The 55,784-nt window shown below is 75.0% G+C and carries 53 protein-coding genes and 1 pseudogene (1 of these 54 running past the window's edge); 27 read left to right on the top strand and 27 right to left on the bottom strand.

Going from position 1 to position 55,784, the window contains the following annotated elements; all coding sequences use genetic code 11:
• The 4 genes from ACZ407_RS32320 to ACZ407_RS32305 form a co-directional block, all read left to right on the top strand.
• On the top strand, positions 1 to 64 hold the final stretch of the coding sequence (locus ACZ407_RS32320; protein WP_468134622.1) for a cytochrome P450. It extends 1,568 nt beyond the left edge of the window; 64 of the gene's 1,632 nt are visible here — the last part of the coding sequence; its start codon lies off the left edge, out of view; the stop codon is at positions 62 to 64.
• A gap of 21 nt (positions 65 to 85) precedes the next feature.
• The gene (gene lanKC / locus ACZ407_RS32315) at positions 86 to 2,698 is read left to right on the top strand and encodes a class III lanthionine synthetase LanKC (RefSeq protein WP_468134620.1); all 2,613 of its coding nucleotides are present in this window, start codon (positions 86 to 88) and stop codon (positions 2,696 to 2,698) included.
• A 273-nt stretch (positions 2,699 to 2,971) separates the two neighbouring features.
• Positions 2,972 to 4,744, top strand: a complete 1,773-nt coding sequence (locus ACZ407_RS32310; RefSeq protein ID WP_468134618.1) for an ABC transporter ATP-binding protein — start codon at positions 2,972 to 2,974, stop codon at positions 4,742 to 4,744.
• A 13-nt stretch (positions 4,745 to 4,757) separates the two neighbouring features.
• Entirely contained in the window at positions 4,758 to 5,870 is a 1,113-nt protein-coding gene (locus ACZ407_RS32305; protein ID WP_468134616.1) for a radical SAM protein, read from the top strand.
• Here the strand turns inward: ACZ407_RS32305 and ACZ407_RS32300 are convergent.
• Positions 5,805 to 6,440, bottom strand: coding sequence for a TetR/AcrR family transcriptional regulator (locus ACZ407_RS32300; RefSeq protein ID WP_468134614.1), 636 nt, complete (start codon positions 6,438 to 6,440; stop codon positions 5,805 to 5,807). The genes ACZ407_RS32305 and ACZ407_RS32300 overlap by 66 nt on opposite strands.
• A 127-nt stretch (positions 6,441 to 6,567) precedes the next feature.
• Here ACZ407_RS32300 and ACZ407_RS32295 point away from each other — a divergent pair, with 127 nt between their 5' ends.
• Positions 6,568 to 8,079: an APC family permease gene (locus ACZ407_RS32295; protein ID WP_468134613.1), complete on the top strand. Its 1,512-nt coding sequence runs from the start codon at positions 6,568 to 6,570 to the stop codon at positions 8,077 to 8,079.
• 138 nt (positions 8,080 to 8,217) lie between these two features.
• Here ACZ407_RS32295 and ACZ407_RS32290 read toward each other — a convergent pair whose 3' ends face one another.
• Both ACZ407_RS32290 and ACZ407_RS32285 read right to left on the bottom strand, forming a co-directional pair.
• Positions 8,218 to 9,162 carry a trypsin-like serine peptidase gene (locus tag ACZ407_RS32290; protein WP_468134611.1) on the bottom strand — a complete coding sequence of 315 codons (945 nt, stop codon included), beginning with the start codon at positions 9,160 to 9,162 and terminating at the stop codon, positions 8,218 to 8,220.
• 417 nt (positions 9,163 to 9,579) lie between these two features.
• Positions 9,580 to 10,950, bottom strand: a complete 1,371-nt coding sequence (locus ACZ407_RS32285; protein WP_468134609.1) for a radical SAM protein — start codon at positions 10,948 to 10,950, stop codon at positions 9,580 to 9,582.
• Positions 10,951 to 11,226: 276 nt separating this feature from the next.
• Here ACZ407_RS32285 and ACZ407_RS32280 point away from each other — a divergent pair, with 276 nt between their 5' ends.
• Together ACZ407_RS32280 and ACZ407_RS32275 are read left to right on the top strand one after the other, a co-directional pair.
• On the top strand, positions 11,227 to 11,691 hold the full coding sequence (locus tag ACZ407_RS32280) for a MarR family transcriptional regulator (RefSeq protein WP_468134607.1): 465 nt from the start codon (positions 11,227 to 11,229) through the stop codon (positions 11,689 to 11,691).
• Between the two features lie 97 nt (positions 11,692 to 11,788).
• Positions 11,789 to 13,642 (top strand): serine/threonine-protein kinase, encoded by a 1,854-nt coding sequence (locus ACZ407_RS32275; protein WP_468134605.1) that lies wholly within the window; start codon positions 11,789 to 11,791, stop codon positions 13,640 to 13,642.
• 107 nt (positions 13,643 to 13,749) lie between these two features.
• On the opposite strand, the gene ACZ407_RS32270 is transcribed toward ACZ407_RS32275, so the two are convergent.
• On the bottom strand, positions 13,750 to 14,217 hold the full coding sequence (locus ACZ407_RS32270) for a MarR family winged helix-turn-helix transcriptional regulator (protein WP_468134603.1): 468 nt from the start codon (positions 14,215 to 14,217) through the stop codon (positions 13,750 to 13,752).
• A 157-nt stretch (positions 14,218 to 14,374) separates the two neighbouring features.
• Here ACZ407_RS32270 and ACZ407_RS32265 point away from each other — a divergent pair, with 157 nt between their 5' ends.
• Positions 14,375 to 15,622, top strand: a complete 1,248-nt coding sequence (locus ACZ407_RS32265) for an MFS transporter (protein WP_468134601.1) — start codon at positions 14,375 to 14,377, stop codon at positions 15,620 to 15,622.
• Positions 15,623 to 15,656: 34 nt separating this feature from the next.
• On the opposite strand, the gene ACZ407_RS32260 is transcribed toward ACZ407_RS32265, so the two are convergent.
• The 3 genes from ACZ407_RS32260 to ACZ407_RS32250 all read right to left on the bottom strand — a co-directional run bounded on the left by ACZ407_RS32260 (position 15,657) and on the right by ACZ407_RS32250 (position 18,369).
• Positions 15,657 to 16,769 (bottom strand): DUF6183 family protein, encoded by a 1,113-nt coding sequence (locus ACZ407_RS32260; protein WP_468134599.1) that lies wholly within the window; start codon positions 16,767 to 16,769, stop codon positions 15,657 to 15,659.
• Positions 16,770 to 16,866: 97 nt separating this feature from the next.
• Positions 16,867 to 17,775, bottom strand: coding sequence for an aminoglycoside phosphotransferase family protein (locus tag ACZ407_RS32255; protein WP_468134597.1), 909 nt, complete (start codon positions 17,773 to 17,775; stop codon positions 16,867 to 16,869).
• Between the two features lie 63 nt (positions 17,776 to 17,838).
• Positions 17,839 to 18,369: a GNAT family N-acetyltransferase gene (locus tag ACZ407_RS32250; protein WP_468134595.1), complete on the bottom strand. Its 531-nt coding sequence runs from the start codon at positions 18,367 to 18,369 to the stop codon at positions 17,839 to 17,841.
• Between the two features lie 248 nt (positions 18,370 to 18,617).
• Between ACZ407_RS32250 and ACZ407_RS32245 the strand changes: the two genes are divergently transcribed.
• Positions 18,618 to 19,634, top strand: a complete 1,017-nt coding sequence (locus ACZ407_RS32245) for an AraC family transcriptional regulator (protein ID WP_468134593.1) — start codon at positions 18,618 to 18,620, stop codon at positions 19,632 to 19,634.
• Positions 19,635 to 19,691: 57 nt separating this feature from the next.
• A complete protein-coding gene (locus tag ACZ407_RS32240) occupies positions 19,692 to 20,543 on the top strand; it encodes a dioxygenase family protein (RefSeq protein WP_468134591.1) in 852 nt (283 codons plus the stop codon).
• Between the two features lie 58 nt (positions 20,544 to 20,601).
• Here the strand turns inward: ACZ407_RS32240 and ACZ407_RS32235 are convergent, their stop codons facing one another.
• The 3 genes from ACZ407_RS32235 to ACZ407_RS32225 form a co-directional block, all read right to left on the bottom strand.
• Positions 20,602 to 23,802 carry a M20/M25/M40 family metallo-hydrolase gene (locus ACZ407_RS32235; protein WP_468134589.1) on the bottom strand — a complete coding sequence of 1,067 codons (3,201 nt, stop codon included), beginning with the start codon at positions 23,800 to 23,802 and terminating at the stop codon, positions 20,602 to 20,604.
• Positions 23,803 to 24,100: 298 nt separating this feature from the next.
• Positions 24,101 to 25,507, bottom strand: coding sequence for a helix-turn-helix domain-containing protein (locus ACZ407_RS32230; protein WP_468134587.1), 1,407 nt, complete (start codon positions 25,505 to 25,507; stop codon positions 24,101 to 24,103).
• A 186-nt stretch (positions 25,508 to 25,693) separates the two neighbouring features.
• Positions 25,694 to 26,851: a helix-turn-helix transcriptional regulator gene (locus ACZ407_RS32225; protein ID WP_468134585.1), complete on the bottom strand. Its 1,158-nt coding sequence runs from the start codon at positions 26,849 to 26,851 to the stop codon at positions 25,694 to 25,696.
• Positions 26,852 to 27,189: 338 nt separating this feature from the next.
• Between ACZ407_RS32225 and ACZ407_RS32220 the strand changes: the two genes are divergently transcribed.
• Entirely contained in the window at positions 27,190 to 28,152 is a 963-nt protein-coding gene (locus ACZ407_RS32220; RefSeq protein ID WP_468134583.1) for a hypothetical protein, read from the top strand.
• A gap of 147 nt (positions 28,153 to 28,299) precedes the next feature.
• A complete protein-coding gene (locus ACZ407_RS32215) occupies positions 28,300 to 28,680 on the top strand; it encodes a peptidase inhibitor family I36 protein (RefSeq protein ID WP_468134582.1) in 381 nt (126 codons plus the stop codon).
• Positions 28,681 to 28,787: 107 nt separating this feature from the next.
• On the opposite strand, the gene ACZ407_RS32210 is transcribed toward ACZ407_RS32215, so the two are convergent.
• Positions 28,788 to 29,885 (bottom strand): sugar ABC transporter substrate-binding protein, encoded by a 1,098-nt coding sequence (locus tag ACZ407_RS32210; protein WP_468134580.1) that lies wholly within the window; start codon positions 29,883 to 29,885, stop codon positions 28,788 to 28,790.
• Positions 29,886 to 30,146: 261 nt separating this feature from the next.
• On the opposite strand from ACZ407_RS32210, the gene ACZ407_RS32205 reads away from it, so the two are divergent.
• A complete protein-coding gene (locus tag ACZ407_RS32205) occupies positions 30,147 to 30,707 on the top strand; it encodes a cysteine hydrolase family protein (RefSeq protein WP_468134578.1) in 561 nt (186 codons plus the stop codon).
• Between the two features lie 110 nt (positions 30,708 to 30,817).
• Here the strand turns inward: ACZ407_RS32205 and ACZ407_RS32200 are convergent, their stop codons facing one another.
• From ACZ407_RS32200 to ACZ407_RS32165, 8 genes are all read right to left on the bottom strand, one after another.
• Entirely contained in the window at positions 30,818 to 31,063 is a 246-nt protein-coding gene (locus ACZ407_RS32200) for a hypothetical protein (RefSeq protein ID WP_468134576.1), read from the bottom strand.
• A gap of 85 nt (positions 31,064 to 31,148) precedes the next feature.
• The gene (locus ACZ407_RS32195) at positions 31,149 to 32,783 is read right to left on the bottom strand and encodes an anti-sigma factor (RefSeq protein ID WP_468134574.1); all 1,635 of its coding nucleotides are present in this window, start codon (positions 32,781 to 32,783) and stop codon (positions 31,149 to 31,151) included.
• A 5-nt stretch (positions 32,784 to 32,788) separates the two neighbouring features.
• Entirely contained in the window at positions 32,789 to 33,379 is a 591-nt protein-coding gene (sigK, locus tag ACZ407_RS32190) for an ECF RNA polymerase sigma factor SigK (protein ID WP_468134572.1), read from the bottom strand.
• Between the two features lie 149 nt (positions 33,380 to 33,528).
• A complete protein-coding gene (locus ACZ407_RS32185) occupies positions 33,529 to 33,918 on the bottom strand; it encodes a hypothetical protein (RefSeq protein ID WP_468134570.1) in 390 nt (129 codons plus the stop codon).
• 126 nt (positions 33,919 to 34,044) lie between these two features.
• Entirely contained in the window at positions 34,045 to 35,379 is a 1,335-nt protein-coding gene (locus ACZ407_RS32180; RefSeq protein ID WP_468134568.1) for a geranylgeranyl reductase family protein, read from the bottom strand.
• Positions 35,380 to 35,386: 7 nt separating this feature from the next.
• A complete protein-coding gene (locus ACZ407_RS32175) occupies positions 35,387 to 35,611 on the bottom strand; it encodes a hypothetical protein (RefSeq protein ID WP_468134566.1) in 225 nt (74 codons plus the stop codon).
• A gap of 11 nt (positions 35,612 to 35,622) precedes the next feature.
• A complete protein-coding gene (locus ACZ407_RS32170) occupies positions 35,623 to 35,835 on the bottom strand; it encodes a DUF6458 family protein (protein WP_468134661.1) in 213 nt (70 codons plus the stop codon).
• A gap of 135 nt (positions 35,836 to 35,970) precedes the next feature.
• Positions 35,971 to 36,354 carry a helix-turn-helix transcriptional regulator gene (locus ACZ407_RS32165; protein WP_468134564.1) on the bottom strand — a complete coding sequence of 128 codons (384 nt, stop codon included), beginning with the start codon at positions 36,352 to 36,354 and terminating at the stop codon, positions 35,971 to 35,973.
• A 174-nt stretch (positions 36,355 to 36,528) separates the two neighbouring features.
• On the opposite strand from ACZ407_RS32165, the gene ACZ407_RS32160 reads away from it, so the two are divergent.
• From ACZ407_RS32160 to ACZ407_RS32150, 3 genes are all read left to right on the top strand, one after another.
• Complete coding sequence (locus ACZ407_RS32160; protein WP_468134562.1) at positions 36,529 to 37,473, top strand: SigB/SigF/SigG family RNA polymerase sigma factor; 945 nt, start codon at positions 36,529 to 36,531, stop codon at positions 37,471 to 37,473.
• A 55-nt stretch (positions 37,474 to 37,528) separates the two neighbouring features.
• A complete protein-coding gene (locus ACZ407_RS32155) occupies positions 37,529 to 38,371 on the top strand; it encodes a DUF1206 domain-containing protein (protein WP_468134560.1) in 843 nt (280 codons plus the stop codon).
• Positions 38,372 to 38,525: 154 nt separating this feature from the next.
• Complete coding sequence (locus ACZ407_RS32150; RefSeq protein WP_468134558.1) at positions 38,526 to 39,578, top strand: mechanosensitive ion channel family protein; 1,053 nt, start codon at positions 38,526 to 38,528, stop codon at positions 39,576 to 39,578.
• 132 nt (positions 39,579 to 39,710) lie between these two features.
• Here the strand turns inward: ACZ407_RS32150 and ACZ407_RS32145 are convergent, their stop codons facing one another.
• Entirely contained in the window at positions 39,711 to 40,877 is a 1,167-nt protein-coding gene (locus ACZ407_RS32145; protein WP_468134556.1) for a glutamate--cysteine ligase, read from the bottom strand.
• Between the two features lie 341 nt (positions 40,878 to 41,218).
• Between ACZ407_RS32145 and ACZ407_RS32140 the strand changes: the two genes are divergently transcribed.
• Entirely contained in the window at positions 41,219 to 41,500 is a 282-nt protein-coding gene (locus ACZ407_RS32140) for a WhiB family transcriptional regulator (RefSeq protein ID WP_468134554.1), read from the top strand.
• A gap of 84 nt (positions 41,501 to 41,584) precedes the next feature.
• Positions 41,585 to 41,977, top strand: coding sequence for a hypothetical protein (locus ACZ407_RS32135; RefSeq protein ID WP_468134552.1), 393 nt, complete (start codon positions 41,585 to 41,587; stop codon positions 41,975 to 41,977).
• Between the two features lie 116 nt (positions 41,978 to 42,093).
• Here ACZ407_RS32135 and ACZ407_RS32130 read toward each other — a convergent pair whose 3' ends face one another.
• Positions 42,094 to 42,657, bottom strand: coding sequence for a hypothetical protein (locus ACZ407_RS32130; protein ID WP_468134550.1), 564 nt, complete (start codon positions 42,655 to 42,657; stop codon positions 42,094 to 42,096).
• A 140-nt stretch (positions 42,658 to 42,797) separates the two neighbouring features.
• The gene (locus tag ACZ407_RS32125) at positions 42,798 to 43,745 is read right to left on the bottom strand and encodes a helix-turn-helix transcriptional regulator (protein ID WP_468134548.1); all 948 of its coding nucleotides are present in this window, start codon (positions 43,743 to 43,745) and stop codon (positions 42,798 to 42,800) included.
• Between the two features lie 198 nt (positions 43,746 to 43,943).
• Between ACZ407_RS32125 and ACZ407_RS32120 the strand changes: the two genes are divergently transcribed.
• The 3 genes from ACZ407_RS32120 (at position 43,944) to ACZ407_RS32110 (ending at position 46,180) form a co-directional block, all read left to right on the top strand.
• Positions 43,944 to 44,813, top strand: coding sequence for an oxygenase MpaB family protein (locus ACZ407_RS32120; RefSeq protein WP_468134546.1), 870 nt, complete (start codon positions 43,944 to 43,946; stop codon positions 44,811 to 44,813).
• A 114-nt stretch (positions 44,814 to 44,927) separates the two neighbouring features.
• Complete coding sequence (locus ACZ407_RS32115; RefSeq protein WP_468134544.1) at positions 44,928 to 45,101, top strand: CsbD family protein; 174 nt, start codon at positions 44,928 to 44,930, stop codon at positions 45,099 to 45,101.
• 137 nt (positions 45,102 to 45,238) lie between these two features.
• Complete coding sequence (locus ACZ407_RS32110; protein WP_468134543.1) at positions 45,239 to 46,180, top strand: calcium-binding protein; 942 nt, start codon at positions 45,239 to 45,241, stop codon at positions 46,178 to 46,180.
• A 234-nt stretch (positions 46,181 to 46,414) separates the two neighbouring features.
• Here ACZ407_RS32110 and ACZ407_RS32105 read toward each other — a convergent pair whose 3' ends face one another.
• The 3 genes from ACZ407_RS32105 to ACZ407_RS32095 form a co-directional block, all read right to left on the bottom strand.
• Entirely contained in the window at positions 46,415 to 47,431 is a 1,017-nt protein-coding gene (locus ACZ407_RS32105; protein WP_468134541.1) for a quinone oxidoreductase family protein, read from the bottom strand.
• Positions 47,432 to 47,492: 61 nt separating this feature from the next.
• Positions 47,493 to 48,452 (bottom strand): hypothetical protein, encoded by a 960-nt coding sequence (locus tag ACZ407_RS32100; RefSeq protein WP_468134539.1) that lies wholly within the window; start codon positions 48,450 to 48,452, stop codon positions 47,493 to 47,495.
• Complete coding sequence (locus ACZ407_RS32095) at positions 48,449 to 49,747, bottom strand: FAD-dependent monooxygenase (RefSeq protein WP_468134537.1); 1,299 nt, start codon at positions 49,745 to 49,747, stop codon at positions 48,449 to 48,451. The genes ACZ407_RS32100 and ACZ407_RS32095 overlap by 4 nt, the downstream gene beginning before the upstream one ends.
• A 309-nt stretch (positions 49,748 to 50,056) precedes the next feature.
• On the opposite strand from ACZ407_RS32095, the gene ACZ407_RS32090 reads away from it, so the two are divergent.
• Together ACZ407_RS32090 and ACZ407_RS32085 are read left to right on the top strand one after the other, a co-directional pair.
• Positions 50,057 to 50,641 carry a hypothetical protein gene (locus ACZ407_RS32090; RefSeq protein WP_468134535.1) on the top strand — a complete coding sequence of 195 codons (585 nt, stop codon included), beginning with the start codon at positions 50,057 to 50,059 and terminating at the stop codon, positions 50,639 to 50,641.
• 301 nt (positions 50,642 to 50,942) lie between these two features.
• The gene (locus tag ACZ407_RS32085; RefSeq protein ID WP_468134533.1) at positions 50,943 to 51,995 is read left to right on the top strand and encodes a glycoside hydrolase family 26 protein; all 1,053 of its coding nucleotides are present in this window, start codon (positions 50,943 to 50,945) and stop codon (positions 51,993 to 51,995) included.
• Between the two features lie 33 nt (positions 51,996 to 52,028).
• Here the strand turns inward: ACZ407_RS32085 and ACZ407_RS32080 are convergent, their stop codons facing one another.
• Together ACZ407_RS32080 and ACZ407_RS32075 are read right to left on the bottom strand one after the other, a co-directional pair.
• Entirely contained in the window at positions 52,029 to 52,415 is a 387-nt protein-coding gene (locus ACZ407_RS32080; RefSeq protein WP_468134531.1) for a hypothetical protein, read from the bottom strand.
• A gap of 80 nt (positions 52,416 to 52,495) precedes the next feature.
• The gene (locus ACZ407_RS32075; RefSeq protein ID WP_468134529.1) at positions 52,496 to 52,813 is read right to left on the bottom strand and encodes a hypothetical protein; all 318 of its coding nucleotides are present in this window, start codon (positions 52,811 to 52,813) and stop codon (positions 52,496 to 52,498) included.
• Positions 52,814 to 53,187: 374 nt separating this feature from the next.
• Here ACZ407_RS32075 and ACZ407_RS32070 point away from each other — a divergent pair, with 374 nt between their 5' ends.
• From ACZ407_RS32070 to ACZ407_RS32055, 4 genes and pseudogenes are all read left to right on the top strand, one after another.
• On the top strand, positions 53,188 to 54,396 hold the full coding sequence (locus ACZ407_RS32070) for an acyl-CoA dehydrogenase family protein (protein WP_468134527.1): 1,209 nt from the start codon (positions 53,188 to 53,190) through the stop codon (positions 54,394 to 54,396).
• 123 nt (positions 54,397 to 54,519) lie between these two features.
• The gene (locus ACZ407_RS32065) at positions 54,520 to 54,978 is read left to right on the top strand and encodes an RrF2 family transcriptional regulator (RefSeq protein ID WP_468134525.1); all 459 of its coding nucleotides are present in this window, start codon (positions 54,520 to 54,522) and stop codon (positions 54,976 to 54,978) included.
• A 157-nt stretch (positions 54,979 to 55,135) separates the two neighbouring features.
• Complete coding sequence (locus tag ACZ407_RS32060; RefSeq protein WP_468134523.1) at positions 55,136 to 55,237, top strand: putative leader peptide; 102 nt, start codon at positions 55,136 to 55,138, stop codon at positions 55,235 to 55,237.
• Between the two features lie 326 nt (positions 55,238 to 55,563).
• Positions 55,564 to 55,784: pseudogene (locus ACZ407_RS32055) on the top strand (sulfate ABC transporter substrate-binding protein); the annotation flags it as partial.

The following is a 55,784-nucleotide window of genomic DNA, read 5'->3' as shown; positions in this document are numbered from 1 at the left end:
CTACCGCCGCAGCCGCGTCCGGTACCTCCTCGACCTGCCGGTCGTCCTCGACCCGGCCCCGTAAGCAGCCCAGGAGCGCATTCCCATGGACGACGCCTTTCCGCGCCTGCTCGCCTTCTGCCAGGCCGACCGCGACTTCTTCGAACAGCCCGCACGCATCCGCGACCACGGCAGCCGCTTCGCCGCCGTGGACCGCGCCCTCCCGCCCGGCTGGGAGCGCGGGGAGCAGGACCTGTGGTCCGTCCTGCGCCCGCCGGGGGTCCGACTCCCCGACCAGGGCTGGAAGATCCACGTCTCCGCCGCCGACGACCGGGCCGAGGCGGTGGTCGACCGGGCCGTGGACCTCTGCCTCGACCGCGGCCTGCCCGTGAAGTTCCTGCGCAGCCGGGCGGCTTCGCGCCTGCTCGGCAGCAAGTACGCGGCCCGCGGCAGCAGCGGCAAGCTGGTCACCATCTACCCGCCCGACGACCGCCGCTTCGCCGAGGTGCTGCCCGAACTCGCCGCCGAACTCAGCGGATTCGGCGGGCCGTACATCCTGAGCGACCTGCGCTACGCCGAGGACGCGCCCGTGTACGTCCGCTACGGCGCGTTCCGCGCGATGACGTACACCGATGCGGCCGGGGAGACCGTGCACGCCATCCGCACCCCGGACGGCGAACTGGTCCCCGACGACCGCTCCCCGGTGTTCACCCTGCCCGCCTGGGTGCCCGTGCCGGAGGTGCTGGCGGACGCCCTGGCCCGCCGGGACACCGGGGGAGGGGAGGAGTTCCCTTACACCATCGAGCGGCCGCTGCACTTCTCCAACGGCGGCGGGGTGTACCTCGCCCGCGACAAGGACACGAACCGGTACGCGGTCCTGCTGGAGGCGCGCCCGCACGCCGGGCTGGACAGCGAGGGGGTGGACGCGGTGGCACGGCTGGCCCGCGAGCGGGAGATCCTCGGCCGGCTCGACGGACTGGACTGCGTACCCCGCCTGCTGGACTCCCTGACGGTGTGGGAGCACGAGTTCCTGGTCGAGGAGTACATCGAGGGCAAGACCCTGATGGAGGAGGTCTTCGCGCGCTACCCGCTGGCCGGCCCCGAGGCCGGGCCCGAAGACCTCGCCGGATACACGCACTGGGCCACCGAGGTGCTGGCCGAGGTGGACCACGCCCTGATGGCGGTGCACGCCAGGGGAGTCCGGTTCAACGACCTCCACCCCGGCAACGTCATCGTGCGCCCCGACGGCCGCATCGCGCTCATCGACTTCGAGATCGCCTCCGACCTGGACGAGACCCGGCCGCCGGGCCTGGCCGCACCCGGGTTCGCCGCCCCGGCCGCCCTGACCGGACGGGCTGCCGACCAGTACGTCCTCAACTGCCTGCGGCACTGGGTGTTCATGCCCATCAGCCCGCTCCCCGACCGCGACCCCGTCAAATGGGCCACCCTCACCGAAGCCGTCACCGCCCACTTCCCGGTGCCGCCGGCCTTCGGCCCGCGGCTGCTCCGCGAGCTCGCCAAGGGCAGGGCCTCCGCCGGGGCCGCGGAAGACCGCCCGGCCGCCCTGTTCCGGCCCGCCCACCACCCGGCGGGCGACGAGACCGGCAGCAGGGGGAACCTGCCGGACTGGCCCGCGATCCGCGACTCCCTCACGGCCGGGATCTACGCCTCGGCCACCCCCGAGCGCAGCGACCGGCTCTTCCCCGGCGACCCCCAGCAGTTCACCAGCGGCGGACACACCCTCGCGTACGGGGCCGCAGGCGTGCTCTGGGCCCTCCGGCAGGCCGGGGCCGACGTGCCCGACGGCTACACCGACTGGCTCGTGGCCGCGGCCCGCCGCGCCCCCGCCCCCCGCCCCGGACTCCTCGACGGACTCCACGGGACGGCCGCCGCCCTCGACGCCCTCGGCCGCCGCGAAGAGGCCCTGGAGTGCGTGGCACGGGCGCGCGCCCTCCACCCCGGACTCGCCGCACCCGGCATCCACGGCGGCCTGGCCGGGGCGGGGCTCTCCCTGCTGCACTTCGCCGCCGCGACCGGGGACGAGGGGCTGCGCACCGAGGCCCTCGACCTGGGCGGCCGCCTGGCCGCCCGGTTCGAAGAAGGCGGGCAGCCGCCCGAGCGGGTCGGCCTGCAGCACGGGGCGACCGGGGCGGCGCACTACTTCCTCGAACTCCACGAGCTCACCGGGGAGGAGCGCTGGGCCGGGCTCGCCGGCCGCGCCCTGCGCCACGAGGTGGACCGGGGCAGGCTGCTGCCCGACGGCACCTTCCAGCTCCTGGAGGACAACCGCTACCTCAGCTACCTGGGCAGCGGAAGCAGCGGGCTCGCCCTCGTCCTCGACCGCTACCTGGCCCTGCGCCCCGACCCGGGCCTGCGGTACGCCGTGGACGGCGCCCGGCGCGCCGGGCGGGCCGCGTTCATCCGGCACCCCGGCCTGCTGATGGGCCGCACCGGCATCATCGCCGCCCTGTGCCTGCTCGGCCGCCCCGAGGACGAGCCCGTCATCCGCGCCCACATCCGCAGGCTGGGCTGGCACGCCCTGGAGCACCGGGGGCACCTTGCCTTCCCCGGCAACCAACTGCTGCGGCTCTCCATGGACTTGGCGACCGGCTCGGCAGGAGTCCTGGCCGCCTTGGGCCTCGCGTTCGACCGGAACGCGTCGGTCATCCCACTCCTCGGCCTGCGGTCTCCCGCAGCCGGGGAACCGGAAGGGAGGTGAACAACCATGGCTGCATTCGTCCTTCAGCTCCAGGGGCTCAGCTCCGCGGAGACCCTGTCGGCACACCCGTGCTACAGCCACGTCACGTCGTACAACAACACGGCGTGTCAGGCCGTCTGATGACGCGTCGTCAGGCCTAGCGGTCCGTTCCGGTGCCGGGTTCACCCCGTTGCCCGGCACCGGAAACGGAGCCGCACCCGAGCCGGCGGCACCCCGCCGCCCGGCCCGCCCCCCGGAAGCCCGCCCCGGCCCGCCGCCCTTGCGAGGAACCCGTTGAACGCCCCGTACGACGCACCCGACGCCCCCGCCCCGGCCGGCGGACGGCCCGCCTGGCGCGTGCTCCTCGGCTACCTGCGCCCCCACCTGCACCGGCTGGTCCTCGGCGGCCTCCTGAGCCTGGCGACCAGCGCGGTCGGATTGACCCTGCCGCTCGCCGCCCGGCAGCTCGTCGGCCACCTCGGCACCCGGGCCCCGCTGGCCGGACCGCTCCTGCTGACCGCCGCCCTCGTCGTCACCGCCGCGGCCCTCGGCCCGCTCGGCGAGTACCTGCTGCGCCGCACCGGGGAGGCCGTCGTGCTCACGGTCCGCCGCCGCCTCATCGGCCACTTCCTGCGCCTGCGCGTGCCCTCGCTCGACCGGTCCGAACCCGGCGACCTGATCTCCCGGGTCACCGCCGACCCGACCGTGCTGCGCGAAGTGTCCACGGAGACCCTGGTCGGCGCCGTGACCGGAGGGCTGACCCTGCTCGCCACGGTCGCCCTCATGGCCCTCCTCGACCCCGTCCTGCTGGCCGTCACCCTCGCCCTCCTCGCGGCCGCCGCGCTCGTCGGCCGCCTCGTCGTCCCGCACATCCGGCACGCCAGCCGGGACGCCCAGGACGCCACCGGGCTCATCGGGGCCGCCCTCGAACGCGCCCTCGGCGCGCTGCGCACCGTCAAGGCCGCCGGCGCCGAGAACCGCGAGGAGGCCGCGGCCGCCGAAGCGGCGGAGCAGGCCCGGCGCGCCGGGGCCGCCGCCGCGAAATGGCTCACCATCGCCGGCCACTCCGTGGAATTCGTCCTCCAGACGGCCTTCTTCGCCGTACTGGCCGTCGGCGGCGCCCGGGTCGCCACCGGGGCCATCGACGTGGGCACCCTGATCGCCTTCCTGATGTACGTGTACTTCCTCGTGCCCCCGCTGCGGCAGGTCGTCGGCGCCGTCTCCCGCTACCAGGCCGGAGCGGCGGCCCTCGGCCGCATCGAAGAGGGCCTGGCCCTGCCCGCCGACCCGCCCGCCCCGGCCGCCGCCCTCCCGGGACCCGGCTCGGAACCAGCCCGCCTGGCCTTCGAGGACGTGCACTTCCGCTACGCCCCCCGGCTGCCCGAGGTGCACCACGGGGTCAGCTTCACCGTCCCCGCCCGCGGCATGACCGCCTTCGTCGGGCCCTCGGGGGCCGGCAAGACCACCCTCTTCTCCCTGATCGAACGCTTCTACGCGCCCACCGCCGGGCGCATCCTCCTCGACGGCCGCGACCTCGCCGGCTGGGACCTCGCACGCCTGCGCGCCGACCTCGGATACGTCGAGCAGGACGCGCCCGTGCTCTCCGGCTCGCTGCGCGAGAACCTCCTGCTCGGCGCCCCCGGCGCCACCGCGGAGGAACTCGACGCCGCCCTGCGCACCGCCCGCCTGGACGGCCTGGCCACCCGACTGCCCGAGGGCCTCGACAGCCTCGTCGGGCACCGCGGCACCCGCCTGTCCGGCGGCGAGCGCCAGCGCGTGGCCATCGCCCGGGCCCTGCTGCGCCGCCCCCGCCTGCTCCTGCTGGACGAGGCCACCTCCCAACTGGACGCCGTCAACGAGGCCGCGCTGCGCGACACCGTCACCGAGATCGCCCGTACCACCACCGTGCTCGTCGTGGCCCACCGCCTGTCCACGGTCACCGCCGCCGACCGGATCGTGGTGATGGACGCCGGGCGCGTCCGGGCCGTCGGCACCCACGCGGACCTCGTCGCCCGGGACGCGCTCTACGCGGAACTCGCCGCCACCCAGTTCCTCGCCACCGCCTGACAGGAGCCCCGCCATGGGCACGCCCGCCCCGATCCCCGACCGCCCGCTCGAAGTCATCTGGGACCTCACCTACGCCTGCCCGCTGCGCTGCACCCACTGCTACTCGGAGTCCGGCCGCCGTCCTGCCCGCCAGCTGGACCGCGCCGCGCTGCTGCGCGCCGCGGACCGGCTGGTGGCCATGGACCCGCTGGGCGTCTCGTTCGCGGGCGGGGAACCGCTGCTGGTTCCCGGGGTGTTCGAGGCCGCCCGCCGGATCGCCGGCGCCGGCATCAAGGTGGCCCTGTTCACCAGTGGCTGGACGGTGACGGCCCGTCACATCGACGCCATGGCCGACGCCTTCTTCCGGATCAGCGTCAGCATCGACGGGGCGAGCGCCGCCGTGCACGACCGGATCCGGCAGCGCCGCGGCTCGTTCGACCGGGCGGTCGAAGCGCTCCGGCTGCTCGACGAGGCGGTCCGGCTCCGCCGGGACGCCGGGCGCCCGGCCCCGGACATCGGGATCGACTGCGTCGTGGTCCGCAGCAACATCCACGAGGTCGAGGAGGTCTGCACGGCACTCGCCCCGCGCTTCCCCGCCCTCGGCTTCCTCTCCTTCGGAGCGGTCGTGCCCGAGGGGCTCGCCAGCCGCCCCGGCTTCGCCGAGCACGAGCTGCTCACCGACGAGCAGGCCGCCGGGCTGGGCAGCCGCGCCCGCCTCGACCGGCTGCGCAGCCTGGTCCCCCCGGGGGTGGAGGTGACCGCGACCGACAACCTCGCCCTCCAGATGCATCCCGAGCACATCCGCCGGGGCCGCTTCTTCCCCGCCCTCCAGATCGAACCGGACGGCGAGGTCCGCGCCATGCCCGCCTACGAGGGCACCGTCGGCAACCTCCTGACCGACCCCCCGGCCGAACTGTGGCAGCGGGCGGTCGCCCGGTGGCACGACCCCTTCGTGGTGCGGACCCTCGCACCGGTGCGCACGATGCGCGACTGGGCCGAGGCGACCCGCGCGATCGACCGCCGCTTCGGCTCGCCAGAGGTGCGGGCCCGCCTCGCCCGGCGCCCGGAGTTCGTACCGCTCTCAGTCCCCGGCGGCCGGCGGCAGGCCCGCGAGGATCAGCCGCAGGCCGAGGTCGAATCCCCGTGAGTCCAGGTCCGCCAGGGCCCCCGGCGCCGAGGCCGCCGCGTCGAGCGAGGCGGACAGGGCCGGGAACTCGGGCAGGTAGCCGGCCGGGGGGCGGGTGAACCCGGCGGTGAACGTCTCCAGGGCGGAGCCCAGCACCAGGTTGTCGATCGCGGCGGCCGCCTCGGCGGCCGCCGCCGGCGTGCAGCCCGCCCGTACCAGCGCCGCGAGCAGGGCGTCGTACCCGCGCAGCGCCTTCTGCGAGGAGACCCGGTGGCGGGCGACCAGCGGGATCATGTGCGGGTAGCGGAGGTAGACCCGGCGGTAGCCGCGGGCGTAGGCGGCGATCCCGTCGAAGCCGCCGCCCCCATCGGCCAGGGGAGACAGGTCGATCTCGTCGTTGATCAGGTCCGCGACCGCGTCGAGCAGGTCGTCCTTGGACGTGACGTGGTGGTAGAGCGAGGCCCCGCGCACCCCCAGCCGGTCGGCGATGGCGCGCATCTTGAGCGCCTCGAGCCCGTGCTCGTCCAGCAGCTCCAGAGCCGCGCGGGCGATGAGCGCACGGTTCAGCAGGGGCTGGCTCGGCCGTGCCATGGGCGGCTCCTTCTTCCCGGGTTCCCGCAGATTACCTGTCAGGAACGCTTCACAAGCTCTCGGGACTGCCGCTACATTCCAGCCACCCGCTTTACCTAACGCGGTTAGATTTCTGGATGGGGTGGTCATGAACGAGGCCATGAACGAGGCCGTGAACGAGGCCGTGAACGACGCCGACGCGTCCCGGCTGAAGGACCTCGGATACAGCCAGGAGCTGCGCCGCAGCCTCGGTGTCCTCGGGAACATCTCGATGGGCTTCGCAGTGGTGTCGCCCGTCGTCGCCCTCTACGCCGTCTCGATGGTGGGCACCACGGTCGCCGGACCCCTGTGGGTCTGGGCCCTGCCCCTGGTGCTCGCCGGACAGTGCCTGGTGGTCAACGTGTACGCGGAACTGGCCGCGCAGTGGCCGCTCGCCGGGGGCCCGTACCAGTGGGGCCGGCGGCTGCTCGGCCCGGCCTTCGGCTGGCTGGGCGGCTGGGTCTGGCAGTTCGCGGTGATGTTCGGCAACACGACGGTGGCCTACCTCGCCGCGCCCTGGGTGTACGCCCTCTTCGGCGCGGTCCCCACCCCCGGCGGGCTGGTCGCGGTGGCCGTCGGGATCCTGCTCGCGGGCATGCTCGTCAACGCCTACGGGATCACCATCCTGCGGCGCTTCGTCTCCCTGGGCATCGCCGCCGAGGCGGTCGCCTCGGTCCTGGTGGGGCTCGCCCTGCTGTTCTTCTTCCGCGAGCACGAGTTCGCACTCTTCACACGGACCCTGGGGGCGGAATCCCTGTCCGGCGGCTCGACCGCGCTGGGCTTCCTGGCCGCGGTCGCCGTCGCCGGCTGGGCCTTCATCGGCTTCGACGCGTGCGTGTCCACCGCCGAGGAGACCAAGGACGCGGGCCGGCAGGTGCCGCGCGCCATGTGGTGGGCGCTGCTCAGCGTGGGCGCCGTGGTGATCCTCAACGCCATGGCCGTGGCGCTCGCCCACCCGCATCCCGAGGAGGTGGTGGCCGGACGGGACCTCGACCCGGTGACCACCGCCGTGGTGACGGCGTTCGGGGGCTGGTCGGACAAGCCGTTCGTGCTCGTCGTCCTGGTCGGCTTCCTGGCCTGCGCGGTCGCCTCGCAGGGCGGCGCGGCCCGCGGCCTGTTCTCCCTGGCCCGCGACGGGGTGTTCCCCTTCTCCCGGCACGTGCGCCGGGTCAACCGGCGGCAGGCACCGCTCGGCGGCCTCGTCGCCTCGACGCTGATCAGCGGCAGCGCCCTGTGCCTGGGACTCGACGCGACCGCGATCGGCGCACTGATCTCCTTCGGGACGGCGGCCACGTACCTGCCGTTCTTCCTCGTGTCGCTGGCCGCACTGATCGCCCGGCTGCGCGGCACCTGGGTGCCCTCGGGACGCGCCCGGGCCGGGGCCGGGGGCACGGTCCTGAACACCCTCGCCGTGCTGTGGACGGCCTTCGAGGTGGTCAACGTGTGCTGGCCGCGTGCGGTCCTCGCACCGCCCGGGGCGCCGTGGTACCAGGTGTGGGCGGCCCTGCTCGGCACTGCCGCGGTGCTGGGGAGCGGAGTCCTGTACCTGCTCCTGAAGCGGCCTCAGGACCGGCTGCGCGAAGTCCCGTCCCCGGTGCCGGCCGCGGCCGACTCCGCCTGAGCACCGGGCCCGGGCCGCACGGGGACGGCAGAGCCCGCGCGGTCGGGGACCGCGCGGGCTCCGTGGCGGACGCGCAGGACATGCAGCACGCGCCGGGGCGCCCCGGTCCGGGATGGCCGGACCGGGGCGCCTTGGGGATCAGGTGACCTTGCCCTGGATGTTGTAGAGCTTGGCCACGTGCTCGTCGAAGTACGGGCTGAAGTTCCAGCCGGTGGACGGCTGGATCAGGCTGGTCACGCCGTTGACGTAACCGAGGCCGCTGCCGGTGTTGTAGCGGCGCAGCCAGGGGCCGCCGCTGGCGCCGCCGGTGAGGTTGCAGCGGATCTTGACCTGGGTCGAGCCGGCCGTGGCGCTGGTGCCGCCGTGGCAGAAGATCTGGACCTGGCCGTTGTTGCGCGCCACCGGGTAGCCGATGGCGTAGATGTTCTGCGTGCGGTCGTAGTTCACGCTGATGCCGTGGCCGCCGGTGACGTTGACCAGCTTCTTGCCGCTGCGCGGCCAGGTGGTCACCATCGCGACGTCACGCGTGAACTTGCTCTCGGCCGTCCACGCCTTGAAGGTGCGGAACTCCTTGGCGGCGAAGGTGCCGTACGGACGCGAACCGTTGTGGTAGCGCGGCACGTAGACCCAGTTCGTCATCCACTTGCCACCGCGTCCCCCGTGGACGCAGTGGCCGGCGGTGACGACGAGCTGCTTCGACGGGCTGTTCAGCGCACTGGCGGAACAGACGTAGTTGCGGCCGTCCTTGGGGTTCTTGAAGAACACCTTGCCGGTGGCCTTCGAGGTGGTGATGGCGGCGGAGGCCAGCCCCGCGCGGTCCGCCTGGGTGGGCAGGGCCGCCGGAGCGGACCAGGCCGGCCCGTTCACCGCGGGCTCGCGGAGGGCGGCGGCCGCCGAGCGCTGCGCGCCGGGCAGTTCGTCGAGCGAGATGGCCTTGCGCATCCGCTCGGGGGTCCAGTAGGCCTCCGCGGAGGCGCTGTTGTCGGCCACCTTGGCCGAGCTGGTCGCGGGAGTCGCCGCGGCCGGGTTCTGCGCAGGAGTCAGTGCCTCGGCCGTGCCCGCGCCCGTCAGGGCCAGGAGCATCGCCGACGCCGGTATGAAGATTTTTCCAAGCCTTCGCACGTGTGCATTCCCTTCTCGTAAGCGTCGCCAGGCGACGCCGAGTTCACGTCAACTGCCGTGAACTCGACTGACCTTACGAAAATCCGACGAGTCCGCAAAGTAGGGAGCCGGCCCCTCCGCCTGGGGAAAGTCCTCCCCAGTCGGAATGTGTCGTTCAGGCTTGCGGGCGCAAGAGGTGCGCTCCGGCGAGCCGGACCGCTTCGTACGTCGTGGGCCCCGGGTGGTCCACCACCGTGAAAGGGCGCCCGATCGCGCGTGCGAACGCAGGCACGCTGCGCGCCTCGACCTCGGCGGGACCGGTGGGGAATGTGGCGAACATCTCCGGCAGGAAGTCCGCGCGTTCGTCGCCGACGCGCCGCAAGCGCACCGCTACCGCGTCTAGCGGTTCCGGCCGGGCTCCTCCGCTCCCTCCAGTCCTTCCAGGCTGTCCATGAAGGAGCTCACCGAGAACACCGCGCGGCCGGGGCCGGCCGGGCCGTAGCCGGGCGGGGAGGTCAGACCGAACTCCTCCAGCGTGCCCCGGTACGCCTCCAGCAGGCGGATGTGGTACTCCAGCGGGGCGCCCAGCGGATTGGCCTTGCCCAGCGGGGTCGTCGGCTCCGGGCACCAGGTGGTGAAGCGCGGGACCACCCCGTGCGACATGAAGAACCGCAGCCCCTCGGTGGTCGACGCGATCGCCTCGTCCACCTTCGTGAAGCCGAACGGCTCGGCCATCTCGATGCCGGCCACGAAGTTCGGGATCACGTTGCGCGGCCCGAACACCTCGGCGGAGTCCAGGATCCGGCGGTGCCACTCGTCGCGGCCGACGTACCGCTCCTTCCCGGGGCAGTGCAGCTGGAACAGCCGGCGGTCCCACACCTCGAAGTTGGGGTGGTAGATCCGGACCCCGTGGTCGTGGAACCGCTGCACCGCGTCCCGCGGCAGCGCCTGCGCGACCACCTTGCCGATCCACCGGCCCGGGAACCGCTCCTCGATGGCCTTCGCGTACTGCCCGTAGAAGTCCGCCTCGTCACGGCCGCCGACCTGGGAGGTGATCGAGCCGCCCGTCAGGGTGTAGGCCCGGGAGATCCCGGAGGTGTCGTACCGGTCGATGATCTCCAGCGCCTCCAGTACCTCCTCCACCGGCTTGACCCCGGTGTACGGGCGGCCCGCCGCCTTGTGCTGGCGCCAGTTGTGGTTGATGTCGCAGAACTGGCACTCCTCCTTCGCGCCGAAGTACTGGCACACCCGGAAGACCGTCAGGTAGATGAGGTAGCCCCACTGGATGGTCGGCGCCACCTCCATCACCGACTTGCCGTTCGACAGCTTGTGACGGTAGTACTCCGGCATCGGCGGCAGGCCCACGTCCGCGATCCGCGCCCCGTCCAGGTACAGCCCGAGGGTGCCGTCCTCCCCGCCCCGCACCACGTAGGGGGAGTCCGGGTTGACCCGTACGGACACCACGGTCCGGCGCAGGTCGTACGGGCCGCCGGTGAGCACGATCTCCTCCGGCGGGCGGTTCAGCGCGGCGGCGCCCAGCTCGGGCAGCGTGCGGTGGTCGAACGAGAAGATGAAGTACGACTTCGGCTTGACGTCCCCGGAGCCCCCGTCGCCGCTGCCGCTGAGCGCGGACTCGTCGAAGGCCATGCCGCCGCGCAGCAGGTCCTCCTTGATCACGGCTTCCCGGGGCACCTGCGCGAAGCGCCCCATCAGGTTCTCGATCAGCGCGGTACGGCTCTGGCTCTCCACGGGCTGTTCTCCTCGGACCATGGGCACTTCCGTGCACTTCCACGGAAAAGGTATCCGCCGCCGGAACCGGGACGGACGCGGGGGTGGGCGGAACGATCTCCGGCCGTCGCGCCCGGGCCGGGCGCGACGGGCTCGAGGGCCGGCGCGCGGAGCACGTACGGGGGCCGGCGGGGGTGCCCGACCGGCTGCCGCCGGGGCGGCCTCGGCTTCCGCGACTCGCTTGACCTCACGTCTGGTTGAGCTCCTACGGTCGGTCCCGGAGCACCGAGACCCGCATCGCCGAAGGGACCGCCCGCCATGTCCTTCTCCTTCTCGCACAGTGACGCCGAGCTCGTCCGGCAGCCCATCGGCTACTGGAGCTGGGCCGCGTACAAGGCCACCGTCGAGCGCACGCGTGCCGCGCTCGCCGGGATCGGGATCACGCAGCCGCAGTGGTGGGTCCTCGCCCAGACCGCCGGCGCCGCCGCCCCCAGGTCGCGGACCGAAGTCGCCGAGACGCTCTGCGACTACCTCGACACCGGCCGGGTGGTCCTGGAGGAGGAGATCGACGCGACCGTGGCCCAGGGCCGGCTCACCCAGGACGAGGAGGGCCTGCTGCACGTCACCGCGGACGGCAGGGCCTGCCACGACAAGGCCGCCGCCCTCCAGCGCGAGCTGTGGGCGGCCCGGCACGAGGGCATCTCCGACGAGGAGTACCTGATCACCCTCAAGGTGCTCCAGCGCATCATCCACAACACGGGCGGGCGCGCCCGGCACCACTGAACGCCCATGCCCGCCCCCGTGCGGGCAGGCTGTCACCCGCAGCCCTTAAGGTGGCCGCCTGGGGCGGGACGGTCCTGCGGGACAGGGGGAGTTGGCGTTGGCGGATGCTCTGAGACCCGGCGATCCGACGGACATCGGGGGCTACCGGCTGCTTGCCCGGCTCGGCGAGGGCGGCATGGGGGAGGTCTTCCTCGCCCGGACCGCCTCCGGCCGCCCGCTCGCGCTGAAGACCGTCCACCGCGAGCTGAGCCGGGAACCCGGTTTCGCCGAGCGGTTCGCGCAGGAGATCCGCACCAGCGACCGGGTGCGCTCCCCGTGGACGGTCTCCGTGGTGGACTTCGCCCCGCCGTCCGCCACCCCGCAGTGGCTGGCCACCGAATACATCGCCGCGCCCTCGCTGGCCGACTGGGTGCACGGCCACGGGCCGCTGCCGGAACCGGCCCTGCGGTCGCTGGCCGGTGAGCTGGCGGCCGCGCTCGTCGCGGTCCGCGCGGTGGGGGTGGTGCACCGCGACATCAAGCCGGCCAACGTCCTGCTCGGCCCGGACCGGCCCTTCCTGATCGACTTCGGCATCGCCCGGGCCGTGCGCGAGCCGCGGCAGACCCGGACGGGCACCGTGATGGGCACCCCCGGATACCTCGCCCCCGAACAGGCCACGGGCACCGCGGCCGGGGCGCCCGCGGACGTGTTCTCCCTCGCCGCGGTCCTCGTGTACGCGGCGACCGGCCGCAGTCCCTTCCTCGCGCCGGGGGAGGAGCTCACCCTGCCCGCCCTGCTCTACCGCGTGGTGCACGACGAGCCCGTGCTGGACGGCGTACCGGCCTCCCTGCTCCCGCTGATCCGGGCCTGCACGGCCAAGGATCCGCAGGCGCGCCCGGCCGCGGAGGAACTCCCGGGCCTGCTCGGGGGTACGGGCGCCGGGAGCCGGGCCGAGTGGAGCGCGGTGCTTCCTGCCGGGTTGAAGGAGGAGACGGGCCGCCGGGCGGCGGAGCTCGGCGGCCTGCTCGCCGCCTCCCACCCGCCCGTGCCGGGCGGGCCGGCCGGCCCCATGCCGCCGTCCGCGGGCGGCGGGGGCGCTGTGCCTCCGCCGTCCCCGTCTGGGTCCCCGTCCGGCGGGCACTTCCCGCCAGGGGCCGGGGGAGAGTACGGCCCGGCCGCCCCGGCCGCGGCGACGGCCGGCGTGACCGCCGGGGCGGGCACCGGACCGGCCGCCGGACCGAGCGCCGGCGCTGGGAACGGACCGGCCACCGGACCGGCCGCCCCCGCCGCCCCGCACCTGCCCACCGCCCCCGGCACAGCTCCCCCCGGCCCGCCCGCGTACGGCACGGCTCCTGCCGGGGTGCCCGCCCCGCCGCAGGCCGGCCGGGTCCCGCGGCGGGCGGTGGCGGTCGGCGCTGCGGCCGCGGCCGCAGCGGCGGTGGCGGCCGTCGTCACCGTCCTCGCTTTGCTGCCCGACGGCGGACAGGGCGACCGCGAGGCGGCGAAGGGTGGCGGCAGCCGGGCCGGCGGCCCCGGGAAAACCGGCACCGCCCCCGCAGCCGACGGGCGCGCCCTCCCCGCGTCGTGGGCGGGTGCGTGGACCGGCACCGGTCCCGGGACACCCGACGCGGACGGGGTCACCCAGGCCAGGACCCGCACGTTCGCGGTCACCGTCACCCTGACCGCGGGGGCCGAGGGGGAGCTCGTCGGCCGTCAGGTCAGCCACCTCACGGAGGTCTCCACCGGTCGCGACCTGGGCTGTACGGAGGCCCTGGAGCTGCGCCAGTTCCGGTCCGGCCGGGCCGTCTTCAAGGCCGTCACCAGCCACCCGACCGACCGCGCGGAGACCTCCCTCGTCTGTCCCGGGGGCAATCTCTACGTGGTGACGAAGACCGGCCCCGACCGGCTGGCGCTGGAGATCGAGGGGGCCCAGTCCGTGGGCGCCCCCGACACCCTCGCCCGTCGCCGCTGACAGCCCGGGGGCACCGGTCCCGCACCCGCCGCCGCGTCCGCCAACGCGCCCGGCGCCGTCCTCGGCGCTCTGCGCGGGGGCGGCGGCCGCGGGCTGCGGCGCCGGGGTCAGGACCCGGTGCGGGCGGCGCCCGTGGACTCCAGCGCCGCCACGAGCGGAGCCAGCTCCGGAACGGCGGCAGCCTCGTCGAGGGCCTCGCGCAGGGACCTGTCGTGGGTGGGGCGGGCCTCGGCCAGCAGGGCCGCGCCGGCCTCGGTCACGTTGGTGTAGATGCCGCGGCGGTCGGTCGGGCACAGGTACCGGGAGAGCAGTTCCCGCTGTTCCAGGCGGGTGACCAGGCGGGTGGTCGCGCTCTGGCTGAGCACCACCGCGTCGGCGACCTGCTTCATCTGGAGGTGGCCGCCGGGGCCGTCGTGCTGGCGGTTGAGGACGTCGAGCAGGGAGAACTCGCGCACGCTCAGGCCGTGCCCGGCCTGGAGGGCCCGTTCGATGTGCGCCTCGATGCGCCCGTGCAGCGAGGACAGGGCGCACCAGCCCTGCGCCAGCCCGGTGAGGGCGGGATCCGTGGCGGTCATCGTCTGCTCTCCCTTCGCTCTTCGCTGCCACGCGCGCGCGGCTCGGAGCTCCAATATAGCGCGTTTGCAAGTAACCCGCGTGTGCAACTATTGTGGACGCCTGCTAACCGCTCATGCAATGAATCTGCTGCATCCGAACCTGGGAAGGCTGCGACCCATGCCTCTCGCGCTCCTGGCCCTGGCGATCGGTGCCTTCGGCATCGGCACCACCGAATTCGTGATCATGGGGTTGCTCCCCGAGGTCGCCGGAGACTTCGGCGTCTCCATCCCCACCGCCGGACTGCTCGTCACCGGCTACGCCCTCGGCGTGGTCGCCGGGGCCCCGCTCATGACCGCCCTCGGCACCAAGGTCCCCCGCAAGCGCATGCTCATGCTGCTGATGGGCCTCTTCATCGCCGGGAACCTGCTGTCCGCCCTCGCCCCGGCCTTCGGGATCATGCTCGCCGGCCGGGTGGTCGCCTCCCTCGCGCACGGCGCGTTCTTCGGCATCGGCGCGGTGGTCGCGGCCGAGCTGGTCGCCCCCGAGCGGCGGGCCGGGGCCATCGCCCTCATGTTCACCGGGCTGACCGTCGCCAACGTCCTCGGGGTCCCGCTCGGCACCTGGCTCGGCCAGGGCGCCGGCTGGCGGGCCACCTTCGCGGTCGTCGCCGGGCTCGGAGCCGTCGGCCTGCTCGGCATCGCCCGGCTGGTGCCCGAGCTGCCCCGTCCGGAGGGGGTCCGGCTCCGCGACGAGCTGGCCGCCTTCCGCAACGTCCAGGTGCTGCTGGCGATGGCCATGACCGTCCTCGGCTTCGGCGGGGTGTTCGCCGCCGTCACCTACATCGCCCCGATGCTCACCGAGGTCACCGGCTTCGCCGCCGGCTCCGTCACCTGGCTCCTGGTCCTCTTCGGCCTCGGCATGGTGGGCGGGAACCTCGTCGGCGGCCGGTACGCCGACCGGGCGCTCATGCCGATGCTGTACGCGGCCCTCGGCGCCCTGGCCCTCGTGCTGGGCCTGTTCACCATGACCGCCCACGACAAGACCGCCGCCGCGATCACCGTGTTCCTGGTCGGCGCCCTCGGCTTCGCGACCGTACCGCCGCTGCAGAAGCGGGTCCTCGACCAGGCCGCAGGCGCCCCCACGCTGGCCTCCGCCATGAACATCGGCGCCTTCAACCTGGGCAACGCCCTGGCCGCCTGGCTCGGCGGGACCGTCATCTCCGCCGGGTACGGCTACACCGCCCCGAACGGGGTCGGCGCGGCCCTGGCGGCGGGCGCCCTGGTCCTCGCCCTGCTCTCCGGCGCACTGGAGCGCCGCGGCTCCCGGCCCGGCCGCGTGATCGCACAGGGCGCACCCGCGGCGCCCCAGTCCCGGTCCGGCGCCCCGACCGACGCGTCGGTCGGATCGCCGGCCGGGCTCCGCTAGCGCTGTGAGCCGTTGCGGTCACAGCACCGGGCCGTCAGTCGGTGTCCGTCACGGCCAGTACGGCGATGCGGCGGCGGTCGGGGGAGAGGGCGGCGATCCCGTAGTCGAAGAGTTCGTTGTGGAACCAGCCCGAGTCGCACTCGAAGCGGAACCACGTGCTCGCCCCGGCCAGCCGCTCCACCTCGGCCGCGGCGGCCCCGTCCGGGGCCCCTGCGAGCCCGCCCAGCGAACGCCATGCGGCCCACCGGCCGTACGCCCCGTGCGCGCCCCCGCCCCACACCCCGCCCATCGAGGCGGTGGCGAAGAGGAGCCGCCAGACCTCGGCCCGGGACTGCGGCGCGACCGCGAAGCGGGCGGTGGGGCCGAGACCGGCCACGCAGTCCATCGGCAGGGCCGGCAGCAGGGCCGGTACCTCGGCGGGGTCGGCCGCCGCCTCCAGGTCGAAGACCCAGGCGTCGAAATGCCCGACGTCCCCGGCCGCGGCGGCGGATGCGATGCGCTCGTGGACGGCCACCCCCGTCACGTCGCGCACCGCCGCAGGCCCGGCCGTGCGGGGGACCGGCGGGTCCGTACGGCCCTCGGCGGACAGCCCCGACCAGCCGCCGCCCGTACCGCCGTTGACCGACCTGCGGGGAAAGGCGGCGCCGGTCTCGAAGGGCCGCAGGCCGGGCGGCAGCCACGCCAGGGCGTGCCAGTCGGGCCGCACCCGGGGCCGGGCGCCGAGCGGCTCCAGCGCGGCCATGTCGACTCCCCGCAGCACCAGTTCGTGGAACAGGCAGGCCCGCAGCTCGTCCAGCCGGTCCCGCTCCGCGCGGTCCCACAGGAGCCCTGCCAGATCAACGGGGTCCTGTGCCTCGGCGAGCAGCGAGGCCAGGAGGCGGGGTTCGGTGCCCCCGCGGCCGAACGGACCGTGCTCGTCGAGCAGTCGGAGCAGCTGCGCGACGTTCTCCCGGCCGGGCGTCAGGGCGAGCGTCCGCACCACGTGCGCGAGCCCGCGCCGACAGGTCTCCGCCTGCGCCGCCGCGGCATCGAGCGCGGCCGCCAGCCGGGCGCCGAGCTCCCCCACGTATGCGATGTCGCCCTGCCGCACCCGAAGTTCGGCCTGTTCCCTCGCGAGCTTCTCCAGCTCGTCCGCTTCGTCCGTCACGGTGGGTCACCCTACGGCCTCCGGTCCGGGGCCGATGCGGCAGCTGCTGCGGGACGCGGGTCCTGGCCGTGCTGCCGCTCCCGCGCCGACCCGCGGTTCAGCGTGCGGCGGCGTCGGTCAGCACCGCCCCGAGCCGGGCCCGGCACTCGGCGACGAAGGCCGGATAGGTGTGCCAGTAGTACGCGAGCCCGCTGACGGCCACGGCGATCGCCCAGGCCCTGGCCCGCTCCCAGGTCGCCTCGTCGAGGTCCAGCGCCTCCCGGTACGCCTGCCGGGCCGGGCCGGGCAGGTCCCAGACGGCGGCGTGCTCGGCGTCCGGGAAGCCGACCGACAGGCCCCCGAAGTCGATGACGGCCGCGAGCCTGCCCTCCCGGACCAGGAGGTTGGTGGGCTTCAGGTCCCCGTGCAGCCAGCCCTGCGGACCCGAGGGTGCGGGCAGCTCCAGCGCCCCGTGCCACAGCCGTTCCAGCGTGTCCACGTCGAGCTCCCCGCCCGCCAGCCGGCGGCAGTCCGCGAAGGCGGCGCCGACCCACTCCGCACACGGCCGGAGCAGGCCCCCGCGGTACCAGGCGAGCCCGCCGGAACGGGCGGCCCCCATCAGCCCGGCCCCGTGCAACTCCCGTACGAAAGCGGCGAGATCCGTCCCGAACGCGGGCCAGTCCTGCACGGTGTCCGGGCCGGCCACCGCGCCCTCGATCCAGCGGTAGACGGACCACGCGGCCGGGAACCCCGCGGTGGGCGCCCCCGTGTGCACGGGCTCCGGCACGGGCAACGGGAGGAGCGGCGCCAGCCGGGGCAGCCACTCCTGCTCCTTGCGCAGGGACCCCGCGTGCTCCGCGGTCCGGGGCAGGCGGACGAGGAGGTCGTCGCCCAGGCGGTACATGGTGTTGTCCGTGCCCGACCCGGCGGGCCGCAGCGGCAGCTGCGCCCACTCGGGACGCTGCGCCGCCAGCAGCGATCTGATCAGGGCCTCGTCGACGGGGATCTCGTGGGAGTGAAGCGTCACCCGCGCAGTCTCCCCGGCGCGGCGCGCGGGAGCCAGCGGATTTACGGGGGCCCCGCGGCGGGGTCAGCCGACCCGGCGCGCGAGCACCTGCCCCGGCCAGGACCCCGACAGGAAGCGCTCGGTGGGGGTGAACCCCTGCCGCCGGTAGTAGTCCACCAACTCGCCCCCGCCGCCCGCCCAGCAGTCCACCCGCAGCAGGTCCACGCCCGCCCGCCGGGTCACCTCGGCGGCATGCGCCAGCAGCGCGGCCCCGAGGCCCAGCCCGGCGTGCCGCCGGTCGGAGACCAGCAGCCGTACGTACCGCTCGGGTTCGGCAGCGGGCGGGATCGGCATCTGCGGGCTGGGTCCGCAGTCCAGCACCAGCGCCGCGGCGGGTACGCCGTCCAGCTCGGCGATGTAGGGCTCGTTCTCGGTGGTGTAGCGCGCGACGCGCGCCACCCCGTCGGGGGTCTGCGAGTACGGGACCGTCCCCCACTGCTCGGTGTTCCCGCGTGAGTTCATCCAGGCCACCGCGCCGTCGAGCAGGTCGAGGACCGCCGGGGCGTCGTCCGGGCCGCCGGGCCGGATCCGTATGCGAGATGCGTCGTGGTTCACGGACGCGATTCTAGGCGGCGCGGTCGGCCCCGCCGCAGGTCCGTCCGCCGTCCCGGGCGTGCACGGCGTGCCGTCCCCCTGCGTGCGCGCCGCCCCGCACGTCCGTCCCGCCGCACGTCCGTCCCACCGCCCCGATCCGGCCGGACGGGCGGTCACCGGCCGGATCCGCGGCAAGGCGCGCCTTCCGGCGGAGCCTGTGGGATCGTGACATCGCCGCCGAATGGTCTGGACCTGCTCTGGGGGAGTGCATGCGGAACACCACCGTCCCGCCGGGGACGCCCTGCGTCGCGCCGCACGCCGGAGAACCGCCCCTGCACCGGCTGGAGGTGTCCGGCCCGGAAGCCGCGCCGTTCGCCGCCGGGTCCTTCGACGCGATGGGCCCCCTGTCGCGCACGGACCGCCCGCACCGGCACACCTTCTACGAGATCGTCCACGTCACCGCCGGCACCGGCACCCACGTCGTGGACCTGGCCCGGTGGCCGGTGCGGCCGCCGCAGCTGGCCGTGATCCTGCCCGGGCAGGTGCACTGCTGGCAGGACCAGCGGGGTCTCGACGGCACCCTCGCCCTGTTCACCGAGGAGTTCCTGCTGGACCACCCGGGGGACCGCGAGCTCCTGCGGCGGATCGGCAGGACCTCCTGGTTCGGCCTCGGCGCCGAGGACCACGAGCGGACCGGCCGGCTGATGGCCGACCTCGCCGCGGAACACCGGCAGCGGGCACCGGGCCACGAGAGCGTCCTGCGCGCCTTGCTGCACGTCCTGGTCGTCCGCACGGCCCGGCTGCCCGCCCCGGCGGCCGGCAGCGGCACGGGGGGACCGGACGGCACGGACGCCATGGAAGCCATGGGCGGCATGGGCGGACCGGGCGGCGGCGCGGCCGGCACTCCCGCCCCGGCCGCCGGACGCCCGCCCGGGGTGGCGGAGGCCTTCGTCCGGCTGACCGCCCGGCGGGAGGCGGCCGGCTGGTCGGTGCGGGAGTGCGCCCAGCGGCTCGGGGTGACGCCGGGCCACCTCTCCCACGCCGTGCGCGCGGCCACCGGCCGCAGCCCCGGGCGCCTGCTGATCGAGGCCCGCGTGCACCGGGCGCAGCGCCTGCTCGCCCACACCGGACTGCCGGTGCGGCAGGTCGCCGCGCGGGTCGGTTTCGCCGACCCGGCCTACTTCTGCCGCTTCTTCCGGCGGGAGACCGGCAGCACCCCCGGCGAGTTCCGAAAGCACCACAGCAGCCGCCACCCGTCCATCGAAGCCCCTCGGCCGCGCGCCTAGGTTCGTTGCCGATCCGACGTCCCCCGAGGAGCCGTCGACGTCCCCCGAGGAGCAGTCATGGACAACGAACCCCGCCCCGAGCGCCCCGTACCGGGCCGCCCCGTCGCCCGCAAGACGGTGCTGCGCGCGGCGCTCGCCGCCACCGCGGCCGTGCCCGTCACCCTCATCGGCGGGCCGGCCCTGGCCCGCACCCTCACCTCCGAGGGCCGCGCCGTTCCCCTCACCCCGGCCTGCGACGACGGGGACCACCCGACCCCCGAGCAGACCGAGGGCCCCTACTTCAAGCCCAACTCCCCGCTGCGCAGCAGCCTGCTGGAGCCCGGCATGCCCGGCACCCGGCTCACCGTCACCGGGTACGTCTTCGGCCGCGCCTGTCTCCCCGTCGCCGGCGCGCTGATGGACTTCTGGCAGGCCGACGCCAACGGCGCGTACGACAACACCCGGTTCCGGCTGAGGGGCCATCAGTTCACCGACTCCCGGGGAGCCTTCACCCTGACCACGATCGTGCCCGGCCTCTACCCCGGCCGGACCCGGCACGTCCACGTGAAGGTGCAGGCCCCGGGCCGTCCGGTGCTCACCACGCAGCTGTACTTCCCGAACGAGCCGCGCAACAACACCGACACGATCTTCGACCCGCGGCTGCTGATGACGGTGCGCGACGGCGGCGGCGGACGCGAGGGGGCCTTCGACTTCGTCCTGGACCTCCCCCAGGACCCCGGGCCGGGCCCCTCGCCCACGAGCTCGCCGACCGGCACCCCGCCCTCCGGCACGACGTGGACGGTGGGCGCCTCGTACCGGGCCGGGGACCGCGTCACCCACGCCGGCCGCGGCTACACCTGCCTCCAGGCCCACACGGCCCAGCCCGGCTGGGAGCCGCCGAACGTCCCGGCCCTCTGGCGGGCCTCCTGACCTGCGTGGCCGTGCGGCCCCCGCCTCGCCGGGCGGGGGCCGCAGTGGTGCCGGTCCGTCAGATGCGCCCCCACAGGGCGGGCACGTTCGGCGGCTCCCAGCCCGGGTAGGCCGTGTGGGCCTGGATGCACCGGTAGCGGACGCCCTGGTAGGTCACCACGTCACCGACGGCGTACGTGGCGCCCAGCTGCCAGGTGGTCTCACCGCCGCCCCCGGACACGGTCAGGGTGTAGGTGGTGGTGTGGCTGACCTCGCCCGCACCGGTGAGGGTGAGGGTGTACGTGCCGGCCGCGGTGCCCGCGGCGACCTGCACGGTGGCGGTGGCGGACTGCCCCGAGGTGACCGAGGACGGGCTGATGGACACGGTCACCCCGGCCGGGGCGCCGGAGGCCGACAGCCGGACGGTCTGGGCGGTGCCGCTGGTCGTGGCCGTGGACACGGTGACCGTGGCGGAGGAGCCGGGCTCCACGGTGCCGGCCGCGGGGCTGGCGGCGAGGGAGAAGTCGTTCGCCGGCGCGGGCCCGTCGCCCACCGAGGTCTTCCAGATCGTGTACGCGATCCCGTCGGCGCTCCGGTTCAGGGCGGTGGCGTTGATGTTGGACGTGGTGTCGCAGGCCGAGTGGTAGCAGGAGTCGTAGGCCCGGCCCGCGGTGCCGCCCCACTTGGCCGCCTCGGCCGCGGACTTCACCGCCGAGGCTCCGGTGGCGTACCCCGAGGTGGGGATGCCGGCCTGCTGGAAGGAGTAGTCGTCCGAGCGGCCCTGCCCCTCGACGTTCTCCTGCGGGGCGAGACCCAGCGAGTCCCAGTACGCCTTCATCGGGGCGGCTGCCGCCGAGTTGAGGTTGTTGACGAAGTAGCCCGCGTTGGTCGAGGCGATCATGTCGAAGTTGTAGTACGCCTTGATCTTCGCCCGCTCGGTCCCGGACAGCGAACGGGTGTAGAACGCAGAGCCGTTCAGGCCCTGTTCCTCGTCGGTCCACCAGCCGAAGCGGACCCGGTCGTCCATGGCGGGGTTGGCCTGCGCCAGGGCGAGGGCCGCCTCCAGGAGCGCGGCGGACCCGGAGCCGTTGTCGTTGATGCCGGGGCCCGCGGACACCCCGTCCAGGTGGGCGCCGAACATGTAGACGCTGTCCGCGTTGCCCTTCGGCCACTCGGCGATCAGGTTGTTGCCCGCGCCGGCCGAGCAGCCGGAGCTGCACGTCTGCTCGGTGACGGTGTACCCGGCGGCCTGGAGCCTGCCCTTCACGTAGGCGAGGGAGGCCCGGTAACCGGCCCCGGTGGAGCGGCGGTTGCCGCCGTTCTGCTGGGCGATGGTGTTCAGCTGGGACAGGTGCGCCTGCACGTTGGCCACGTCGATGTCCGGTGGGGTGGACGGGTTGCCGGTGCCCCCGCCGACCCGCAGCGTGTACTGCGCGGTGTGGCTGTTGGCGCCCGCGGTCCCGGTGACGGTGAGCGGGTAGGTGCCCGTGGGCGTGCCGGCGGCGGTGGAGACCGTCATGGTGGAGCTGGCGCCGGAGGTCACCGTGGCCGGGCTGAAGGAGACGCTCACGCCCGCGGGTGCGCCGGACGCGGTCAGGGAGACCTGCTGGGCGCTGCCGCTGACGGTTGCGGTGTTGACGGTGGCGCTGACCGAGGCCCCGGCCTCCACGCTCCCCGTGGCGGGGCTGAGCGCGAGCGAGAAGTCGGTCTGCTGCCCGGTACAGGTGGGGTCGCCGCTCTGGGCGCCGATGCTGATCGCGTCCCAGGCGGCCTTGGTGGTGTTGAAGAGTCCGCAGCCCGGGTCCAGGTTCTTGGCCGCGGTGAGGGTGGCGGTGCGGTAGCGCTTGTACGTCATGCCGCTGACCTTGAGGAGCATGCCGCCGTAGAAGATCCTGCCGGCGTTCCGGATGCCCACGCCGGTGACGGTGGAGCCGTTGCAGGTGGAGCTGGACGGCTTGCCGCCGCCGGGGTTGGAGCCCTCGGCCAGGAGGTAGAACCAGTGGTTCAGCGGGCCCGCGGCCTTGTGCTCCTCGGTGTTGGGGATCGAGGAGGAGTAGCAGGCGGGATCGCCGAGCGCGCCGGGGTTGTACATGTTGCGGATCGGGCCGCGGCCCTGGAGGTTGATCATCTCCCCGACGGTGTAGTCGGGAACGTCGTACGGGGCGGGCTGGTTGCTGTACGCCTCGGTGAGGGCGCCCATGATGTCGCCGGTGGCCTCGCCCAGCCCGCTCTCGTGGTTGGCGCCGCCCGGGGTGTTGGAGTCGAGGCCGTGGCCGAACTCGTGGCCGATCACGTCCATGCCGGCGATCCACTCGTTGGCGCTGTTGTGGCCGATGGTGATGGTGGACCCGTCCCAGTAGGCGTTCAGCTCGTTCAGGCCCACGCGGACCGGCCAGCTCCCGCCGTTGCCGTTGTGCCCGTTGCGGCCCAGCCAGTTCTTGAGCATGTCCCATTCCTTCTGCGCCGCGAACATCGCGTCGACGCAGCCGGTCTCCTTGCTGGTGGGGTTGCCGTTGCCCCAGTCGTCGGTGGACTTGGTGAACACCCCGCCGTTGTAGTCCGAGCACTGCAGGCCGGGCCGGGTGGTGTCGCGCAGGACGTACGAGCTGCCCGAGCGGGAGGTGTCGATGGTGAGCGGGTCGGGGCCGTTCCACTTGCTGTGGCCGGTCCCGGCGCGCACCTCGTCGTACGTGTCCACGACCCGGCCGGTGCGGGCGTCGACGAAGACGTGCAGCCTGCTGGGCAGGCCGGCCCGGGTGCGCCCGGTCAGCACGGCCTCCCAGGCGAGGGCGGCGCGCTCGCTCTTCACGTGCACCACCAGGCGGGCGGGGGTCGCCTTCCCGACCTCGGCCAGCCGGGCCCGGGCGGTCCGCTCGGCCTGGGCGGCCGTGATCCGGGGCTCGGTGGCGAGCGAGATCCGCGCCCGGGTGGCCGACTGGACCGCGCGCACCTTGCCGGTGCCGTCGGCCAGGACCACCGCGTCCCCGCCGACCACGGGCAGCCCCTTGTAGGTGCGCTCGTAGGCGACGGAGTACAGGCCCTTGACCCAGGGGGTGACCCTGTGCCGGTCGTACTGCTCGTCCGGGCCCTTGGCGAGGGCGTCCAGGCCGCTGCGCACGGCCTGGTCGGCGGCCGCGACGGCCCGGGCGGCGGGGGTGGGCGCCGGCTTGCTCGCGGGGATCGGGGCGGCCTGGGCCGCCCCGGCGAGGGAGGCCGGCACCGCCACCCCGCCGAGGGTCACGGCCAGGGAGACCCCGGCCACCACCATCTTTCTCAGCATCGTGGCTCCTTGTGAGAGGTAGTGAAGCTCGCCCGGCAAGGCGGTCATGGGCATGACAGGCCAACCGTGGTGCGTACGGTGGGGCGGTGTCTCCGCGGTTCCGCTCGGGTGGCCCGCCGTGCCGCCGGGCTGGCGGAACCTTCACACCGGCACGCCTCCGGAGCAATGCATTCCGGGCGCTCGTCCCGGGCTGTCACAAACTGGCAAGCCGATCCGGCGCGGCGGAGCCCGGGCCCTGCCGAACCGGCCTGGTGCGGCGGAGCCCCGGCCCGCCGTGCGGCCTCCGCGCCGCCGCGGCTCAGCCCACGTCGGCTGCGCTCAACCGCTCCTGGTACGCCAGGACTTCGGGAACGCCGGACCAGTCGGTGAACAGCCGCGTGTGCAGCCCCCGCAGCTCGGCACTGATCATCAGCTCGGGCGAACCCAGCGCCTCGCCCAGCACGGGAGCCGCCAGGGCCACCGCCGCCCCCGGATCCCCCGCACAGGCCCAGCTGTCGGCCAGCCTCAGGGTCAGCAGCAGGTGCGTGCCCTGCATCAGCGGGGACAGCAGTGCCCGCGCCCGCGCGGTGGCATCGGCCGCCCGCCGGGCGGTCGCGCGGTCGCCGGTCACCGCCGCCAGATCGCGCAGCGCCCCGCCGACCGCCGACTCCAGTCTCATGTGCCCCTCGGAACCGGCCATCCAGGGCGCCTCCAGCAGGTCCCGGTCGCCGAGGCGGGCGAACGAGCGCCGGGCCAGCGTGATCTGCCGGCGGCACTCCGCCCCGTCGTGGGCGAGCGCGTGCCCACGCGCCTGGTAGAGGTGCGACAGGGTGGCCACCCAGCGCCGCCGCGGGTCCACCGCCCCGATCGCCTCGGCGTACCCGAGGGTCGAGGCCGCGTCCCGGTCGAGCCGCACCAGCGTGCACATGTCGCTGAGCAGGGTGGCGCGGGCCGAGGCGTCGTGCACCGCGTCCGCCCAGCCCAGACCGTGGCCGAACCAGGCCATGCCGATGCTGCTCTGCCCCCGCTGCATCCGCAGCCGCCCGGCCACCTGCGCGTACTGCGCCGCGATCCGCAGCTGCCCGTACGGCAGCCGCCCGGCGGAGTTGACCGCCCCGGCCCAGCGCACCACCGCGCGCAGCAGCCGCTCCACCGTGTCCACCCCGTCCGTCGTGCCCCGGTGCAGGGCGCCGCGGATCAGACACGCCAGGACGGCGGTGAGCCCGTGCAGCAGCTCCGTCTCCCCGGCGGGCGGAGCGCCGGGAAGCGGTGCGGCCAGCCCGTTCAGCAGGCCCGAGGCCTCGGCGCGGTCGGGCACCGGGCAGCCGACGGTGCCGTGCAGCGGGCACGCGAGACCCTCGGCGGGCAGCGCGTGCGGCCACAGTGCCGGGTCCAGCGCCTCCCGCCCCCACTCCGCCCCGCCGCCGGGCAGCGCGGTGAACAGCCCCGGACCGGCCGGGGCGGGCTGCCGGCCGTACGGCACCTCGCGGGGCGCGGCGACGGCCGCGGCCAGGGCGCCGCCGGTCTCCAGCATGCTGTCCAGCCGGCCCACCAGCCCGCCCGGGGGCTCGCGCAGCCCCGCTTCGAGCCGGCTGATCAGACTGTGGTGGTATCCCACCCGCAGGCCGAGCTGCTGCTGCGTCAGACCCGCCCGCCGGCGCCAGGACCGCAGCTGCCGCCCGAACTCCTCCCGGCACTTCTCCGTCTGCACCGACTCGACGGTCATGGCCCCTCCCGGTGGAGGCCCCCGCCTCCGGCAGCGTGACACCCGGACTCCGCGCTCGCTACGAGCTTCCGGCCGGTACGGGGCAGGGGTCGCCCTGCGGCGGCGGGCTTGGCCGAAACGCGCCCTAATTGGTCTGAACCAAGCCCTGTCGGGGGTGCGCGGACCGCCGCCGTCCACCCCGCGGACCTACCGCGGGCCACTCCCGGCGGCGGGCTCGGACCGGGCCGCGCGGAACCAGCCGCGGGTGCCCATCGCGCGCCCCCCGGCGATCTCCGGCCGGTAGTGGCCGAAGTAGAGGAGCTGCACCAGCCGCGCCCTGCTGTTGACCCCCGTCTTGTCGAACGCCTTCTTGAGGTGGTCCCGCACCGTGTGCGGGGAGATCCCCAGCTGCCGGGCGATCTCCGCGTCCGACAACCCGTACACGACCAGCTGCGCCACGTCCTGCTCCCGCGCGGTGAGGTCGTACGCGGCCATCAGCATGCCGATCGTGTGCTCGGGCCGCCCGGCCTCGATGATCACGGCCACCCGCCCCGCGCCGTCCATGCACGTCGCGGTGAGCGAGACCCGCCGGCCGCCCCGGTCCCGCAGGTGCACCCGGACGTCGCCCGCCGCACGGGCCCGGCTGACGGCGTGCAGAACCGGCTGGGGCAACCGGGCCGGACCCCGCGGGACACCGCCCAGCCGGTCCAGCCACACCTCCCCGGACGGCGTGACCGCACCGATCCCGCCATCGGCCTCGAACGTCACCAGCCCGGGCGCGGCGAGCTCCGCCGACCGCGCGCTCAGGGCGTCGTGCCGTACGTACGCATGCCGCAGCCCCCGCGCGAGGGGCTCGGCCAGCGAGGCCACCGCCGCGATCTCGGCCTCGCCGAACGGCGGCCGGTCGCCGCCCCGGTGCAGCACCAGCGCCCCCCACACCGCCTGCCGGCTGCGCAGCACCACGCGCAGCTCGTCCCCCATGCCGGTGGGCCGGTACACGTCGCGGAACCGGCTGCTGGAGTGCGGGCGGTCCCCGGTGGCCAGCCACAGGCCCGCGGCGGACCGGCCGGAACCCACCAGCCGGGGGAACTGGTTGACGTCCTGCTCCCCGTACTCGATCTCCAGGAGCCGCGGCAGATGGGAGTGCGGCACCCCGCCGTCGTGGAAGCCGCCCGTGTGCAGCAGCGTGGCCGGATCCAGGGTCAGCCCGCACACCCCGTCCGCGGGCACGACCGCGGTCACCAGGGGCTTCAACCGGCTGAACAAGGCCGTCGGATCCGGCGACTCCCGGCACAGCCGCTCGATCTCCGCGTGCGCTCTGCGCAGCTCGGCCGCGCCGGGTGAAGCTGCCTGCGATCGGGTCACCCGGGACTGGTACCGCGCCGGGCGTCCCCGTGCAACCCCCACTTCCGGGGATCGAGCCATACCGGACCGCCGCGTTAGCTTCGTCCTGCGCCGGTCCGGACGGTGGAACACACCGGAGTCCAACGGGGGTCCGGACCGGGCGCACGGACAGCGCCGCGGACACCCGTGACGAGGAATGGCCGGTCTTCGCCGAAGCCGGCGGATCCGCGGCGCCGCCCGTGCCCCGGAGGAGCAATTCCCGCCGGGACCCCTCGAAAGCGGCTGATTCCGCCGTCGCCGCAGAGGCCCGTTCCGTGAATGAATGCTCGGCGCAACGACCGTGGGTGGGGGGAGACGGCATGGCGGGGGACCCGCTCGTTCGCACGGCACCGGCACCGGCACCGGCACCGGCACCGGCACCGGCACGGCTCCTGGCCGTACTCGCGGCAGGCGCGTTCCTCGTCGGCGGCCTCGGATGCACCGCCCCGGTCGAGATGACGGCGCCCGCGCGAGCGCTGCCCCCGCCGCCGACGGCAGGGGAGTGGGCCACGCTGGAACACGCCGAGGCCCTGCTCGTCCGCTCCTGCATGAAGGACAAGGGGTTCCCGTACACGGTGGTCCCGCCCGGCCGGCAGCCGCCCGACCACCCCGACTTCCCGTACGGCATCGACGACGCCGCGTTCGCCCGCACCCACGGGTTCGGCACGGACCTGGAGCTGGAGCTGACCCGGCGCGCGGCGAAGGACCCCAACCGGGTGTACGTCCAGGCCCTCGCCGCGCCGCGCCGGGCGGCGTACTCCCGCGCCCTGACGGGCACACCCGGCCAGGGCCGCATCACCGTGACCCTGCCGAGCGGCTTCCGCATCGCCACCAACACCACCGGCTGCCTGGCCCAGGCGCGCCGCAGCCTCTACGGGGACTACCCGGGCTGGTTCAAGGCCGCCCGCACGGCGGAGAACCTCAAGACCGTGTACCGCTCCCAGACCCGGGCGGACCCGGCCTACGCCGCGGCGGTACGGAACTGGTCGGCCTGCATGGCCGCCCGCGGCCGCCCCGCCAAGGACCTCCAGGACCTGCGCCTCAAGGAGTCTGCAGCCGCCCACGAGGCGCCCACGGCGGCCCAGTTGCAGCGGGAACGCGCCGCCGCCGTGGCCGAGGCCGCCTGCGTCCGCACCACCGGCCTGGCGGCCACGGCCCTGCGCGTGGAGAACGGACACCGCACGGCCCTCGAACAGACGCACCGCGAGGCCGTCCGCACCCGCGACCTCCTCGCCGCCGCCGCACTGCCGCGGGCCCGGAAGCTGGTCGAGGACGCAGGCTGACCAGGAGCGGCCCCCCATGCTCCGCGCCCGGTGCCCGGGCGCGGCGAACGGAACGACCGAGAGCAGAGCACACGAGACGCACCGGAAACACACAGGCAGACCAAGCACCCACGAGAGGACGGCACCGTGCGATCCAGGATCATGGGCTTGTTCGTTGCACTGACCGCCACCGCAGGCTTCGGGATGACGGCCGCGACCCCCGCGGCCGCCGGCACCGGCGCGTGCGGGTCCGGGAACTTCTGCGCCTGGTACCTCACCAACTACGACGGGCCGAGCTACTCCTGGTCCGGGAACGACGCCAACTGGTCCGACAACTACCTGTCCAACGGGCAGAACATCGACAACGACGACCGCTCCTGGCGCAACAACGGCACCCCGTGCGGCGGTTGCGACCACGTCCGCATCTACGACGGCTACAACTACAGCGGCGCCCAGATCGCCTGCCTGCACTACGGCGACGAAGGCTGGTACCCGGTGGCCAACCCCGCCGACCGCGGATCCTCCCACCGCTGGGGCGGAGAGTGCTAGAGGTCCGGCGGAGCATGCCGACAGCCAACTGAACAGGCCGCGGCTCCCGCCCCACCGGGAGCCGCGGCCACCACCGACGCCGAGCGGTGCCTCGACAAGGAAACGGCCTAGTTGCCGTCCAGGCCGATCCGGTCGCAGGCGGCCTTGAACTCGGGCGTGCAGATCTCCTCGACCGTGTAGACCCCGTCGAGCACCACCGTCTCCCGGACGTTGCTCCGGGTGAGGGCGATGCCGGGGATCAGGACCGCCGGGACCTTGCGGTGGGTGGGGCTGCTGACCGTCTGGTTGATGAGCTGGCCCACTCCCTCGCCCCGGGCGAGACCGACCGCGATCTCCGCGGCCGCCGAGGCCTCGGGGGCGTACCGCTTGTAGACGCTCATGTACTGGTCGCCCGCCACGATCCGCTGGACCGCGGCGAGTTCCGCGTCCTGGCCGGTGACCGGCGGCAGGTCCGCCACCCCGGCGCGCTTGAGCGCCGAGATGATGCCGCCCGCCAGGCCGTCGTTGGCGGCGTAGACGCCCGCTATCTTGTCCCGGCCGAGGGCCGCGAGGGCGTCCGCCATGTTCGAGCGCGCCACCTCCGGCTTCCAGTCGGCCGTGTCGTACTCCTTGGCGATGTCCGTCTTGCCGTCGAGGACGGAGTGCGCGCCGGACTTGAACAGCTTGGCGTTCGGGTCGGTGACCGAACCGTTCATCATGACGATCCTGCCGCTGCCGGCCTTGGCGCCCATCGCCTTCAGCAGCGCCTCGCCCTGGACCATGCCCACGTCCACGTTGTCGTACGAGACGTACGCGTCGATCGGGCCCTCGGCGAGCCGGTCGTACGCGACCACCGGAATGCCCGCGTCCTTGGCCTTGCGGACGGCCCCGGCGATCGCCTTGGAGTCCACCGCGTCCACGACCAGCACGTCCACGTCCTTGGCGATCATCGCCTCGACCTGGGAGTTCTGGGTGGCCGGGTCCTGCTCGGCGTTCGCGTACAGGACCTTGCCCCGGCCGAAGGTGAAGCGGCCCACCGCCTTCTCGAACAGCGGCTTGTCGAACTTCTCGTAGCGGGCCGTCCCGGTCTCGGGCAGGAGCAGCCCGACCTTCACCGCGTCGGTCTTCCGCGCCGCGGGCTGCTCCTCGCCGCCGCAGCCGGCGAGCAGCAGGACGAGCGAAGCGGCGGCGAGGACGGCGGTGCCGCGACCCAGGCTTGTGTTCACGAAGTAAACCTCTCTGACCAGGCCGTATCGGTGCGGCCGAGGTAGAGGGCAGTCAACTGGGCCCCTCGGGCCCCGTCAAGAAGCGAAGTATTAACGGGATGGCAACGATGTCAGCCCTTTCCCGCCCGCCCGGCCTTCACTTCGTGAACTGACGGTGCATCGGGTGGCGGGGCGCCGGTACGGGGTCGCCCTCCTCCGAAGGGGCGAGGGCCACGGCGAGGCCGCCGGCCGTGCGGGGCGCGGGGGAGCAGATTCGGCGCCATGGACAACACCGCCGTCGTGGTCATCGACATGCTCAACCCCTACCGGCACGAGGACGCCGAACTCCTGGTCCCGTCCGTCCGCGCCGCGCTGCCCGGCGTGACCGGGGTGCTGGCCGCCGCCCGCAGCGCCGGGGTGCCCGTGGTCTACGCCAACGACAACTTCGGCCAGTGGCGCTCCCACCACGGACAGATCGTCGACATCGCGATGGCGGGGGAGCACCCCGAACTCGTGGAGCCCTTCCTGCCGGACGAGGACTCCCTGTTCGTCGTCAAAGCCCGCCACTCCGTCTTCTACGAGACCCCGCTGGCCTACCTGCTGGGCACCATGGGCATCGGCCGCCTGGTGCTCACCGGCCAGGTCACCGAGCAGTGCGTGCTCTACTCGGCCCTGGACGCGCACATCCGGCACCTGGACGTGGTCGTGCCCCGCGACGCCGTCGCCCACATCCACGCCCACCTCGCCGAGGCGGCCCTGCGGATGATGGAGCGGAACATGGGCGCCCGGGTCACCGGGGACCACCGCGAGGTCTTCGCCGCCGGGCCGCAGGACGGGGGCTGAGCGGCTGCGGCCCGGCGGGCGCACGGCAGGCGCGCGGCGGGCGTGCGGCGGGCGTGCGGCGGGCGTGCGGCGGGCGCACGGCAGGCGCGCGGCGGGCGTACGGCGGGGGGTCAGTGGGCGCGCTTCCCGTGCCTCCTCGTCCCGTCCCCCTTGGTCCCGGACGTCTCCTCCTGGGCCTCGACGTTCGGGGTCAGCGCATCGCCCGCCTCGCCTTCCGCGCCCGCGGCCGTGCGGGCGGGCCGGTCCTGCCGGCGCGGCTCGTGCGGCTGCGCGGCATGGGGGCGCCTGCGCCGGCTGTCCCCGCTGTCCTCGTGGAGCGGGACGCCGCCCGCGCCGCCCTGGGGTACCTCGTCCATGGGGTGTCTCCCTCCGTGTCGACCGGACCGCTTCGCGCCGCGTCTACCCGCCGGGGCCACCCGTACCCGCCTCGGAGGCGGGGCCTCACTCCCGGTACGGCGGCTCGCCCGTCTCCTCGCCGGTCTCGTCGCCGTTCACCTCGCCGTTCTCCTCACCGGGGTCGGTGCCGTCCGGGTCGCTCGCCGCGGCGGGCAGCCCGATCCACGCGACCACCGGGCTGGTCGGCTCGGGGGACCCGCCCGCCGGCTCCACCGTGACGCAGACCGCGGTGGCCCGGGCCAAGGGGCCGTCCAGCCGCAGCTGGCGGTCGCCCGCGCCGGGCAGCAGGCCGGCCGGCCGGTAGTCCCCGGAGTCGCTGAACCAGACCTCGTACGCCTTCCCCGCGGGCAGGTCGGGCAGCCCGCTCGCGAAGAGGGCCACCGCGTCCTCGGTCGGCGAGACCGCCACCGTGGCCCGGGCGGAGCCCGCCAGCGACTTCGTCCACAGCTGTACGTCCGGGGCCGCGAGCACGTCCGCGATCCCCGCCGCCTGGCGGTCGGCCCGCCGGAGGGCCGCCCGCGCGTCGTGCGCCTCCTGGCGCTGCCAGGCCGCCACCCCGGCCCCGGCCACCACCCCCGCCACGGCCGCGGCCAGCGCCAGCGTCACCACCCGCCGCCCCCGCCGCCCGCCCACCGGCACCGGCCCGACCGCGGCCGCTTCGACCGCGGACACCCCGGCAGCCGGCGACCCGGAGGGCGGCACCCCTGGTGGCGGTGCCGCGGTCGCGGGGGCCCCGGAGGCGGGCATCGCAGCCGTCGGAACCCCGGCGGTCGGGCCCTCGGGAGGCGGTTCCCCGGCCGTCGGCGCCGCGGAGGCCGGTTCCGCAGCAGTCGGTTCCCCGGCCGCCGCTGCCTCCCCGATCGTCGGCGCGGCGATCGTCGGTGCCTCGGGTGCAGGCCGTCCGGCCGTAGGTGCCCCCGGCGTGGGCGCCTCGGATGCAGGGGTTGCGGCCGTCGGCACCGGCGCCGCCGGGATCCCGGGAGGCGGCGGCCCGTCCACGGTGGCGTCGAGCGGGCGCCGGGCCGGCGCCCCGCCGTCCGGCCCTTCCTGCGGTACGTACGCCACCTCGCGCAGCACCCGCTCCCGCAGCCCCGGCGGAGGCTCCCCGGCCACCGCCTCGCCCAGCCGGGCCGCGACCGCACCCAGGGCGGCCGCTTCCCGGGCGCACTCCGCGCAGCCCGCAAGGTGCTCCTCGAAGGCCCGCCGCTCCTCGTCCGGCAGCGCGTCGAGCACGTAGGCACCCACCAGGTCGTGCCCGGCCGCCCCATCCCGGGCACCCCGGAGCCCGGCCGCGCCCTCGGCACCGGCCGCGTTCTCGGCGCCGGCCGTACCGGCCGCGCCCTCGGCACCGGCCGTACCGGCCGCGTTCTCGGCGCCCGCCGCACCGGCGGCGCCCTCGGCACCCGCCGTGTTCTCGGCGCCTGCCGCGCCCTCGGCGCCGGCCGTACCGGCCGCGCCCTCGGCGCCCGCCGCACCGGCGGCGCCCTCGGCACACGCCGTGTTCTCGGCGCCTGCCGCGCCCTCGGCATCGGCCGCACCGGCCGCGTTCTTGGCACCCGCCGCGCCCGCCGCACCCGCCGCACCCGCCGTACCGGCCGCGTTCTCGGCGCCTGCCGCTTCCGCCGCGCGCTCAGCGCCCTCCGCGCCCTCCGCGTCCTCCGCGTCCTGCTGTCCGTCCACGGCCGTCACCGCCTCCCCAGGCAGGCGCCCAGCAGCCGCAGGCCCGAACGCAGCCGCGCCTTGACCGTGCCCACCGGCTGCGCCAGGGCCACGGCCACCTCCCGGTGCGTCAGGCCCGCGTAGTACGCCAGCAGCACGCACTCCCGCTGCGCCTGGGACAGCTCCGCGAGGCAGCGCCCCACCCGCTCGTGCTCCAGCCGCCGTTCGACCTCCTCGGCCACCATGTCGAAGGGCCGCTCCCAGTTCCGCACGGCGGTGCGCCGCTCCCGCTCGCCGGCCGCGCGCGCCGACCGGACCCGGTCCACGGCCCGCCGGTGTGCGAGCGTCAGGACCCAGGCCATGGCGGTGCCCCGCTCGGACCGGAACCGGCCGGCCGTGCGCCACACCTCGACCAGCACTTCCTGGGACACTTCCTCCGCCTGGGCGGCGTCCCTGACCACGGCGGACACCAGGCCGGTCACCGGCCGGCTGACCGCCTCGTACAGGTGCGTGAAGGCCTCCCGGTCCCCGCCGGCCGTCCGGCGCAGGAGCTCGTCCAGATCCTGTTCCACTGCGCGGCGGTCCCCGGAGGAGGACCGCTGACGTCCGGCGGACACGCTCACCGCACCTCGCTCCTCGCTCCCACGCCGGCGGCCGGCGCCCTTGCCCTTCCATGCCAGCACCGATCGCCCGCGGCCGCATCACCTCACTCCGCCGGCGGGGCCGCGGCAGGCCCCCGGGACGGCCGCCGCGCCCAGCCGTGCCGTCAGCCCTTCCAGTGGTCGCGGCCGTCCTTGCAGACCAGGTGGCCCTTGACGAAGATCCAGGTCCAGTGGCCGGGCACGTGCACCCAGACCCAGTGGCCCTTGTGGTGCACCTTCTGCCACTCCCAGTGGCCCGGGTGCCAGCGGCCGTTGTGGTCCTCGTGGCCGGGGACCCACACCTTCTCGTGCGACCACCAGCCGTGCTTCCACTGCTTCTCCCAGTGGCCCCTGACCCACTTCTTGACCCAGTGCCCGTGCTTCCACACACACGAGTCGGACTTGTGGTCGGTCGTCTGCAGGGCGACCGTCCCCGCAGCCGGCGCGGCCGCCGCCGTCCCCAGCCCGGCCCCGGTGGCGCCACCCGCCAGCAGCGCCGCCGCGGCAGCGCTCACCAGCACCCTTCGCAATCCGAGCGAACCGCCCATGACCGGCACCTCCTCGCTGCGCTTCCGTCCCCCCGCGGGACGGCCCGCGGGGGCTACCAGTGATTCGTAGCCGAGGGGCGCTGCGGACGTTTCCTACCGCCGCGGGCGCGGCACCGCGCGCAGCAGCGTGTGCAGTACGGCGTCCAGGGCGTCCCGGGAGGGCTCCTCCGCCACGTGGATCAGCAGCCGGGCCAGGGCCTGGAGCAGCCGGGGCGAGGCCATGACCCGGGGGTGGAGCACGGGTCGGAAGCCGTACCGGGAGAACAGCAGGTCACCCGCCGCGTTCCCGAGCCGGTAGTAGCGGCCCCACCGGCGCCGGATCTCCTCCGGGTACTGCTCCAGTGCCGCCTCCCGCCGAGGCCCGGCGGGCCGGGCCGCGGCCAGTGCGACCACTTCGGCGGCCAGGGCCCCCGCCTCCAGGGCCTGCGCGATGCCCTCACCGCTCCACGGGCTGACCATCCCCGCGCTGTCTCCGACCAGCAGGAGGCCGTTGCGGTACTGCGGCCTCCGGTTCAGGCCCATTGGGAGGGGAGCGCTGCGCAGCGGCGAGTCGGCGTTCTGCTCGGACAGCCCCCATTCCTGCGGGAGCCGGGCCAGCCAGTGGTCCAGCGCCTCCCTCAGGTCCACCGGCCGGCGCCGCCGCTGCTGCGGCAGGGCGCCGAGGCCGACGTTGACGCGCCCGTCGCCGAGCGGGAACACCCAGCCGTACCCGGGCAGGTCCCGGCCCGTGCGGGGGCAGCGCAGATCGGCCCACAGTTCCAGGTACGGGTCGTGGGTGCGGGACTCGCTGCGGTAGTAGCGGCGGGCCGCGGCGGCAACCGGCCGCCGGGGGTCCCGCGCCAGCCCCAGGGCCAGCGCGGTCCGCGCGGAGGCGCCGTCGGCCGCGACGATCAGCGGGGCGCGGTACCGCACGGGTTCTCCCTCGGGGCCGTGCGCGGCGCTCACCCCGGTCACCCGGCCCGCCTCGTCGGTCAGCGGGGCGGTCACCTTCACTCCGGTGTGCAGGCGGGCCCCGGCGGCCCGGGCGTGCTCCGCGAGCAGTTCGTCGAAGTCGTGCCGGGTGCGGGTGAGCCCGAAGTCGGGCAGGCTGCCCAGCCTCGGCCAGTCGAGCTCCACCCGGTTGCCCTCGCAGACCCAGCGCATCCCCTTGTTGCGCAGCCAGCCCGGTGCGTCGATGTCGATGCCCATGCGCACCAGTTGGTGGACGCTGCGCGGGGTCAGCCCGTCCCCGCACACCTTCTCCCGGGGGAAGCCGCTCTTCTCCAGCAGCAGCACGTCCATGCCGGCCCGTGCGAGGTGCAGGGCGGCGGCGGAGCCCGCCGGCCCGGCGCCCACCACGATGACCTGCGCTTCCTCGCCGTCGCCGGCTGCGGGCTCACGGGAGCCGCCGGCAGCGCCGCCGCCCGTCCCGTCGCGTTCGGTGATCACCCGATCACTATGCCGGACCGGTGCGTCCTCGTGGCGCGGCAGGCCGGAACTCGGCGGAAAGCCACATGAGGTGGAACGCGGAGCGCAGCCCCTTGCGGAACGCGAACCAGGCGCCCCGCAGCATCAGGTGCAGCCACCACGCCACCACGTGCACGGCCGCCCGCCGCACGACCGCGCGCGGGTTCCAGCGGGCGAGCGCCCGCCTCCTGCGGCTTCGTCCCCGGCCGGGCACCGTCCGCCGCCTCAGGTCCGGTCGCGGGTCTCGTCGACCACCGGGAGCGCGGGCACCCGGCGGCGGCGCAGGACGCTCCGGTAGACGAACAGTCCGAGGAGCCCCGCGGCCATCATGATCAGGCCCACCAGGTCGAGGTCCACGCTCTTCATCTGCCAGTCGCTCGCGAAGGTGAGGACGGCCCCCACCACGATCAGGGCGATGCAGCCGCCTATGCCGGCCATGGTCTGTCCCTCCTCGTCGGACACTGCCGTCTCCGGACCGCGGCTACCCGGGGTGCCGCAGGTGAAACGGCGCACCCGGTGAAACCGGGCGCCGGACAAGGGCGTTGGGGCGGCGGGCCCGTGCCGGGCCCCGACCTAGTGGGCGCCTTCGGGGGTGCGGTCCTCGCCCTGGGGCAGGGCGGACAGCGGCTCGTCCTCCGGGCGGCGCGCGGCCACCCCCGGTCCCGCGAGGTACGCCAGCAGTCCGGCGATCTCCCGCCCGGCCTCCGCGGGGTGGCGGAACCGGGCCCCGGGGGCGATCTCGTAGCGGTTGCGCCGGCCGTCCCGGATGCGGGTGAGATAGCCGTCGGCCTGGAGGTCCGTGACGATCGCCTGCACCGTCCGCTCCGTGAGGTCGCAGACTGCCGCGATGTCGCGCAGGCGGACGCCCGGGTCGCGGGCGATCGTGATCAGGACCCGGGCGTGATTGGTCAGGAAGGTCCAGTTGGTCCGGCGGGAACCTGCGTGCTCAGTCTCCACAGCGCCATTCTTGAGGCGGAACCCCGGAAAGACAAATCCAGAACTGCTTTTCCGGTATCCCTTGACGTGTGTCCGTCCGGCGGGCAGGGTGCTGGAGGCAAGCGGAACCAGAGCTCCGCATCACTGACGATCGCGCAACGCGCCGCAAGCATCCGTGCCCAGGGAGCGAAGACGATGACTTTCACGGCCCCGACCGAGACCACCCACGAGGCGACGATCCAGGCCGCGACCGCGGACCTCCGCCTGCAGGATCCGCCGGCGACCCGCACCGCCGGCGCGCCCGAGGACCTGCCCGAGGTGTCCTGCCCCCGGGAACTGGCACCCGCCGACGCCCGGCAGCTGACCCGCGTGTTCTTCGAACGGCTGCGCAGCCTCGAAGAGGGCACCCGCGAGTACCAGTACGTGCGCAACACGCTGATCGAGATGAACATCTCGCTCGTGAACTTCGCCGCCCGGCCCTTCCGGGACCGCCCCGGCGGACCGGAGAACGAGGACATCGTCCAGGTCGGCACCGTCGGCCTGATCAAGGCGATCGACCGCTACGACCCGTCCCGCAACACCCAGTTCACGACGCTGGCCCTGCCCTACATCACCGGCGAGATCAAACGCCACTTCCGCGACACCACCTGGGCCGTACGCGTCCCCCGCCGCCTGCAGGAGCTGCGCTCGGAGCTCGCCAAGGCCACCGAGGAGCTGACCTCGGTCCTCGGCCACGCCCCCAGCCCCGCGGACCTCGCCGCCCACCTCGGCATCAGCGAGGACGAGGCGCGCGAGGGCCTGGTGGCGGCCAACGGGCACAGCGCCCAGTCCCTCGACGCCGCCCAGACCGCCGGCGCCGACGGCTCCCGGACCGCGGCGGCGGGCGGCTCCGCACACAGCCTCGCCGAGACCCTCGGCGAGTCCGACCCCGCCCTGGAGGCGGTCGAGGACTGGCACACCCTGGCCCCCCTGCTGGCCGGACTGGACGAACGGGCCATCCGGATCCTCCGGCTGCGCTTCGGCGAGGAGCTGACCCAGGCGCAGATCGGCGCCGAGATCGGCCTGTCCCAGATGCACGTGTCCCGCATCCTCTCCCGCACCCTCGGCGAGCTGCGCGCCCAGATGCTCCGCGAGGACTGAGCCGGCCCGCACCGGGCAGGGGCGCCGTGCAGGTGTCCGGGAGGAGGGAGCGCTGATGCAGGAGCCCGTCAGCAGGCCCTTGCGCCGGTCCCCGTCGCGGTCCGCCGCCGGCGGCCGCGCCCGCACGGCCGTGGCCGCGGCCGCCCGCTGCGGTCTGGCGACGCGCGGGCTGCTCTACGTACTCGTGGCCGTGCTGGCCCTCCAGATCGCATTCGGGGAGCCCGGGGAGCAGGCCGACCGGTCGGGGGCGCTCGGCACGCTCGCCGGCGGCCCCTTCGGGCGGGTGCTGGTGTGGGCCGTGGGCCTGGGCCTTGCGGCCATGGCGCTGTGGCGGCTCTCCGAGGCCGTGTTCGGGGCCACCGGCCCGGACGGCCGGAAAACCGCCAAGCGGCTGGGTGCCGCGGGCCGCGCCGTCTTCTACGCGGCGCTCTCCGTGTCCACGCTCGCGTTCGCCGCGGGCAGGGCCGGCCGCCGCTCCGGCGACGAGCAGTCGCGTGACGCGACGGCCCGGATGCTGGAGCTCCCGGCCGGCCCCTGGCTGGTCGGCGCGCTGGGCATCGCGGTCGCCATCGGCGGCATCACCGTGATCGTGGGTGCGGTCCGGCTCTCGTTCCGCAAGCACCTGGCCACCGGCCACCTGCCCGAGGGCGTGCGGCGTGGCGTGGACACCCTCGGTGTCGTGGGCGGAGTCGCCCGCGGGGCGGTGTTCACGGCCGCCGCAGGGTTCCTCGTCCACGCCGCGGTGTCCTACGACCCGCACAAGGCCAAGGGCGTGGACGACACCCTCCGCACCTTCGCCCAGACCCCGGCCGGGCCCTGGCTGCTGGTGGCGGTGGCGATCGGGCTGCTGCTGTTCGGCCTGTTCAGCTGGGCCACCGCCGCCTGGTTCCGCGAGTGACGGCGGCCGGCGCCGCGCAAACCTCCGGCACCCGCGCATCCGCGCAGCACCCCCGCACCTGCGCATCCACGCGCCCGAAGAACCCGAAGAACGAAGAACCCGAAGAACCCGAAGAACCCGAAGAACCCGAGGAATCCGAGGAGTTCGACGCTTCATGGACAGCGTTCTGCGGCTGCTCGCCGTCACGGGCGGCGCCGTCCTGCTCACCCTGGCGGCCGGCCGGCTCGCCGACAGCCTGCTGCGGCGGGCCGACGCCCGCCATCCCGAAACCCCGCTGTGGCACCTGCTGCGCCGGTGCAGATCCTCGCTGCGCCTCCTGCTGCCGGCCGCCCTGCTGCGCGCGTCCTACCGCCAGATCGAGTGGCAGCCGCTGCGCGAACACCAGGCGGCGGTGGGCAGGGTCCTCTCCCTCGTGCTGATCGGCGCGGGCGCGTGGTTCGTCGTCCACATCACCTCCGCCGTGGTCGAGTCCTCGTACGCCCGGTACGCCACCGGCACGCGCGACCCCTCCCGGGTGCGCCGCGTCCGGACCCAGGTGACGCTCATCACGAGGATCGTCACCGCCGTGGTCGCCCTCGTCGCCGCCGCCGCGATGCTGCTGACCCTCCCCGACTTCCGGGCCGTGGGGACCTCCGTACTGGCCTCCGCGGGCATCATCGGCATCGTGGCCGGCGTGGCCGCGCAGTCCACGCTCGGCAACCTCTTCGCCGGCTTCCAGATCGCCTTCGGGGACCTGGTGCGCATCGGTGACACGGTGGTCGTCGACGGCGAGTGGGGGGTGGTCGAGGAGGTCACGCTCACCTTCCTCGCCGTACGCACCTGGGACGAGCGCCGCATCACCATGCCCGTCTCGTACTTCACCGGCAGGCCCTTCGAGAACTGGTCCCGCGGCGGTACCCAGATGACCGGCACGGTGTTCCTGCACTGCGACCACAGCGTTCCCGTCCCGCTGGTCCGCGAGCGCCTCCGGGAGGTCCTCGACGGCTGCGAGGCGTGGGACGGGCGCGGCTGGGACCTCGCGGTCACCGACACCACCCCCACCACCGTGGTCCTGCGCGCGATCGTCACCGCGAAGGACCCCGACGACCTGTGGACCGTACGCTGCACGGTGCGCGAGCAGCTGGTGGCCTGGATCGCCGAGAAACACCCGTACGCCCTGCCCCGCGTGTCCACCGCCCCGGCCCCGCAGCCGCCGTCCGGCCGCTGAGCCCCGCGCCGGAGCACGCCGGGGCGGGTACGGGCGCCCCGCCCGGCGGCCGCCCCGGCGGCCCGGACGGTTCGGGCCCCGAGGGGCCGGGCCCCGGAGGGTTCGGGCCCCGGAGGGTCCGGCCCGGACGGCTCAGCTCCGGGAGGGATCCTCCGGCCGCTCCGGCTCGCCGGCCGTCAGGCGCGCACACCGGGCCACGACCTCGGGAAGGCCGCCCCGGGCCCGGAGGAGGAGCCGCCGCTGCACGCGGGCCCCGTTGCCCCGCTCGAACAGCGCCGCCACCTCCTTGCGGACGGCCCCGGCATCGCCGTAGTCCTCCAGCGCTTCCCCCACGTGGTCCAGCAGCGCCCCGACCACGGCCTCGGCCGGCGCCTGCCGCATCGTGCGCGGGTCGACCAGCGGGCCGTCGAGGCCCGACTTGCCCGCCCGCCAGGCGGCCAGGCGCAGCAGGCCGACCCCGATCCGCGCCGGAGGCCGCCCGGCCCGCCACTCGCGGGACGCCGTTTCGACCAGCGCGCGGGCCAGGGCGGCCAGCAGCACCGGCTCGGACGGGTGCAGGCACACGTCGGCGGTGCGGAGCTCCACGGTCGGGTACTTCGCCGACAGCCGGGCGTCGAAGTAGACCATGCCCTCGTCCCGCAGGACGCCCGTGCCGAGCATGTCCCGCACGTGCCGGTGGTACCGGTCGGCGTCGCCGAAGACCTCCACCGGACCGGCGGAGGGCCACCGGTTCCACACCCGGCTGCGGTAGCTGCCGTACCCGGTGTCCAGGCCCTGCCAGAAGGGCGAGTTCGCGCTCATCGCCGTCAGGACGGACAGCCACGGCCGGATCCGGTCCAGGACCGCCACCCCCTCCTCGTCGGACTCCACCGACACGTGGACGTGGCAGCCGCAGGTCAGCTGCTCCTGCGCGGTGAGCCCGAACTGCTCGGCCACCCACCGGTAGCGCTCCCCGGGGCTCATCGACGGCTCCACGGGAAGGGGCGAGGTGGCCAGCGCGGCCACCGCCGCCCCGGCGTCCGCGGCGTGCCGGGCTGCCTCCGCCCGCCAGCGCACGATCTCCTCGGCCAGCTCGCCCATGGCGGTCACCGGCCGGGTCGCGAACTCGACCTGCTCCTCCTTGAGTTCCTTCTCGAAAACCCCGCTGCCGGAGCCGTCGCCGGGCTCGGAGCCGGGACCGGGCGCGCCGCCGGAGGCCTCGCGCGCGGCCGCCGCCAGCACCGCCGCCGAGAGCGCGATCGGCTCCCCGGTCGCCGCGCTGACGAGCAGCAGCTCCTCCTCCACGCCCACACTGCGCACCCCGGTCACCTGCGGCCCCCGCAGTGGCGGCCGCGGCTGCGGCCGGTCAGGGCCAGGAGCAGGGCCACCAGCATCGGCACGGTCAGCAACAGCAGGTTTCCCATGACGGACCTTCCTGTCGGTCGGCAGGACGCCTACACGTCTGACCGGGCGGACCGGGTCACAAACCTCGCCCGGACCCGGGCGGGGGAGGGCCGGGCGGGTCCGGCCGGGGGAGCCGCCCTGCGCGGCCGGGGCCGCGCAGGGCGGCCCCGGCCCGTCGGGTTTCGGTGCGCGGGTCCGGGTCAGACGAGCAACTGACGTCCCCGGGGGACCCGTTTTCGAGTGAGAGGAGTCGACACATGCCGGACGTGAAAAGGCTGCCGGGCCGGGCGGAACACCACTGGATGTGGCAGGAGCGCGCAGCGTGCCGGGATCTCGGCACCGACAGGTTCTTCCACCCGGCGGGGGAGCGCGGCGAGGACCGCTCGGTCCGCGAGGAGGCGGCCAAGGAGGTCTGCGCGCTGTGCCCGGTGCAGGTGGAGTGCCTGAGCCACGCACTGCGGGTCCAGGAGCCGTACGGGGTGTGGGGCGGCCTGACCGAGACCGAGCGCCGCGCCCTGTACGCGCGGGCGGCGGGCTGAACCGGGCGCGCGGGTCCGGGACTGACCGGTCCGCGGCCGTGCTCCCGGAGTTTGAGCTCCCGGGAAGCGGCCACACGCGGGGACATGACCCGACACCAGAAGCCCCTCGGTCCCAAGTCGGCCTCCGCCGCGCCCGGTTCGCAACGCAGCGCCGTGCGCGCCTGGCGCACCCGGGCGGCCCGGACGGGCGCCGGGGCCGCGGCCGGCGCGAAGGAACACGCGACCGGAGTGCTCACGGCCCTGCCCGCCCCGCTGCCGGGCAGGGCGCACGCCGCGGCCCGCGCCCTGCGCGCCACCGCCGCCCGGGCCCGGACGCCGTGGTCCGCCGTCCGCCGCCACAAGGCGCTCACGGCGGCCACCGCGGCGGGGGCCGCCGCACTCCTCGCCGCCACCTGCGCCGCCGCCTACACCGCCGGCCGCCGTGCGGGCCTGCGCGGCCGGGGCCCGGTCACCCGCCTGACCGGCGGCCGCCTCTGACCGCCCCCCGACGCGAGGACACCCGCAGACGGGAGGACACCCGCAGACGGCGGTACGCGCGCGGGCCCGCCGCCCGGACCCCGCAGGTCCGGCCGGCGGGCCCCGCCGTCGGCGTCCTAGTCCGGGATCCAGTCCGTGCTCGAGTCCTCCTTGTACGTGAGGACCGGGGACCACTTGGTGGCCAGATCGGTCCACAGCGCCTGGGACTTCGCCGCCGAACCGGTGCCGGCGATCTCCACCAGCCGCTTGTACAGCGGGTCCAGCTGCGATCCGTACCCGCGCCCGAGCTCCGCGAAGTGCGTGATCACCGCGAATTCCTGGGCGGCGTCGTCCAGTGCGCCGAAGGCCCGGCCGCCCTTGATCCATTCGATGAGCGCCCCGGCCTGGCCCGCCCCGCCGTCCGAACCGCCGGACAGCGTCGCGGCCAGTGCGACGTAGCGCTGCGGCCGGCCGCGGCGCACCACGGGGTCGTACGCCTGGAAGCCCCGGGTGATCTTGATCTTTGCGGTGCCGAGCTGCCCGTTGATCGCGTCGCAGATCCTGGTCCGGGCATCGGTCGCGGTCGTCGTGTCCGACTCCAGCCACACGTACGCGTGCCAGATGCGGCCGAGATACGCGAGCTGGTTGGCGCTGCCCGAAGGCAGCTTGAGCGCCTCGGCCAGATCGGTGGTGAGCGGCATGGGTGTCCCCCCTCGTCGCTGTTGCGGCGCCCCCCGACGCCTCTACGCAGAGTCCCGGACCGGCTGCGGACCGTCAAGGGGGCACTCCCGGCGGTCCCTCCCGGCCCGCCGGTCCCCCCCGGCCGGGCCCCGGCCCCGGCTCAGCCTTCCAGCGTGGCCGAGGGCGCCACCCCGTACTCCTTGCGGTAGGCGGCGGCGAAGCGCCCGTGGTGGGCGAAGCCCCACCGCGAGGCGACGGCGCTGACGGTGGTGCGCTGCGGATCCCCCCGGCGCAGGTCTTCGTGCGCCCGCGCCAGGCGGACCCGGCGCAGGTACGCCAGCGGGGTGGTGCCGCCGTGCCGGCTGAAGGCGTACTGCACGGCCCGCGGGGTGACCGGGACGGACGCGGCGATGTCGGCCAGGCCGATGTCGAGGTGGGCGTTGGCCTCGATGAAGGAGACCGCCCTGCCCAGGGTCCCGCTGGTCGCGTCGCGGCGGTCGGCCGGGCCCGGCGCGCCGTCTCGGGCGGTGTGCGGAAGGGCCGACAGGGTGACGGCGGCCAGGTGGAGCGCGGCGGTCTGCGCCACCAGCGGGTTGTCCCCCGCCTCCGGGCCGGCCAGCACGTGGTCGCGCAGGTAGGCGACGGCCGAGCCCAGCCGCTTGTTCGCGAGGGGGCTGACGGCCCGCTGCCCGGTCAGCTCCACCGGCCCGCGGACCCCGGAGCCGGTGGCGGCGACCATGCCCAGCAGTGCGGGATCGAACATGGCGATCGTGTACCGGGCCGAGTGCAGCTCCCCCTGGTACGGGCGGTCGTGGGGCGCCAGCAGGAACGTCTCACCCGGACCGAAGTACTCCTCGCGGCCGCCGGTCGTGTCGGCGAAGGTCCCCGAGTCGATGGTGATCAGGCACACCCGGTTGAGGCACCCCGCGTCGTAGGACATCGTGTAGTCGAAGGCCAGCCTGTCCACCATCAGGCCCCCCGCCGCGCGGCGCGCGATCCGTGCCCGCGAGCCCTCCGGCCGTCCGCCGATCTTCATCGGCGTGTAGGCGGAGGAGAGGAACGCCTCGGTCTCCTCCAGATCTGCGCTGTCGAAGAAGAGCGTCTCCACCGAACCTCCCGGTCGCCCCGGCGCGAGCGGTCCGCCCCCGGGGTGCCTCATCGACGCTACTCGATCGGACCCGTGCCACGCGCACGGTGCGGTGCGATCTCGGCCGGATGGCGGCAGCGGAGCACGGGCGGACCGTCCCGACCGACAGGTCCGCGACCGGGGCTTCCGGCACCGCCCGCCTCGCGCAACACTTGAAGCGTGAACCGTCCGGTGGCCCCGCGGGCCCGCGACCGTCTCGGTGACGCGCTGTTCCGGCGCGTCGCCGGCCCGTCCGGTGCCGAGAACCGGGCCAGGATCCACGGCGCTCCGGGACCGCGGTGGTTCGCCCCCGGGGAGCCGATCCTCCGCGTCCACGCCGACGCCTCGATGTTCGCGGGCGGCCTGCGCGCCCTGCTCCTGCAGTCGCTGCACCCGCGGGCGATGGCCGCGGTGGCGGCCCACTCCGGCTACCGGGGCGACCCCTGGGGCCGCCTCCAGCGCACCAGCACCTTCCTGGCGTTCACCACGTACGGCACCGCCGAGGACGCCCAGCGGGCGGTGGACCGCGTACGCGCGGTCCACGGGCGGATCCGCGGCCGGACCCCGGAGGGCGAGCCGTACCGGGCCGACGACCCCCACCTGCTCGAATGGGTGCACATCGCCGAGGTGGACAGCTTCCTGCGGGCCTACCAGCGCTACGGCGCGGGGCGGCTGGACGCGGACGAGTGCGATGCGTACGTGGCCGCCGCCGGCCGGGTCGCGGAGGCCCTGGGCGTGGTCGGCCCGCCCCGCAGCCTGGCCGCCCTGCGTGAGCGGATCGAGGCCTACCGGCCGGAGCTCCGCGGGACCGGACAGGCCCGCGAGGCCGCCCGGTTCATCCTGCGGGAGCCCCCGCTGCCCTGGCCGGCCCGCCCGCCGTACGCGGTGCTCGCGGCGGCGGCCGTGGCCCTGCTGCCGCCGTGGGCCCGCGACCCCCTGGGCCTGCCGCTGCTGCCGCGAACCGAGCGCTGGTGCGTACGCCCCGCAGGCGCGGCGGTCACGGCCGGCATCCGGTGGGCGATGCACCCGCCGCCGCCGTCCGCAGGCTGACCCCGCGGCACGCACGGACACCGCAGGCGCTTCCCGGCCGGACGCTTCGCCGCCCGCGGCGCGGGTACCCGCTGGGATGGCCGAATCCCATCGCTCGTCATGGAGGTGGCTGTGATGGCCACAGGCAAGAAGGCCAAGAACGTCGGAAAGAACATCAAGGGCAAGGCGAAGGAGGCCACCGGAAAGGCGGTCGGCAACGAGAGCCTGGAGATGAAGGGCCGCGCCGAGCAGGCCGCGGCCGACGCCAAGCAGGCCGGGCAGAAGGCCAAGGACGCCCTCAAGCACTGACCGGGCGGAGTCGGGTGAGCCGATCGAGGGTGATTTGCCCGTAAGAGTAACGAGATAGAAGGTGATGAGGGGTTCGCCCCCTACGGTCGGTGTGCCGCGCGCCCCCTCGCGCGGCACGTCGACTACAGGAGGTTCGCGTGAAAGCCCGACAACCCCTCACCCTGCTGGCCGTCTCCGTGCTGCTGTCCCTCGGGGTCTCCGGCGCCGCCGCCGAGGACGCCGACAGCACCTGCTTCGGCCAGCAGGCCACCGTCACGGGCGCCGGCAGGATCACCGGCACCGAAGGCCGTGACGTCATCGTCGGCTCGGCCGGCGCCGACACCATCGACGGCCTCGGCGGCGACGACGTGATCTGCGCGCTGGGCGGCAACGACTCGGTGGCCGGCGGGCTCGGCAACGACCGGGTGGACGGCGGTGACGGCGCGGACCTGGTGCGCGGCGACCTGATCGGCACCCGGGCGTCCGTCGAGGGCGGGGGCAACGACGTGGTCTACGGCGGGGCCGGGGACGACCGCGTCGGCGGGGACAGCATCGCCTTCGGCGCCAGCGCCTCCGGCGGCGGCAACGACCTGGTCTTCGGCGGGGCCGGGGACGACCACATGGTCGGCGACAGCCGCGGCGGGATCAACGCGTCGGGCGGCGGCAACGACGTGCTCGACGGCGGTCCCGGCAACGACAGCATGACCGGCGATTCCTCGGCCGAGGCCGCGGCCGAAGGCCACGGCAACGACGTGCTCGTGGGCGGCGCCGGCGTCGACGACCTGATCGGGGACAGCAACTCCGGCAAGATCGCCCACGGCGGCGGAGGCGACGGCGCCCGCCAGGACCAGCCGGGCCGCGAGCCCGCCGGGCCCGCACCGGTGCGGCCTGCGCCGGCCAGGCCCGTGAAGCCCGTCAAGCCCGCCCCCGACACGCCCGCTCCGGCCCCGGCGGCCGGGGCCGAGGGCGGCAACGACGTGATGGACGGCGGCGGCGAGACCGCCGACACCTGCGACGGCAAGGGCGGAGCCGACGTGGTCATCCAGTGCGCACCGCCGGCGCCGCCCGCTCCGGCCACGCCCGCGGCCCCGCAGCCGTAGCGGTGCCCTGGCGGTGTCCGGACGCGTACCGCGGCACCGGGCCGAGGGCGGTTCTGCGCGGGTCGGCCCGGCCGCCGAGAGCGCCGCGGCCCCGCCCGCCCCGCCACGTCCGGCACGGAGGAGACGGTGCTCCCGCACCGTCTCCTCCGCCGTCCGGCCCCGGCCCCGGCCCCGGCCCCGGCCCCCGCCCGCGCCCGCGGCCCGGTCCGCGCAGCAGCCGGCCGCCGGGGGCGGTCAGACCGCCTTCCCGGCCTTCATCGCCTCCCACGCCCGGGCCGCCGGGCCCTCGACACCGCCCGGGACGAACACGATCCGGGCCCCCGAGGGCACCGGCGCGGACCACGCCGCCTCGACCTCCGACATCGGAACGGCCACCGCCGCGGTGCTCGGCGCCACCGCCGGCAGCCGGTCCAGGAGCTCCCGCAGCGCGGCCGCCCGGCGGGCCCCGGGGATCGAGCCCAGCCCGCTGCCGTACATGCGCACGTCCGCCTTGCGCAGCCACGCGGACGGCAGGGTCATGTCGGGGCCCGCGGCCGAGCCGATCTGCACCCACCGCAGGGGCCGCGCCGGATCCGCGCGGTGGCGCAGGATCCCGTCGAGCGCCAGCTCCGCCGGCCGGTCCCACAGATAGTCCAGTACGACGTCCACTTCGGCGGCGGCCGCGCCGAAGGCCGCCGCGGTCTCCTCCTCGGAGCCCGTGAGCGCCACCGTGCGCGCCGCGCCCAGCTCCGCCACCGCCGCCAGGGCCAGCGGATCGCGCCCCGCCGCCACGACCGAGGAGGCCCCCTGGTCGAGGGAGAGCCGGACGGCCGCCCGGCCGGCGTTGCCGGTCGCTCCGAGCACCAGGACCGATTCGCCCTTCCGGAGCTCCGCCCGCTCCCGCAGGGCGATCCAGGCGGAGGACGAAGGATTGACGGCCGCGGCCACGGCCACCGGGTCCAGCCCCGGCGGCACCGGCATCAGCGCCGCCGCCGGTACGGCGATCCGCTCGGCCATCGTCCCGTGCGGGGGCTCCAGCCCCGACACGTACACCAGAGCGCCGTCCCCGGTCCGGCCCACCGCGTCGAACCCGGGGACCAGCGGCAGCGCCGCGCCGCCCGTGTAGTGGCCGCCGGACGCGAACGAGCGCACCAGCGGGTACAGCGCCGCCGCCAGGACCTCCACCACCACCTCCCCGGCCGCCGGGGCGGGCTCGGGCACGGACTCGTACCGGGGCGGCTGTCCCAGGGCGTGGACCACGGCTGCATACATGAAATGCCTCCAAACGGGAGAGGAACCGGCATGCCGGACACGGTGATTGTGGCGGCCCCGCTCACCCGCCGGCCGCGACCCGCCGGGGCGCCGCCGAGGAGTGCACGAAGTCCGTCAGGAACACCGTGTAGTCGCCCTCGGCGGGCCGGAAGGCGGTGCAGTACCGGGTCGGGTACCAGCCCGCGACCTGCCAGGCGGCCGGCTGGGGCACCGGCTCGCACGCCCGGTGGACCGTCCCGCCGCGCTGCTGCCGCAGCAGGTCCCTGGTGACCATCGGCTCCATGAAGACGAGCCGTCCCCCGTAGGCGCCGTAGATGAACGTCTGGCCGCGCAGCGTCCCGGAGGACGGGGGGCGGCTGTCGAGGTGGGCGCCCATCGCCCCCTCCGCCGTCTGCGGGCTGCTCGCCGGGTAGCCCGCGGGCAGGTACTCCGCCGGGACGGGCCGGGCGGCCTCGGCCAGCTGCTCGCAGGCGATGAGCAGCGCGCACGAACCGGTCCTGATCCCCGCCCGGACCTCCGGCGGGACGAGGTAGAAGTGCACGTCGAAATGGGCGACGTCGTAGCGGCCGTGCGGGTTGTGCCCGTGCGGGTTCCAGTTGAGGAGCACCCAGCGGAAGGGCAGGCCGGTCGCGCCCGCGGGCAGCGCCAGCTCCAGGCTGTGGCCGCCGACGCACTCGTGCACCGGATCGGTGCGCCCGTCCCCGTTCGCGTCGTGGCAGTGCCGGCCGTCGGTCGCCGTGGCGGGCGGCTCCGCAACGGCCGCGGCGGTCAGGGACACCCCCAGGACCTGCGGTACGCGGCCCTCGTACACGCTGTACGTCCGCACCGACCCCGCGCCCAGCCGGGCGGCCGGACCCTCGCGGAGGCAGGGGAGGCTCCCGCCCGCACCGCCCTCCTCGCAGGCGGGCGCGCGCGCCGCGGAGCCCTGCGTCCCCGGCAGCCCCACGGCGGACACCAGCGTCCCGAGCAGCACGGCCGCGCCGAGCGCTGCGGGGGCGGACCACCGCCGGGCGCGGTTCATGCGGTGACGCTCCAGGAGGAGCGGGAGTTGAGCGCCGCGGCGTCCACCCCCGTGACCTGGCGGGTGCAGGACCTGATGTCCGCGAGGCCCTCCTCGGGCAGGACGTCCCGTATGTCGAGGAAGCCGTCCGGGGCCAGGGCCTCCACCTGGCGGAGCACCGGGTCGGGCTCCAGCCGGCGGTGCGCGCCGAGGACCCGGGTGGTCTGCGGCAGGCGGGCCGCCTCGTAGCGCTCCAGGGCCTCTTCCACCTCGTGGTGGGCGAGTTCGTACGCCAGCACCCGGGCGTCCACGATGGCCTGGGAGGCCCCGTTGGACCCTGTCGGGTAGACGGGGTGGGCGGCGTCGCCGAGCAGGACGACCGGGCCGTCCCGCCAGGTGGGCAGCGGATCCCGGTCGATCATCGGATAGCGGCCGATCAGCGGGGCCCCGGCCACGGTGGCGTGCAGGTCGAGGAACTCGCTGCGCCAGCCGTCGAGGTGCGCCAGCACCTCGGCCGCCGGCACGGAGCGGTCCCAGTCGGCCCCGCCGCGGGTGCCCTCCTCGCCCCCGACCGGGGCGGTGCGGCTCTCCACCACCCAGTTGACGAGGCAGCGCCCGTCCCGGCCGGGCCGCGAGACGGGATAGGCCACGGCCTTCACCCGCGCGTTGCAGCCGACGATCACCATCGTGCGCCCGTCGAGGAAAGCGGGGGCCTCGGTGACCCCGCGCCACATCCATATCCCGTTGGCCAGCGGCGGCCCCTCGTCGGGATGCATCGTGGCGCGCACCGCCGAGTTGATCCCGTCGGCGCCGATCAGCAGGTCGCAGGAGTACGGGGCCGCGCCGTCCGCCACGTACGCCCGCACGGTGTACCCGTCCTGCTCGCGGACCTGCTCGTAGCGGACCACCCGCCGGCCGGTGACGAGCACTTCGGGACCCAGGCGGTCCCGCACCGCCGCCAGCAGCAGTTCCTGCAGCCGGGCCCGGTGCACCGAGTACTGGGGCCAGTTGTAGCCGGCGGCCCGGCCCCGGGGCTCCGACCAGATCAGGCCGCCGTAGCGGTGGTGGAACTCCAGCCGGCCGCACGCCACGGCCATGCCGTCGAGCGCGTCCGCCAGGCCGAGTTCGGTCAGCTCCCGCACCGCGGCGGGCTGGAGATTGATTCCCGCACCTATCGCGCGCAGCTGCGGGCACGCCTCCAGGATGCGTATGTCGCGCAGCCCGGCCGCATGGAGGCTCAAAGCCGCGGTGAGCCCGCCGATTCCGGCTCCGGCTATGAGAATGCGCGGGGAATTCAATCCGCCGTACGGAGACATTCCTTCTCCCTCCTGTTGTCTGTGCAGGTCAGAAACGAGCATTCACCCGATTGGACCTGGTTGGGTGCCGCCTGACGGGTGACGCGGCTTTTAATCAGGTGTCGGCAACAGAAAGGCTGCGACATGCACCACGCGACGTTCGAGCCGTGCGACGCACAGCGCCTCCAGCATGCTGTTGACTACGCCCTTCACGCTTCCACGGAATCACTGAACGCCCTGCTGCCGCCCTGGATACCGGGCGACCTGAAACGGGAGATAACCAACGGGTGCGTCGTTTCCCACTGTGCGACGCTGCTCTTCCCGGAAACAGTGGAATCCGCGCTGGAGTACTTCGAGGAGAACGGGTGGCCGGCAGCGACCACCATACCCAGCGTGCTGGTGAAGCGCCGCCTGGTGGAGCGTCACTGGCTGCCGGAGGACGCCGACATACGGGTGACGCGGCTGCGCGTCACCGCCCGCCCGGCACCCGAGGTGGAGGTCTTCCTCTTCCCGCGCTCCAGCCCCGGCTACACGGAGAGCGTCGGGACCGAAGAGCGCATCCACGGCTTCGAGAACCACGTGGGCCTGTTCGTGAACCGGCCCGACGAGCGCACCCTCGCCCGGCTCGCCGACCGGCTGGAGACCGCCGGCCAGATGATCTACGAGGGCTCGGCGCACAACCCGCACGAGAACACCACCATGCTGTACTTCGCCCCCAGCGCCCGCGTGGCCACGGCCCGCCGCCGCTTCCCCCGCTGGGAGCTCCAGTGCGCGGGGGACCTCACGGCCCTGGCCGCCCGGCGCCGGGTCCGCACCCACGCGCTGCGCAGCGCCTACGAGGTGCTCAGGGAGAACCGGCTGGAAGCGGCGACGGCCTCCTCCGCCCGCCGCGCGATGGCCGCCGTGCCGGACTGACTCCGCCCGGCCCGGCCTCCGGCCGCAGCCCCGCTGCCGCCCGGGACCGTACACCCGTCCTCCCGCCCGCCTCCCCGCCCGGCCGCGCCCCGCGCCCGCGACGGGGAGCCGGCGTTCCCGGTCCCGTCGGCCCGCGGCCGTGAGTTCGCGAGCCCGTCAGCCCGCGAGCCCGGGGTGAAGGACCCGCGGGTGAATCCTGCCGCGAATGGCCCAGGATCCGGGCACCGGGCAGGCCGCGCGGGCCGAGGGATGCCTAGCGTCGCTCGCAGGAACGTCCGTTCGCGAGCCCGCTGGAGGGGTCATGTCCCGTAGAGGCCGCCGGCTGGCCGGCGCCTGCGTCGCCGCGGCCGTCGCCGGAGTGCTCGCCGTCGGCGGCGTCCACGCCCCGGCCCCGCGCGAGGCTTCCGGAGCGGGCGCGGGCAGCGCCGCCGCCGGGAGCGCGGGCAGCGCGGGGAGCGGGGTCGCCGTGGGCGCCTATCTCCACTACGGATCCCCCGGCGTCGACCGCATGCAGAAGCTCTCGCGCTGGCTGGGCGGAACCGAGCTGCGCGCCGGGCACACGTACCTGCCGGGGGACACCTGGGAGAACATCGAGGGAGCGCCCTCCTCCCTGGTCACCTGGGCGCGCTGGCGCAAGGCGCGCGCCGACCGGCTCTTCGTGCTGAACGTGCCCATGCTGGAGGGCAACGAGTCCGGGGTGCCGGAGGAGCGGATCGCCGAACTGCTCCACGAGGGCGCGGAAGGCGCGTACGACGGCCACTTCCGCCGCCTCGCCCGGCGGCTGGTCGCCCTCGGCCTGCGGGACACCGTGGTCGTGCTCGGCTGGGAGATGAACGGCTTCAACTACACCCACCGGTGCCGGCCCGACCCCGAGGCCTGGAAGGGGTACTGGCGGCGCATCGTCACGGCGATGCGCTCGGTGCCGGGGGAGGAGTTCCGGTTCGACTTCGCGCCCAACCGCGGGATCGACGCGGTGCCCTGGACCCGGTGCTACCCCGGCGACGACGTGGTGGACATCATCGGCATGGACTCGTACGACCAGCCGCCGGGCACCACCTTCGACGAGCAGATCACCCAGCCCTACGGGCTGCGCCACCACGTCGAGTTCGCGCGCAAGCACCGCAAGCCGGTCTCGTACCCGGAGTGGGGCCTGTTCCGGAACGGGGACAACCCCGAGTACATGCGCCGGATGCTGGCCTGGATCACCCGGAACAAGCCGCTCTACCACAGCATCACCGACTACTGCCCGCACGGCGTCTGGCAGTGCGGCAAGAACCCGCGCTCCGCCCGCGTCTTCCGCGAGTACCTGACGCCGAAGCAGAAGCGCCGGCCGAGCTCCCGCCCGCGGTCCTGAGCCCCGGGCGGCGCCCCGACGGGGGAAGACCCCTCACCGGCCCGCTCCGGCCCGCGTCACGCGGGCGACCACGGCGGCGACCGCGGCCGCGGCCGCGAAGGAACCGGCCGCGACCATGCCCGCACCGATGACGAACAGACCGCTGGCGTCGTCCGACCAGTCGTAGCCGGCGGCGGCCGCCAGACCGGCCGTGGTGCCGACCACGGCGGCCGCCCCGTGCCGCCGGTACGCGGCCCAGGCCACCGCCGGGAGCAGGGTGAGCAGCAGACCGATCACCTGCCATGCCTCGTACGGTCCGCTGACCGAGCCGTCGGGGTGCACGTCGCGGTGCTGGTCCCAGCCCAGCCAGGCGGCCCAGGCCGCGGCGGACACCGCGCACAGCAGCAGGAAGGGGGCGGGCTTGATCGTGTTCTCGGTCATGCCCCCACCCTGCGCCCCGGGCCGCGGCCCGCAGGAGAGTACGGCTACTCATCGCCCCTGAGTAGCCGCAGCCCGAAGGCTCAGGCGTTCACGGGGGTTTGGGGCGGGATCTCGGCGGGGGCGGAGGAGCCGGACGACGCGCCGATGTTGATGCCCGCCCGGCGCTGGCGGGCCGGCGCGCGGCGGACGGGTTCGGGGGCGCCGATCGCGGTGAGCTCGGCCGCGGACCAGCCGGCCTTCTCGGCCGCCGCGTACGCCTTCCCGTACGGCACCTCCGTGTCGGCCAGCATGGCTTCCAGCTGCTTGCGCTCCGCCAGGATGTCCGCGAGGGGCTGCAGCGCAGTCTGCCGCGCTTCCTGGAGCTCCTGCGCCTTCTTGAGGATCTCGTGTGCGTCCATGCCCGGCATGATGCCCCCACCCGCCCCGGTCCCGCCCGCACGACACGGGCCGCGGACGGCCGGGCCGGATTCCCCGGTCGATCGCGGCATGACCCCATCTGCTGATGCCCGGCCGCCAGTTGACGGCCGTACCCGGGGTCCCCCGGCCGCCCCGCCCGTTGCACACGATCCTGCGGGGGCGTCCCGGCGGCCGGCGGTCTCCCATGCCGAGACGGGTCTGTCCAGCATGCGATCGGCCGCTTGCTGAGGCGGCCGGGCTGGGTCACCATCCCTATCATTCCGATGGGAAAGATAGGGATTGATGTCATGCGGTCTGCCCCCACAGCGCCAGCCCTCGCACCGCGCCGCGGCCCCCGGGCCTGCCGGTGATACCCGTGCCGACGAAGACCCCGGGCACCACCGGCGACCGGTCCGCCGAAGCACAGCGCCACACCCTCCTGCGCACCGCCCGCGACGTGGCCGAGGACCTCGCCGCCGACGCCATCGCGCGTGACCAGGCGGGCAAGTCCCCGGCCGACGAGGTCGCCCGGCTGCGCGAGGCCGGCCTCCCCGCCGCCCTCACCCCGCCCGCGCCCGGCCGGGGGGCGGACTGGCACACCGGATGCGCCGTGGTACGCGAGATCGCCGCAGCGGACAGCTCCGCCGGCGACCTGCTCGCCCGGCACTACGTCCACGCCTGGAGCGGTCGCTTCTACGGGGCTCCCGAGTCGGCCGAGGCCCTCGAAGAGGAGTCCGTGCGCGAACAGTGGCTGTGGACCGGCGCGGTCCGCAGCCCCGGACCGTACGAGGGAGCGGACGGGCTGCCCGGGCTCACCCTGCGGCCGCGCGGCACCGGATACGTGCTCGACGGACAGCGGTCCGTGGAGACCGCGGTGGACCTCGCCGACCAGATCGTGGTGGACGCCGCCTGCGCCGCCACCGGAGACATCCTGGTCGTACGCATCCCCGCCGGGGAGCGGGGCGTACGCGCCGAACCCGCCCACGACCGCTTCGGACAGCGCGTCGCCGGCGCCGGCACCCTCGCCTTCGACCGGGTCACCCTCACCCCCGACCGCGTGCTGGGCCACCGGCCGCACGACGAGGAAGCCGCCGCCCCCTTCACCGCCCTCGCCGAACCCGCACTCCGCCTGGCCCTCTGTCACGTCGGCCTGGGCATCGCCGAAGGCGCCCTCACCGAAGCGCGCGACCTCAGCAGGGGAGCCCGGGCGCACCGCCTGCCCGGCGAGGAACCCGACCTCTACCTGACCTACGGCGAACTGGCCGCGGCCGCACAGACCGCCCTCGCCGTCGTCGACCGGGCCACCGGGGTGATGGCCCAGGCCCTCGCCGCCGGCGCGCACCTCGACGCCGAGGAGGCCGCCGCCGTGACCGCCCTGGTCGCCACGGCCGAGACGGTGACCTCCAAGGCCGCCCTGCGCATCACCGCCGGGGTGCTGGAACTCGCCGACGCCCCCGGCCTGGACCGCTTCTGGCGCAACGCCCGCGTCCTGACGTCCCACCGCCGGTCCGCGCACCGGCTGCGCTCCATCGGCGAGCACTACCTCAACGGCCCGCACCGCGAACCGGCCGCCGCCCTGCGCTGAGGCCGCCGCCCCGGATCCTGCCCGTTCACCGGCCCCGCGCCGGCCGGTCCGGCAGCCCGCCGCCCCGCGCCGCCGCCCCCTACCGGGCGGCGGGCGGCCCCGGGGGTGCGGAATAATGCAGGCATGCGGATCTCAGCCAGGGCGGATTACGCGGTACGGGCCGCACTGCAGCTCGCCGCGTCCGAAGACGACGGCCCCCTCAAGGCCGAAGCCATCGCCGCCGCCCAGGACATCCCGCACAAGTTCCTCGAAGGCATCCTCAACGACATGCGCCGGGGCGGCCTCGTGTCCAGCCAGCGCGGGGTCCACGGCGGTTACCGGCTGGCCCGGCCCGCGCAGGCCATCAGCATCGCCGACGTGATCCGCGTGGTGGACGGTCCGCTCGTGTCCGTGCGCGGGGTGCGCCCGCCGGACCTCTCCTACAGCGGCCCGGCCGAGGCCCTGCTGCCCCTGTGGATCGCCCTGCGCTCCAACGTCCGCGAGATCCTGGACGGGGTGTCCCTCGCCGACGTCGCCTCGTCCCACCTGCCGGCCGACGTGTCCGCCCTGACCCGCGCCCCCGACGCGTGGGTCAACCCCTGACCGCCCGAGCGGTACCCCGCAGACCCCCACCGACCTGCATTTTCTCGGATTCTGAGAAGCATCCTTCCAGCATGTGGTCACCCTCTTGGGGCGCCGCCCCTCCCTCTGCCAAGATGCCTACCAACCCGGTGGGAAAACTAGGATTGAGGAGGCGGTCATGCACGTACAGCACCACGCAGGCCGCCGCCCGTCCCTCCTGACGTGCCGCCGCCACATCGACCTGGTCCGCACGTCCAGCGCCATCTGTCGGACTGCCTGAAGCCGCACTCCGGCCCCGGCCCCGCGGCCGGGACCCCTGGCGAGCAACCCGGGCACGCACACGAAGCGCGCGCAAGCCCCGTACCCACACGGCCCGTCCGCTCGAAGACGGCACACCGGCCCGTGCACCTCGGCGCGGCCGTGCCCGTCGCCGCCCCGACGGAGCCCGCGCCTTGCCGGACGGCCGACGGCTGCACACCCTGCAACCGCTGCCGACGCACGTGCTGCCCTCCTGCCCGTCCCCCCGTACTCCGGACCGCTCCCGGACCACCGCCCGTCCCGCACCACCAGCACCTCCAGCACACCTCCTCGTGAAAGGACACCTCCGTGTCTGCCGCCAGACCGCTCACCGCCCTGCGCACCGCCGCCGCCCTCGCCGCCCTCCCCCTGCTCCTGACCGCCTGCGGCTACGGCTCCGAGGCCCCGGCCGAGGAGAAGGACGCGAAGTCCAACGTCTCCTCGACGGGGAAGAAGCTGTCGGCGGACAGCGTGCGGATCGGCTACTTCCCGAACCTGACGCACGCGACCGCGCTGGTCGGCATCCAGGA

The organism is Streptomyces sp. NPDC030809 (genome assembly GCF_055572195.1).
The sequence above is the reverse complement of the archived record's forward strand: the minus strand, read 5'-3'. Positions and strand labels throughout refer to the sequence as shown.

Bases quoted from the DNA above. Each gene is read 5' to 3' on its own strand.
- ACZ407_RS32270 (WP_468134603.1), bottom strand. From the start codon at position 14,217: ATGACCGCCACGGATCCCGCCCTCACCGGGCTGGCGCAGGGCTGGTGC.
- ACZ407_RS32060 (WP_468134523.1), top strand. From the start codon at position 55,136: ATGCACGTACAGCACCACGCAGGCCGCCGCCCGTCCCTCCTGACGTGC.
- ACZ407_RS32135 (WP_468134552.1), top strand. From the start codon at position 41,585: ATGACCCGACACCAGAAGCCCCTCGGTCCCAAGTCGGCCTCCGCCGCG.
- ACZ407_RS32130 (WP_468134550.1), bottom strand. From the start codon at position 42,657: ATGCCGCTCACCACCGATCTGGCCGAGGCGCTCAAGCTGCCTTCGGGC.
- ACZ407_RS32150 (WP_468134558.1), top strand. From the start codon at position 38,526: ATGGACAGCGTTCTGCGGCTGCTCGCCGTCACGGGCGGCGCCGTCCTG.
- ACZ407_RS32140 (WP_468134554.1), top strand. From the start codon at position 41,219: ATGCCGGACGTGAAAAGGCTGCCGGGCCGGGCGGAACACCACTGGATG.
- ACZ407_RS32075 (WP_468134529.1), bottom strand. From the start codon at position 52,813: ATGGACGCACACGAGATCCTCAAGAAGGCGCAGGAGCTCCAGGAAGCG.
- ACZ407_RS32300 (WP_468134614.1), bottom strand. From the start codon at position 6,440: ATGGCACGGCCGAGCCAGCCCCTGCTGAACCGTGCGCTCATCGCCCGC.
- ACZ407_RS32170 (WP_468134661.1), bottom strand. From the start codon at position 35,835: ATGGCCGGCATAGGCGGCTGCATCGCCCTGATCGTGGTGGGGGCCGTC.
- ACZ407_RS32235 (WP_468134589.1), bottom strand. From the start codon at position 23,802: ATGCTGAGAAAGATGGTGGTGGCCGGGGTCTCCCTGGCCGTGACCCTC.
- ACZ407_RS32115 (WP_468134544.1), top strand. From the start codon at position 44,928: ATGGCCACAGGCAAGAAGGCCAAGAACGTCGGAAAGAACATCAAGGGC.
- ACZ407_RS32100 (WP_468134539.1), bottom strand. From the start codon at position 48,452: ATGAACCGCGCCCGGCGGTGGTCCGCCCCCGCAGCGCTCGGCGCGGCC.
- ACZ407_RS32080 (WP_468134531.1), bottom strand. From the start codon at position 52,415: ATGACCGAGAACACGATCAAGCCCGCCCCCTTCCTGCTGCTGTGCGCG.
- ACZ407_RS32265 (WP_468134601.1), top strand. From the start codon at position 14,375: ATGCCTCTCGCGCTCCTGGCCCTGGCGATCGGTGCCTTCGGCATCGGC.
- ACZ407_RS32200 (WP_468134576.1), bottom strand. From the start codon at position 31,063: ATGGACGAGGTACCCCAGGGCGGCGCGGGCGGCGTCCCGCTCCACGAG.
- ACZ407_RS32230 (WP_468134587.1), bottom strand. From the start codon at position 25,507: ATGACCGTCGAGTCGGTGCAGACGGAGAAGTGCCGGGAGGAGTTCGGG.
- ACZ407_RS32155 (WP_468134560.1), top strand. From the start codon at position 37,529: ATGCAGGAGCCCGTCAGCAGGCCCTTGCGCCGGTCCCCGTCGCGGTCC.
- ACZ407_RS32205 (WP_468134578.1), top strand. From the start codon at position 30,147: ATGGACAACACCGCCGTCGTGGTCATCGACATGCTCAACCCCTACCGG.
- ACZ407_RS32105 (WP_468134541.1), bottom strand. From the start codon at position 47,431: ATGTATGCAGCCGTGGTCCACGCCCTGGGACAGCCGCCCCGGTACGAG.
- ACZ407_RS32280 (WP_468134607.1), top strand. From the start codon at position 11,227: ATGTCCTTCTCCTTCTCGCACAGTGACGCCGAGCTCGTCCGGCAGCCC.
- ACZ407_RS32220 (WP_468134583.1), top strand. From the start codon at position 27,190: ATGGCGGGGGACCCGCTCGTTCGCACGGCACCGGCACCGGCACCGGCA.
- ACZ407_RS32095 (WP_468134537.1), bottom strand. From the start codon at position 49,747: ATGTCTCCGTACGGCGGATTGAATTCCCCGCGCATTCTCATAGCCGGA.
- ACZ407_RS32290 (WP_468134611.1), bottom strand. From the start codon at position 9,162: ATGCTCCTGGCCCTGACGGGCGCGGGCACGGCCGAGGCACTGACTCCT.
- ACZ407_RS32240 (WP_468134591.1), top strand. From the start codon at position 19,692: ATGGACAACGAACCCCGCCCCGAGCGCCCCGTACCGGGCCGCCCCGTC.
- ACZ407_RS32285 (WP_468134609.1), bottom strand. From the start codon at position 10,950: ATGGTCCGAGGAGAACAGCCCGTGGAGAGCCAGAGCCGTACCGCGCTG.
- ACZ407_RS32305 (WP_468134616.1), top strand. From the start codon at position 4,758: ATGGGCACGCCCGCCCCGATCCCCGACCGCCCGCTCGAAGTCATCTGG.
- ACZ407_RS32245 (WP_468134593.1), top strand. From the start codon at position 18,618: ATGCGGAACACCACCGTCCCGCCGGGGACGCCCTGCGTCGCGCCGCAC.
- ACZ407_RS32065 (WP_468134525.1), top strand. From the start codon at position 54,520: ATGCGGATCTCAGCCAGGGCGGATTACGCGGTACGGGCCGCACTGCAG.
- ACZ407_RS32085 (WP_468134533.1), top strand. From the start codon at position 50,943: ATGTCCCGTAGAGGCCGCCGGCTGGCCGGCGCCTGCGTCGCCGCGGCC.
- lanKC (WP_468134620.1), top strand. From the start codon at position 86: ATGGACGACGCCTTTCCGCGCCTGCTCGCCTTCTGCCAGGCCGACCGC.
- ACZ407_RS32160 (WP_468134562.1), top strand. From the start codon at position 36,529: ATGACTTTCACGGCCCCGACCGAGACCACCCACGAGGCGACGATCCAG.
- ACZ407_RS32295 (WP_468134613.1), top strand. From the start codon at position 6,568: ATGAACGAGGCCATGAACGAGGCCGTGAACGAGGCCGTGAACGACGCC.